Origin of the sequence: Planktomarina temperata RCA23, from assembly GCF_000738435.1 — a bacterium.
GTDB lineage: Bacteria > Pseudomonadota > Alphaproteobacteria > Rhodobacterales > Rhodobacteraceae > Planktomarina > Planktomarina temperata.
The window spans coordinates 1,205,813-1,263,483 of record NZ_CP003984.1 but is presented as its reverse complement, the minus strand read 5'-3'; the positions used below and the strand labels follow the sequence as shown (position 1 = coordinate 1,263,483).

At 49.2% G+C, this 57,671-nt stretch carries 53 protein-coding genes and 3 pseudogenes (2 of these 56 running past the window's edge); 19 read left to right on the top strand and 37 right to left on the bottom strand.

The window, feature by feature from the left end; all coding sequences use genetic code 11:
* The 4 genes from RCA23_RS05960 to RCA23_RS05945 form a co-directional block, all read left to right on the top strand.
* Window positions 1-673, top strand: partial view of an aldo/keto reductase gene (locus tag RCA23_RS05960; RefSeq protein WP_044049536.1) — the 3' portion only. 263 nt of this gene lie to the left of the window's left edge; 673 of the gene's 936 nt are visible here — the last part of the coding sequence; its start codon lies beyond the left edge, outside the window; its stop codon occupies window positions 671-673.
* A gap of 199 nt (window positions 674-872) precedes the next feature.
* The gene (locus RCA23_RS05955; protein WP_044049535.1) at window positions 873-1,637 is read left to right on the top strand and encodes a glycosyltransferase family protein; all 765 of its coding nucleotides are present in this window, start codon (window positions 873-875) and stop codon (window positions 1,635-1,637) included.
* A 293-nt stretch (window positions 1,638-1,930) separates the two neighbouring features.
* A complete protein-coding gene (locus RCA23_RS05950) occupies window positions 1,931-2,755 on the top strand; it encodes an FkbM family methyltransferase (protein WP_044049534.1) in 825 nt (274 codons plus the stop codon).
* A gap of 61 nt (window positions 2,756-2,816) precedes the next feature.
* The gene (locus RCA23_RS05945; protein ID WP_044049533.1) at window positions 2,817-3,896 is read left to right on the top strand and encodes an IS481 family transposase; all 1,080 of its coding nucleotides are present in this window, start codon (window positions 2,817-2,819) and stop codon (window positions 3,894-3,896) included.
* A gap of 89 nt (window positions 3,897-3,985) precedes the next feature.
* Here RCA23_RS05945 and RCA23_RS05940 read toward each other — a convergent pair whose 3' ends face one another.
* From RCA23_RS05940 to RCA23_RS16760, 3 genes and pseudogenes are all read right to left on the bottom strand, one after another.
* A complete protein-coding gene (locus RCA23_RS05940; RefSeq protein WP_044049532.1) occupies window positions 3,986-4,327 on the bottom strand; it encodes a cyclic nucleotide-binding domain-containing protein in 342 nt (113 codons plus the stop codon).
* Between the two features lie 7 nt (window positions 4,328-4,334).
* Window positions 4,335-5,123: an MBL fold metallo-hydrolase gene (locus tag RCA23_RS05935; protein WP_044049531.1), complete on the bottom strand. Its 789-nt coding sequence runs from the start codon at window positions 5,121-5,123 to the stop codon at window positions 4,335-4,337.
* Window positions 5,124-5,238: 115 nt separating this feature from the next.
* A pseudogene (locus RCA23_RS16760) lies at window positions 5,239-5,431 on the bottom strand (hypothetical protein); the annotation flags it as partial.
* On the opposite strand from RCA23_RS16760, the gene RCA23_RS16445 reads away from it, so the two are divergent.
* Window positions 5,378-5,521 carry a hypothetical protein gene (locus RCA23_RS16445; RefSeq protein ID WP_169701284.1) on the top strand — a complete coding sequence of 48 codons (144 nt, stop codon included), beginning with the start codon at window positions 5,378-5,380 and terminating at the stop codon, window positions 5,519-5,521. The pseudogene RCA23_RS16760 and the gene RCA23_RS16445 sit on opposite strands and share 54 nt — an antisense overlap.
* Window positions 5,522-5,572: 51 nt before the next feature.
* Here RCA23_RS16445 and RCA23_RS05930 read toward each other — a convergent pair whose 3' ends face one another.
* From RCA23_RS05930 to RCA23_RS05900, 7 genes are all read right to left on the bottom strand, one after another.
* The gene (locus tag RCA23_RS05930; protein WP_169701348.1) at window positions 5,573-6,550 is read right to left on the bottom strand and encodes a chemotaxis protein CheB; all 978 of its coding nucleotides are present in this window, start codon (window positions 6,548-6,550) and stop codon (window positions 5,573-5,575) included.
* Between the two features lie 25 nt (window positions 6,551-6,575).
* On the bottom strand, window positions 6,576-7,280 hold the full coding sequence (locus tag RCA23_RS05925; RefSeq protein WP_052377063.1) for a CheR family methyltransferase: 705 nt from the start codon (window positions 7,278-7,280) through the stop codon (window positions 6,576-6,578).
* 137 nt (window positions 7,281-7,417) lie between these two features.
* Window positions 7,418-9,436: a response regulator gene (locus RCA23_RS05920; protein WP_044049530.1), complete on the bottom strand. Its 2,019-nt coding sequence runs from the start codon at window positions 9,434-9,436 to the stop codon at window positions 7,418-7,420.
* Entirely contained in the window at window positions 9,433-12,354 is a 2,922-nt protein-coding gene (locus RCA23_RS05915) for a chemotaxis protein CheW (RefSeq protein ID WP_169701347.1), read from the bottom strand. The genes RCA23_RS05920 and RCA23_RS05915 overlap by 4 nt, the downstream gene beginning before the upstream one ends.
* Window positions 12,355-12,418: 64 nt before the next feature.
* Complete coding sequence (locus RCA23_RS15955; protein WP_052377062.1) at window positions 12,419-14,296, bottom strand: methyl-accepting chemotaxis protein; 1,878 nt, start codon at window positions 14,294-14,296, stop codon at window positions 12,419-12,421.
* Between the two features lie 51 nt (window positions 14,297-14,347).
* Window positions 14,348-15,556, bottom strand: coding sequence for a chemotaxis protein CheW (locus RCA23_RS05905; protein WP_044049528.1), 1,209 nt, complete (start codon window positions 15,554-15,556; stop codon window positions 14,348-14,350).
* Complete coding sequence (locus RCA23_RS05900) at window positions 15,549-16,193, bottom strand: ParA family protein (protein ID WP_044049527.1); 645 nt, start codon at window positions 16,191-16,193, stop codon at window positions 15,549-15,551. Before RCA23_RS05900 ends, RCA23_RS05905 begins: the two co-directional genes overlap by 8 nt.
* Before the next feature lie 1,466 nt (window positions 16,194-17,659).
* On the opposite strand from RCA23_RS05900, the pseudogene glpD reads away from it, so the two are divergent.
* Together glpD and RCA23_RS05885 are read left to right on the top strand one after the other, a co-directional pair.
* Window positions 17,660-19,249: pseudogene (gene glpD, locus RCA23_RS05890) on the top strand (glycerol-3-phosphate dehydrogenase).
* Between the two features lie 150 nt (window positions 19,250-19,399).
* The gene (locus RCA23_RS05885) at window positions 19,400-20,053 is read left to right on the top strand and encodes a DUF3047 domain-containing protein (RefSeq protein WP_044051337.1); all 654 of its coding nucleotides are present in this window, start codon (window positions 19,400-19,402) and stop codon (window positions 20,051-20,053) included.
* A 67-nt stretch (window positions 20,054-20,120) separates the two neighbouring features.
* Here RCA23_RS05885 and RCA23_RS05880 read toward each other — a convergent pair whose 3' ends face one another.
* Both RCA23_RS05880 and tcuA read right to left on the bottom strand, forming a co-directional pair.
* The gene (locus tag RCA23_RS05880) at window positions 20,121-21,296 is read right to left on the bottom strand and encodes a pyridoxal phosphate-dependent aminotransferase (protein WP_044049525.1); all 1,176 of its coding nucleotides are present in this window, start codon (window positions 21,294-21,296) and stop codon (window positions 20,121-20,123) included.
* A gap of 217 nt (window positions 21,297-21,513) precedes the next feature.
* Complete coding sequence (gene tcuA / locus RCA23_RS05875; protein ID WP_044049524.1) at window positions 21,514-22,995, bottom strand: FAD-dependent tricarballylate dehydrogenase TcuA; 1,482 nt, start codon at window positions 22,993-22,995, stop codon at window positions 21,514-21,516.
* Window positions 22,996-23,043: 48 nt separating this feature from the next.
* Between tcuA and RCA23_RS05870 the strand changes: the two genes are divergently transcribed.
* The gene (locus RCA23_RS05870) at window positions 23,044-23,694 is read left to right on the top strand and encodes a GntR family transcriptional regulator (RefSeq protein ID WP_044049523.1); all 651 of its coding nucleotides are present in this window, start codon (window positions 23,044-23,046) and stop codon (window positions 23,692-23,694) included.
* The gene (locus RCA23_RS05865) at window positions 23,691-24,728 is read left to right on the top strand and encodes an AbrB family transcriptional regulator (protein WP_044049522.1); all 1,038 of its coding nucleotides are present in this window, start codon (window positions 23,691-23,693) and stop codon (window positions 24,726-24,728) included. Before RCA23_RS05870 ends, RCA23_RS05865 begins: the two co-directional genes overlap by 4 nt.
* Window positions 24,729-24,791: 63 nt before the next feature.
* On the opposite strand, the gene RCA23_RS05860 is transcribed toward RCA23_RS05865, so the two are convergent.
* From RCA23_RS05860 to RCA23_RS05845, 4 genes are all read right to left on the bottom strand, one after another.
* Window positions 24,792-25,760 (bottom strand): D-2-hydroxyacid dehydrogenase family protein, encoded by a 969-nt coding sequence (locus tag RCA23_RS05860; protein WP_044049521.1) that lies wholly within the window; start codon window positions 25,758-25,760, stop codon window positions 24,792-24,794.
* 27 nt (window positions 25,761-25,787) lie between these two features.
* Complete coding sequence (locus RCA23_RS05855; protein WP_044051335.1) at window positions 25,788-26,879, bottom strand: 4-oxalomesaconate tautomerase; 1,092 nt, start codon at window positions 26,877-26,879, stop codon at window positions 25,788-25,790.
* Window positions 26,876-28,891 (bottom strand): tripartite tricarboxylate transporter permease, encoded by a 2,016-nt coding sequence (locus RCA23_RS05850; RefSeq protein ID WP_430903602.1) that lies wholly within the window; start codon window positions 28,889-28,891, stop codon window positions 26,876-26,878. Before RCA23_RS05850 ends, RCA23_RS05855 begins: the two co-directional genes overlap by 4 nt.
* 82 nt (window positions 28,892-28,973) lie before the next feature.
* Window positions 28,974-30,080: a tricarboxylate transporter gene (locus RCA23_RS05845; protein WP_044049519.1), complete on the bottom strand. Its 1,107-nt coding sequence runs from the start codon at window positions 30,078-30,080 to the stop codon at window positions 28,974-28,976.
* A gap of 104 nt (window positions 30,081-30,184) precedes the next feature.
* Between RCA23_RS05845 and RCA23_RS05840 the strand changes: the two genes are divergently transcribed.
* The 5 genes from RCA23_RS05840 (at window position 30,185) to mgrA (ending at window position 35,680) form a co-directional block, all read left to right on the top strand.
* Window positions 30,185-30,889 carry a response regulator transcription factor gene (locus RCA23_RS05840; RefSeq protein ID WP_347721377.1) on the top strand — a complete coding sequence of 235 codons (705 nt, stop codon included), beginning with the start codon at window positions 30,185-30,187 and terminating at the stop codon, window positions 30,887-30,889.
* Complete coding sequence (locus tag RCA23_RS05835) at window positions 30,886-32,253, top strand: sensor histidine kinase (protein ID WP_044049518.1); 1,368 nt, start codon at window positions 30,886-30,888, stop codon at window positions 32,251-32,253. Before RCA23_RS05840 ends, RCA23_RS05835 begins: the two co-directional genes overlap by 4 nt.
* Window positions 32,254-32,456: 203 nt before the next feature.
* Complete coding sequence (locus RCA23_RS05830) at window positions 32,457-33,149, top strand: D-lyxose/D-mannose family sugar isomerase (RefSeq protein WP_044051333.1); 693 nt, start codon at window positions 32,457-32,459, stop codon at window positions 33,147-33,149.
* Between the two features lie 111 nt (window positions 33,150-33,260).
* Window positions 33,261-34,358, top strand: a complete 1,098-nt coding sequence (locus tag RCA23_RS05825; RefSeq protein ID WP_044049517.1) for a mandelate racemase/muconate lactonizing enzyme family protein — start codon at window positions 33,261-33,263, stop codon at window positions 34,356-34,358.
* A 290-nt stretch (window positions 34,359-34,648) separates the two neighbouring features.
* The gene (gene mgrA, locus RCA23_RS05820; protein ID WP_044049516.1) at window positions 34,649-35,680 is read left to right on the top strand and encodes an L-glyceraldehyde 3-phosphate reductase; all 1,032 of its coding nucleotides are present in this window, start codon (window positions 34,649-34,651) and stop codon (window positions 35,678-35,680) included.
* On the opposite strand, the gene RCA23_RS05815 is transcribed toward mgrA, so the two are convergent.
* The 13 genes and pseudogenes from RCA23_RS05815 to RCA23_RS05755 form a co-directional block, all read right to left on the bottom strand.
* Window positions 35,677-36,423, bottom strand: coding sequence for a dienelactone hydrolase family protein (locus RCA23_RS05815; RefSeq protein WP_044049515.1), 747 nt, complete (start codon window positions 36,421-36,423; stop codon window positions 35,677-35,679). The two genes, mgrA and RCA23_RS05815, sit on opposite strands and share 4 nt — an antisense overlap.
* 276 nt (window positions 36,424-36,699) lie before the next feature.
* Window positions 36,700-37,236 (bottom strand): annotated as a pseudogene (locus tag RCA23_RS05810) (IS6 family transposase); the annotation flags it as partial.
* A 146-nt stretch (window positions 37,237-37,382) separates the two neighbouring features.
* Window positions 37,383-38,321, bottom strand: coding sequence for an XdhC family protein (locus RCA23_RS05805; protein ID WP_044049514.1), 939 nt, complete (start codon window positions 38,319-38,321; stop codon window positions 37,383-37,385).
* A complete protein-coding gene (locus RCA23_RS05800; RefSeq protein WP_044049513.1) occupies window positions 38,302-38,757 on the bottom strand; it encodes an SRPBCC family protein in 456 nt (151 codons plus the stop codon). Before RCA23_RS05800 ends, RCA23_RS05805 begins: the two co-directional genes overlap by 20 nt.
* Window positions 38,758-38,883: 126 nt before the next feature.
* Entirely contained in the window at window positions 38,884-39,474 is a 591-nt protein-coding gene (locus tag RCA23_RS05795; protein WP_044049512.1) for a nucleotidyltransferase family protein, read from the bottom strand.
* Window positions 39,467-40,246 (bottom strand): XdhC family protein, encoded by a 780-nt coding sequence (locus tag RCA23_RS05790; RefSeq protein WP_044049511.1) that lies wholly within the window; start codon window positions 40,244-40,246, stop codon window positions 39,467-39,469. The genes RCA23_RS05795 and RCA23_RS05790 overlap by 8 nt, the downstream gene beginning before the upstream one ends.
* Window positions 40,243-41,424 (bottom strand): vWA domain-containing protein, encoded by a 1,182-nt coding sequence (locus RCA23_RS05785; protein WP_044049510.1) that lies wholly within the window; start codon window positions 41,422-41,424, stop codon window positions 40,243-40,245. The genes RCA23_RS05790 and RCA23_RS05785 overlap by 4 nt, the downstream gene beginning before the upstream one ends.
* Entirely contained in the window at window positions 41,421-42,296 is an 876-nt protein-coding gene (locus RCA23_RS05780; protein ID WP_044049509.1) for an AAA family ATPase, read from the bottom strand. Before RCA23_RS05780 ends, RCA23_RS05785 begins: the two co-directional genes overlap by 4 nt.
* 45 nt (window positions 42,297-42,341) lie before the next feature.
* Window positions 42,342-44,768 carry an aerobic carbon-monoxide dehydrogenase large subunit gene (locus RCA23_RS05775; RefSeq protein WP_044049508.1) on the bottom strand — a complete coding sequence of 809 codons (2,427 nt, stop codon included), beginning with the start codon at window positions 44,766-44,768 and terminating at the stop codon, window positions 42,342-42,344.
* A complete protein-coding gene (locus RCA23_RS05770; RefSeq protein WP_044049507.1) occupies window positions 44,765-45,259 on the bottom strand; it encodes a (2Fe-2S)-binding protein in 495 nt (164 codons plus the stop codon). Before RCA23_RS05770 ends, RCA23_RS05775 begins: the two co-directional genes overlap by 4 nt.
* Window positions 45,260-45,269: 10 nt before the next feature.
* Window positions 45,270-46,124 carry an FAD binding domain-containing protein gene (locus tag RCA23_RS05765; protein WP_044049506.1) on the bottom strand — a complete coding sequence of 285 codons (855 nt, stop codon included), beginning with the start codon at window positions 46,122-46,124 and terminating at the stop codon, window positions 45,270-45,272.
* Window positions 46,125-46,239: 115 nt separating this feature from the next.
* Window positions 46,240-47,364, bottom strand: coding sequence for an MHYT domain-containing protein (locus RCA23_RS05760; RefSeq protein WP_044051331.1), 1,125 nt, complete (start codon window positions 47,362-47,364; stop codon window positions 46,240-46,242).
* Window positions 47,365-47,971: 607 nt separating this feature from the next.
* Complete coding sequence (locus tag RCA23_RS05755) at window positions 47,972-48,679, bottom strand: IS6 family transposase (RefSeq protein ID WP_044049505.1); 708 nt, start codon at window positions 48,677-48,679, stop codon at window positions 47,972-47,974.
* 64 nt (window positions 48,680-48,743) lie between these two features.
* Between RCA23_RS05755 and RCA23_RS05750 the strand changes: the two genes are divergently transcribed.
* The 4 genes from RCA23_RS05750 (at window position 48,744) to RCA23_RS16985 (ending at window position 50,856) form a co-directional block, all read left to right on the top strand.
* Window positions 48,744-48,980 carry a hypothetical protein gene (locus RCA23_RS05750; RefSeq protein WP_201770477.1) on the top strand — a complete coding sequence of 79 codons (237 nt, stop codon included), beginning with the start codon at window positions 48,744-48,746 and terminating at the stop codon, window positions 48,978-48,980.
* A gap of 3 nt (window positions 48,981-48,983) precedes the next feature.
* On the top strand, window positions 48,984-49,682 hold the full coding sequence (ehuD, locus tag RCA23_RS05745) for an ectoine/hydroxyectoine ABC transporter permease subunit EhuD (RefSeq protein ID WP_044049504.1): 699 nt from the start codon (window positions 48,984-48,986) through the stop codon (window positions 49,680-49,682).
* 16 nt (window positions 49,683-49,698) lie between these two features.
* On the top strand, window positions 49,699-50,505 hold the full coding sequence (gene ehuA / locus RCA23_RS05740; protein ID WP_044049503.1) for an ectoine/hydroxyectoine ABC transporter ATP-binding protein EhuA: 807 nt from the start codon (window positions 49,699-49,701) through the stop codon (window positions 50,503-50,505).
* A gap of 162 nt (window positions 50,506-50,667) precedes the next feature.
* Window positions 50,668-50,856: a phytanoyl-CoA dioxygenase family protein gene (locus RCA23_RS16985; RefSeq protein WP_169701346.1), complete on the top strand. Its 189-nt coding sequence runs from the start codon at window positions 50,668-50,670 to the stop codon at window positions 50,854-50,856.
* Between the two features lie 69 nt (window positions 50,857-50,925).
* On the opposite strand, the gene RCA23_RS05735 is transcribed toward RCA23_RS16985, so the two are convergent.
* The 8 genes from RCA23_RS05735 to RCA23_RS05705 form a co-directional block, all read right to left on the bottom strand.
* Window positions 50,926-51,633, bottom strand: coding sequence for an IS6 family transposase (locus RCA23_RS05735; RefSeq protein WP_044049502.1), 708 nt, complete (start codon window positions 51,631-51,633; stop codon window positions 50,926-50,928).
* Window positions 51,630-51,800 carry a hypothetical protein gene (locus RCA23_RS16435; RefSeq protein ID WP_169701345.1) on the bottom strand — a complete coding sequence of 57 codons (171 nt, stop codon included), beginning with the start codon at window positions 51,798-51,800 and terminating at the stop codon, window positions 51,630-51,632. The genes RCA23_RS05735 and RCA23_RS16435 overlap by 4 nt, the downstream gene beginning before the upstream one ends.
* A 192-nt stretch (window positions 51,801-51,992) precedes the next feature.
* On the bottom strand, window positions 51,993-52,676 hold the full coding sequence (locus tag RCA23_RS05730; RefSeq protein ID WP_044049501.1) for an aspartate/glutamate racemase family protein: 684 nt from the start codon (window positions 52,674-52,676) through the stop codon (window positions 51,993-51,995).
* 6 nt (window positions 52,677-52,682) lie between these two features.
* On the bottom strand, window positions 52,683-53,405 hold the full coding sequence (locus tag RCA23_RS05725) for an ABC transporter ATP-binding protein (protein ID WP_044049500.1): 723 nt from the start codon (window positions 53,403-53,405) through the stop codon (window positions 52,683-52,685).
* A 3-nt stretch (window positions 53,406-53,408) separates the two neighbouring features.
* On the bottom strand, window positions 53,409-54,191 hold the full coding sequence (locus tag RCA23_RS05720) for an ATP-binding cassette domain-containing protein (protein WP_044049499.1): 783 nt from the start codon (window positions 54,189-54,191) through the stop codon (window positions 53,409-53,411).
* Complete coding sequence (locus RCA23_RS05715; protein WP_044049498.1) at window positions 54,188-55,168, bottom strand: branched-chain amino acid ABC transporter permease; 981 nt, start codon at window positions 55,166-55,168, stop codon at window positions 54,188-54,190. Before RCA23_RS05715 ends, RCA23_RS05720 begins: the two co-directional genes overlap by 4 nt.
* A gap of 4 nt (window positions 55,169-55,172) precedes the next feature.
* Window positions 55,173-56,042, bottom strand: a complete 870-nt coding sequence (locus RCA23_RS05710; protein WP_044049497.1) for an ABC transporter permease subunit — start codon at window positions 56,040-56,042, stop codon at window positions 55,173-55,175.
* 117 nt (window positions 56,043-56,159) lie between these two features.
* Entirely contained in the window at window positions 56,160-57,347 is a 1,188-nt protein-coding gene (locus RCA23_RS05705; RefSeq protein ID WP_044049496.1) for an ABC transporter substrate-binding protein, read from the bottom strand.
* Window positions 57,348-57,575: 228 nt separating this feature from the next.
* Here RCA23_RS05705 and RCA23_RS05700 point away from each other — a divergent pair, with 228 nt between their 5' ends.
* Window positions 57,576-57,671: the 5' end (the start) of an FCD domain-containing protein gene (locus RCA23_RS05700; RefSeq protein ID WP_044049495.1), read on the top strand. The gene runs 624 nt beyond the window's last position; the window shows 96 of its 720 coding nt (coding positions 1-96); the start codon lies at window positions 57,576-57,578; the stop codon falls past the right edge of the window.

Genomic DNA, 57,671 nt, shown 5'->3' with positions numbered 1-57,671 from the left:
GGCCATTCAACAAGATTTCGAAACCAGTCTGGCCCGGTTGAAAATGGACCAGGTGGATATGCTCTACATGCACCGCTGGTCTGATGAGGTTCCCTTGGAAGCTACCTTTGAGGTCTTGGCCAAATGGGTTGAGACTGGTCAGGTGCGCCATATCGGCGTCTCAAACTATGCCGCATGGCAAGTGATGAAAGCAGAGCGCGTCGCGGCCAGTTTAGGGCTAAAAATCGAAATGCTGCAACCCATGTACAGTTTAGTCAAGCGCCAAGCCGAGGTGGAAATTTTGCCAATGTGCAGCTCAGAACACATCGCCGTTGTTCCTTATTCACCTTTGGGAGGCGGGTTGTTGACTGGCAAATATGCTGGTGGGGCGGAAGGACGGTTGACACATGATCCTATGTACAAATCCCGGTACGGACAGAACTGGATGCATTCTGCCGCAGAGGCCCTTGGTGATCTTGCCACGGAGATTGGTCTTTCCCCTATCACACTTGCGGTGGCTTGGGTTGCCCATAATCCAGTCATCACCGCACCAATCCTAAGTGCCAGCCGGTCTGAACAATTGCAACCCTCCTTGGACGCCATTGGTCTGCAGCTAGATCCAGAGATTTACGCAAGACTGACTGCGCTCACAACTACCCCCGCACCAGCCACAGATCGTTCAGAGGAATCCTAAGACCCAAATCTGGCTTGGAGTTACGGTTCGATCCCGCTAGGGTCTACCATTTCCCCAAAAATTTAAGATGACCAATCGCTATCCAGCGATCATTTTGCCCCGTTCAATCGCCAGCTCATGTCATAGTTTGTAAATTATTCAGTTTGCCACTCCGTGTTTTCAATCGTATCTAGAAGCGTAAGCGCAAAGGTAAATTGATATGAAACACGCAATTCTCACAATTAAGTGGGGCACAGAATTTTCTTCTGAACATGTAAACATATTATTCAGGGCCGCGAAAGACATGAGCTCTTTGGATTTTCAGTTCATCTGTATGACCGATGATCCAAAGGGTTTAGACGAGAATATCGTAAACTTGCCTATTCCAATGAGCGGGCTTGACGCCTTTCCCAAAACAGAAGGCGCCTGGCCCAAGCTGTGTTTGTTTCACCCTGAACTTGCCGAGAAGCTTGAAATCACGGTGTTCCTAGATATTGACACTGTGTTGACCGGTAACATTGATCCCTTCTTTGACGATCCCGGTGAAACGCTCCGAATGCTGAGTTGTGGCCCACGGTGGCGGAATTTTGATCCGAGTTTCGAGCCTGTGGGAGCCACAGGCGTTTTTACTTACAGGCCATCTTTTCACACAAATATATTTGATGCGTTTCGCAAGGATCCAGAGGCGGCCTATAACAATAACGATGTCGAGCAAGGGTTTGTCGCCGCTCACGCGCGGAAGAAAGACTATTATCCATTAGAGTGGATACAGAGTTTCAAGTACCATTTGCGGCGTCAATATTTGATGGATATATTTGTGCCCCCTTTGAAGCCCGCACCTGAAACCTTAATGGTTGCCTTTCATGGCTTTCCACGCCCGCACTTCGTTGCGGATAAAACCAGCCGCTGGGCTAGGTTTCCACGCTGTGGGTTGCAAAGACCAAAGTGGTTGATCGAATATTGGGATAAATACAAAGAAAGGTGATGTCGGACGTCAACATTGCCGCGCTTGGGAATTTGCCCGGGGCAGTTGTAAACGATCTGATACGTGTTGTTACCCTTCACCCCACAGTTATGGCATCTGGCTCTCTGACATACCTCGTGGGCTGAAACTTCATGCTTAATGGAAAGAACACTATACTAACTTTTAAAGTTCATTGCTTATTAAGACCTTGGAAATGTGTCGTGAGCCTAAACTAGCATAGCTGCTTTATTTCAAGTTGTGTAATTCACAGAACTCATTTATCCAATCTTATAAGTTGCTAAAAGAGGGTGCATATGTTTGGTCTGAATTTGAAGGACAGATTGCGATCTCTCAACAGACAACGACTGTATGCCCGTGATCTTAACAAGCCCTGTTTCAGTCACCCTGACGGCTTTATTTTTAGCGGCGGTGACAAAGTTATGGCAAAAGGTGCTCATGAGCCATTTCAGTCCGACTTAGTTCGAAAAATTTTGAAAGAAGTTCAGTTATTCGCTAACATTGGTGCGCATCATGGCTATTATTCTTGCCTAGCTTTAAGCTTGAATACGGATACTGTAGCATACGAGCCAGAAAAAACTAACATCCTAATCCTTGAAAAGCACATCAACGCTAATGACTTCAATAATCAATTTACTCTTCATCCATGCGCTGTTGGATCGCAATCTGGTGAATTGATACTTTATGGCGGTGGCGATACTGGATCGTTGTTGTCGAACTTTAACAGCATAAAATATCAGCAACAAACCGTGGCAGTTGTTACTTTGGATGATACTCTATCTTTGGGTGAGAAAAAAGCACTATGTCTAATAGATGTCGAAGGCTTTGAGCATGAAGTACTTAAAGGGGCAAGCAGGATATTGTCTAACAAAATTAAACCATATTGGATTATGGAGGTCTTGCGTACTAACATGCAGGGCGATTTCAATACCGAATTTGAAAATGTTTTCGGGCTAATGCAGTCGCACGGATATTGTGCATGGGCAATTGACGAAAGTGCAAACCAACTTGTTCCATTCACTTACGATGCAGCGCTCAAGGTAAAAAATGGTGAATTGAAAACAAATGTTAGCAACTTTCTTTTCACAGAGTGTGATGATGATTTAGCCCAGAGGCTTTAATGTGTAAAGAACGAGATTTAATCTGACAATTTTGTATATTTGAACAAAAGGAGTCAGAGAGATGACGAACATCGAAAGTAAACTAATCAAGCCCAAGCTTGGCGTTTTGGAATTGGCAAAGCAGCTTGGCAGCGTCAGCGCGGCTTGCAAAACCATGGGCTATTCGCGTGACAGTTTTTACCGCTTCAAGAAGCTTTATGAGAACGGTGGCGAAGAAGCCTTGCGCGAGATCAGCCGTAAGAAGCCGATCATCCGCAACCGTGTACCGGAACATGTCGAACGCGCGGTGATTGAGCTTGCGATTGAAAATCCTGCCTTGGGCCAGCTGCGTGTCGCCCAAGAATTGTTGCAGCGGGGCATCGTGGTCTCCAGTGGTGGGGTGCGGTCGATTTGGTTGCGCAACGACCTGGAAACCATGAAAAAACGCCTGAAAGCCTTGGAAACGCGGTCCGCGCAAGAAGGGTTTGTTCTGACCGAAGCGCAGATTGTGGCGCTGGAAAAAGCCAAGTCACAACGTGAAGCGGCTGGTGAGATTGAGACCTACCATCCCGGCTATCTTGGCAGCCAGGATACCTATTTTGTCGGCACAATGAAGGGGGTTGGACGGATTTACCAACAAACCTTCGTCGATACATATAGCCGCGTGGCAATGGCAAAACTGTACATTGAGAAAACGGCGATCACTGCCGCCGATATGTTGAATGACCAAGTCGTACCCTTCTTTGACGAACAAGAGGTGCCCCTGCTGCGCATCTTAACAGATCGGGGCACGGAATATTGCGGCACCGTTGAGCGTCACAGCTATCAACTGTATCTGGCCATGGAAGATATTGATCACAGCAAGACAAAAGCCAACCATCCCCAAACAAACGGGATCTGTGAACGCTTTCATCGCACCATGAAAAATGAGTTCTATGACATAGCGTTCCGCAAGAAAATCTACGGATCGCTGGAAGAGCTGCAAACAGACGTTGATCATTGGTTGGCAAAATACAACGAACAGCGACCCCATTCGGGAAAACATTGCTACGGAAAAACGCCCATGCAAACATTCCGTGAAGCTCGACATTTGGTAGGCGAAAAGACTATCCCTATCACAAACCAATCTGACAGCATGTACGAAATGACACACGCTGGATGATAACAATGTCAGATTAAATAATGTCTTTTACATATAAAGCCGCCCTGCCCGTCTCAAGCTCGTTTTGTCTGACAGTGCCAATACGAATATTAGCGCCTTTTTTGCAAGTCACGGAGACGTTCTGACAGAATAGCCACCACACCTCTTACCACAACATCTGAATTCGACAGTCTTTCTTCAAACTCGGATCTAGTAACGGAAAGTAAAACACAATCAGTCTCAGCTCTTGCTGTGGCCATTCGTAGCGCATCGTCAATTACTGCCATCTCCCCAAAGATTTCAGGGCTCTTTAGTATGAGATCTGGCTTTTCCATTTCTGCATTAGATGGGAAGTAAATGCCAACTTCGCCCGAAGAAATTATGAAGAGTTCGCTGCCTCCATCTCCTTTATTAAAGATCGTTCGTCCACGATTGAAAGCAAATTTCTGCATTTATTTCTCATATTTTACAAATCATACCATCATATGCCAACTCAACACCCTCTGGTAGCTGAGAGTTGATATGATCGAGCTCGTCGTCTGTTCTATCTGGAGTGTGGTGAGTGATCAATAACTTTTCAACGCTGTGTTTTTTGTGTAAGAAAACACCCTGACTTATTGAAGAATGCCCCCAGCCTTTTTTTTCTAGCAATTCCGAATCAGTGAACATTCCATCCCAAATAACCACGTTTGCACCCTCAACAAAATTTTTTAACTCTGAAATCTGCAAATTATCGAATTCATTGTCGCATAGATAACAAATTATTTTGTCTTTGATTTTTATACGATAACCTGATGCTCCTCCAGGATGCCTAAGCGGTACGTGATCCAATTCAAAATCATGCTTAAAGCGTTCTTTAATATAGTCGAATTCGTGAATTCTGAAGTTATCGAGACCATCAATAAAGTCCACTGGAAAAAAGCTGCCTGAGAAGTACTGCCGCAGTATTTGTCGGCTTACATGGGAGGGAGATAGTGCGCTTGAAACTAAAATTTCTTCATTTGGATCAAAAATATTTGGGTTAAATGGAAGACCTTGGATATGGTCATGATGCCAGTGACTATACAATATTATTTTAATGATTTCAGGGCCACCAAATTTAGCGGTCCTAAATCCTGTGCCTGTATCAAAAAAAATTTGATAGGTGCCAAAAGTAATTTCGAAGCAAGAAGTGTTTCCACCATACTTTCGCTGTTTATCGGAATTGACTGGAACCGAACCTCGACAACCATGTACTTTTAGCTTCATCTAACATGCCTTCAATATTAGCGGTTTACATCACCAGCACCTTTTAACGTATAACGGATATGTACTGTATTTACAACTAAAGCTCCTCCCGGCAGCATCTAAACTGATGGTACTCTCATCGGATTGCTGGCGCAGCCTGAATCTTTGCTCTCAATAATTGGCGCAACTCAATAAGAGCAGCGGCGCGGTTTAGCTTGAAATTGTCCCGTGAGTAGAAGTGGCGCTCCTGATTGAAATGTTTGTGGGACTGAACAGTGGACGCCAGCAAACTTTTGCAGACATCGCAGCTGTCGGAAGCGGAGCATAGCGCACAATGGATCTGGACTTACAACAACGACTGGCCAAAAATAGCCATAGGCGGCATCACACCCACCATGAAACTGAAAATGGCCGCGTAGTTCTAAAAGCGGACCCCATTAAAAATGGTGAGATTACCACATGACTGTACCTTAGGCATTGTTTTGGAGCGAATAATCTCTCATAATTTGTGAAATATTTTCAAGATTCATGATGACCTGTGCAGCGTTAATATCTATAGCCGCTTTGGGCATTCCAAAAATTTCAGAACTTTTTTTGTCTTGTACTATTGTTAATCCCCCAGAATTTTTAATTTTGAGCAAACCTTTTGCACCATCTTTACCCATTCCGGTTAGAAGAGCTCCAACGACATAGACACCGTTCAATTTGGATATGCTATCAAACAAAACGTCAATACTTGGGCAGTGACCGTTTACTTTTTCTGCCCCCCCCTTTTTTATATGGAATTGTCCAAATTTGGCGTCGACAACCATATGAGACTGGCCCGAGGCTATTAGAATTTGATTTTCTTCAATTACTTGGTTCTCTTCAAAAGGTTTTATTTCTAAGGTAGTTAAAGATTGTAGGCGCTTACAGAAACCTTTAATGAAATTAGGTGGCATATGAACAATTATTAAAATTGGAGGCATATCATACTGCAAATTCTTTACTATTTTTACCAATGCATCTGGCCCTCCAGTTGAAGCACCAATTGCAATCAAATGAGGTGATTTTTTAAAATTAAGTTCATTTGAAATCATTTGGCTAATATATGGCGCATTTATAGGCTCAATATATTTGGCAACACTAGATTTAACGAAGTCATCCTGCTTCTCTACTGGTTTACGATAGAGCGTGAATGCACGTGATCTATTTGAATTGATTTTATTAATATATTCTTCTAGACTATATTCATAAAAAATACATACTTTAAAATCTACGTTAGCTAATTTATTTTTTAAATCAGTATGATTTATTGGGAACCTCTCTGAAAGGTCTAAAAGCAACAAGTATATATTCATTTGATTTAGAGATTTTTTTTCAATAGATGAAAATATTTTAAACTGTCCAGACCATTTTTCCTTCAGCAAATTTGAAATTAGTTTTCTTGTTAAAGCATTAGATGACACGAAAACTATTAATGGATTGTCAAATTTAGAAAACGAAGTTGTCATTTTTATAAATCCCATTTCCAATTCTTGAGAGTCCAAAACTCTCGAAATCAAACTTTTCAGCATCACCTAAGAATAAATATCCTCCAGAGCTTAGGCTTTTTACTATTTTAAGCTGATTAGCTTTACGGTGCTCACCATTAAAGTACAAGAAAACATTACGACAAAAAATTATATCAAAGCGATTAATGAATGGGTATTTTGGGACCGAAAGATTTAACTTTCTAAAAGTAGCTTCTTGTTTTATTTTTGATTTAATTTCAAAAGTGTCATGGTTTATTTTTTTAATATAAGGCGTTAAAAGTCCTCTTAGGTTAATGGCTGTTTCATCACGTTTATATTGTCCTTGAGCGGCTTGGTTCAAAGCTTTTTGCGAAATATCGGTCGCAAGAACACCACAGGTAATATCCTTATACTTTTCGCCAAAATACTCCATTAACGTAATGAGGATTGAGTATACTTCTTCGCCCGTAGAGCAACCAGCACTCCAAATTCTTAAATCAGTTTCCGAGTTTATAGTTTTATTAAATGTTAATTCTGGTAAAATTATATTTTTCAATAATTCAAATTGTTTCCGGTTTCTAAAAAACGACGTGTGCCCAACTACAAAAATATCGATTAAGTCGTCAAAGATATCTTCACTTAAGTTATTTTCGAAGAGATCATTTATGAAATTAGACCAATTCATAATTGTATGTTTTTGCGAAAAACGAGATAATTTCGAGCTTATAAGAGGCCTGGGCTCTTTGGATATTTCTAGTCCAAGGTGATTTTGTATATAGTTTCTTATGTTCAAATAATCATTCAAATTCAAAATATATCCACCTACTTAGATTCCATTTTCCAGGTCCCATCCCAATTTTTGGGAGGATTTTGGATCAGGTATTCACAGCGCTTTACATATTCTAAAGACGGATTTGAGACATATCCCAGATTAGGTTCTAATTCTGAAGTTTTTTTAAATAAATCTTTTGCTGCGCTAAATTCTCCTCTTTCATAAACGTCTATGGCCTCCTCAAATAAACTTACCAAGGCATGTTCTTCTTTGGATGCGGTCTTCGAGTAGTTAATTGCTTCATAACATGAAATGGGAATTGTTTTTCCGTAAACATGTATTTTGTCAATAAGACGTATCGCAAATTTTTCCTTAACGTCATTCGAAATAGAACCACTAATTAGATTATCAACACCATATTTAGAGCAGGCTGTTTCCAACCTTGCAGCTGTGTTTACTGCATCTCCGATCATTGTGAGGTCGACCCTAGCTTTAACAGCACCTAGGTCACATAAAATAACATCACCAGCATTTAATCCCATTCGAATTTGAAGTGGATCTTTCTTCAATATGTGATCTGCTGAATTGAGTTCAGCTACTGCTTTTTGTATTTTGAGCACTGCAGTTATACATTTTTCATGATTTTGACCACCATCGTCATCAAACCAAAAAGCCATACATGCATCTCCCATGAACTTGTCAATGTCTCCTCCTTCCTCTGTGATAACTTCGGTAATCTTTTCAAACAGGTTATTAATTTGCGAGACTATCTCCTCTGGACTATACCGCTCACACCTTCCCGTGAATTGAACAATGTCTAAGAAGAAAATAATCGCCTTGCGTCTTTCGGCCCTGGACGAGGGAGAGATTTCACTAAGCACTGATTTTTCTAACGCTGCTTGAAAAGACGTTTTAGATACGTATCTCTGTAGCTGCTTGCTCTCACGTTCTGATTTTAGCTTCGCAATGGTTTTTTCCACAACGGCGAGTAAAGTTTCGCTAGTGAGAGGCTTGGAGATTGTATCTTTTGCTCCAGAATTTAATGCCATACGTCTATCAGCCTCATTATCCTGTGCGACTAATCCAATGAATATTAGATCAGAATTAGTGAACTCGGCTTTAGAAAATTCAGCAACATCAATTATCGAACCATCAAGCAAGTTGGTTTCTGTAAGAATCAAATCAAATAAAGTTTTTTTAAGTGCACGCTTGGCCTCACTAACACTGCCTACCACTTTTGAATAGAAACCCTGTTTATTTAAAAAATTGGCTACCATGCCAGCTTCTGCGTCGTTTTTGTCAATAATGAGAATTTTTTCTCTCAATAAAGCCTTAGACGAAAATGCCCTTGTAATTTTTTCTAATAGATCATCAAAAATCACCGGCTTTGGCATATATTCGTCAACACCTGCAGCAAAGCCCTTCTTCTGATCTTCAGCGGATCTAAGTGTGCTGGACATTATAATATGAATATCTTTTGTCGTTTCGTGAGCGCGGACTGCCGAGCAAGCCTCAAAACCATTCATGACGGGCATTTCAATATCACAGATTATAAGATCTGGTTGTTCAGAAATAGCGAGCTCTACGCCTTGCTTGCCATTATACGCTTGATTAACTGTAAACCCTTCCGATGTAAGGGGTCCAACTAGATTTTTATGCACTAGCTTTGAGTCATCTATTAGAAGAATTTTTTTCTTCCTATTGCCCACACTTTGGGATTCAGAAATGATTTCTTTCAAAGTGCATGGTGCCTGAAGAAAAGCTTCAAAAGCATTATTAGCATCATCTCGAATTAAGTGATCGAAAGACAGGAAAATAATTTTTAAATCATTAAAAAAAACACCTTTAAGTTTCTTTCCAATATCAAAAATTATTCTTTCTTTTTCATCAGATTGTAGAACCAAAGTCGTATTCGGATTATTAGCGATTGCTCTCGGGATATTTTCAATTTTTAAAAACTCGATACATTCAGAAAAACTATGTGCAGAATTAAAAAGATATTTACGAAATTCTCTATTTTCCACGCATAATAAAAAATCTGGGATCTTCTTTTTTGCTGCAATAGTCATGAAGTAATCCCCAATGAGACCGTAACTTGATCAGTGAGGCATTGCTGATCCAAATCGACCAGCAAACTGTTTAAATCGACGGGCTTGGCGAAAAAATTTTGGATCTCTTCGTTACTTATCATAGAAAGTAAATTATCTTTCGTCACATTCAATCCAGATATAACGAATATCGGGACATCTTGATATTTAGGTTGCAGTTTGAGTCTTTTAATTAATTGATAGCCATCCATTAGTGGCATTTCAATATCTATGCAAAAGGCACTTATGATTTCTTTTTCAGACAGTTTAAGTGCTTCATAGCCATCAGATGCTTGAATGATTTTATAGCCAGCATTCTCAAGAAAACTACATAACCTACTTCTCTGAAGTCTCGAATCGTCTACTATCATTACTGTATTTTGATTTCTTTGCGATCGTACTTTATCACCGCTTTCAATCTTTTCATAAACAGCCAATGCGTCAGATCTAACATTTCTCTGAGTTAATTCTATCACATTAAGAATTAGCACTAGCTTACTATTTGAAAGAATAGTACATCCGATCACGAAGGGTGCCGTTTCGATCAAGCTGCCAAGCTGTTTTAAAAGAACGTTTTGTTGCCCTAAAACGGAATCTACAATCACGCCAATTTTATTTTCGCCATCATTTAAAATTAGCAAGAAATTTTCACCATTCTCGTCAATCCGTTTAGGGTATCCCAAAAAATCAGATAGATAGTTTACTGCAACAAGTTCAGAGCGAAAATTATAGACTAAAGTTTCATTTACCCTAGCCACGTCCTTGGTTAAATTAATACGAATGATCTCATCCACATTCAAAATTGGAAATGCAAACTCATATCCATTTTCTGATACCAAAATTATTCCAACAACAGCGAGGGTTAAAGGCAGCCTCAGGGTAACCAGGGTCCCAGAATTAACAGTGCTTTGCAACTTAATTGAACCCTGCATTCTTGAAATAGATGTTTTCACCACATCCATCCCTACGCCTCTGCCCGACAGTTCTGTGACAAATTCAGCTGAAGAAAATCCAGGTTCAAATATTAAATCTAATATTTCTTTTTCTGATAGACTTGCTTTTTGACTCTCCGAAATAAGTCCCTTATCCAGAGCCTTTTTCAAAATAACATTTGAATCAATGCCTTTTCCATCATCTTCAATTTCTATGACTGCGTTCGACCCCATATAATAAGCTCGCAAATTAATTTTGCCAACCTCTTCTTTATTCATCTCAATACGTTTTTGAGGCTCTTCAATTCCATGGTCAATGGAATTTCTAATCAGATGAAGCAAAGGATCAGAAAGTTGATTAATCAATATTTTATCTAGTTCTGTCTCATTGCCAGATATCTTAAGATCAACGCGCTTTCCAATTTGACGTGCAATATCTCTTACCTGCGCAGGAAACCGATTAAATAAAGTGGAAATAGGCACCATACGAAAATTCATTGCGCCACTTTGAAGGCGCGAACTTAACACTTCTAAATCTTCAACATTTTTTTGGATATTTCTGTTTTGTATAGACAATTTCTCAATGCCAACAACCAAATCGGATTGTCGCGCAAATACAGATTCAGTATGATTTTTATTTTTGAAATTTTCTAACAGTTCTTCATCATAAATTTGTGAATCCTTATTAAAATTTTTTTCAATTAGTCCGAAATCTACATTTTTAATCAACCAATTATCAAAATCTTTTTTGAGCGCTTCTATAGTCTTATCCATAAAATTTATCGCATCAGATAAATTATTTTTATCGTTTTCAAGTCGAATTCTTGTTATGTATACTTCCGATGAGGCGTTTAATACACTATCAAGCTTTTCCGCAGAAACTTTAATTGAATCATCGCGGAGTACTCTGGCGCTCTTCGAAGAATCCCCGTCTGATAAATTTTGTTTTTCTTGGTTTGTAGATGTCTCGTTTATATTTTTGGAAATGTCTGTATTTGTTGACTTTTTAATTGATATACTCGAAGCAACATTACCTCTCAATTTAAGAATCAAATCATTTACTTTTGTGTTGATCGGCTCCCTACTAGCAACTTCTTCGGTGATGTTGTGTATTCTTTTTACACAGTCCAAAGCCACATCAATCATGTTAGCATCAAGAGTTTTGCGGTTAGATCGAACCTCATCTAGCACCGTTTCAAGTTCATGAGATAGCTTTTCAATTTTTTTAATTTCCAATAGGCGCGAACCACCTTTAATTGTATGAACCGCGCGAAAAAGTTCATTAATAAGATCTTTAGAGGTCGGATTATTCTCCAGTTCGATCAATAAATTTTCGCTTTTTTGTAGACTGTCCCAAACCTCTTCACAAAAATCGCTGATCAACCCAATTCTTTCTGGATCTATAATTATTTTTTCAGGTACCTCTTCCGTATCTATTTCAACGAAAATATCGTCGGAAAGATTGGTCGGAGCAATATCCGAAGGTGTTTCTAAAGCAATTTGTGATACCAATGCAGCGCGGTTTTCCCTTTTTTCACGTTTTTGGCGCTCTACCAGCTCTATAGCACTTTTTAAATAAATTGCACATTCACCTACTACATCTGAAATGTCAGTTTCTAAGGAATTGCCAGAAACTAGATCCTCACAGACTTCAATTAATTTTTCCACTATTAACCCAGTGAGGTAAATCATAGAATGATCTGAATAACTATGAAATTGGCGCGCTAAATCAGCAATTAATTCAGCAAGTGACCCCAGGTGGTGTATTTTTTCAGACTTTATTATTTTTCCAAAGCCTGCAATATAATGGCTGCTGACGTAGGCATCATCGAACAAGTCGCCATTCTCTGGATCTGCGGTTTCTAAATTTGCTAAGTTGTTTTGAATCTGATTTGCTCTTGATAAAATAGATACTGCTAGATACTCGTCCCCCTCAAGTAGAGAAACTGACTCGGAAATTGAATCCATGGGCCAGCTTTGTAACGAATGTTCACCGTTTAATAGCATATGCTTACTTGCCTCTAATTAAACGTCAGTATCTTCCAAAGTCTTGTTGCTGACTATCGCGCTTAAGCGCTACTGGATTGCTTTGATTATTCTCAAGCTCTTTTTTTGTTTCAATAGGATCAAGTAGAGATCGTCCAGGAATATTCTCTGCCTCGTTGGTTTGGTTCTCGGCAAGCTTAAACTGATGAACTAAATTTTTTAGATTAGGAATGATTTCAGAAAGCTCATTGGCAGTGATTGAAAGATCTGATGAAACTGCGGCATTTTGTTGGATCACTGCATCCAATGTTTTTATCGCACCATTTATCTGATCGGCACCAATCGACTGCTCTTTGGACGAAGCGCTAATATTTTGAACTAAGTCTTGCGTTTTTTTGATCTCCGGCAGAAGATCGTCCAGCATTTGATTAGTATGATCCGCTACTTGTTTTCCGTCAGACGAAGATTTTTCAATTGCAGAAGCAGCGTTCTTACTAAGTTCAGCAAGCTTTGACACTTCGGACGCCACAACCGCAAAACCTTTGCCGTGTTCGCCTGCTCGCGCTGCCTCAACGGAAGCATTTAATGCAAGTAGTTCAATTTTTCGAGTAATCTCTCCAACTATTGCTATCTTTTCGAAAATATCCTTCATAGCGTCTGATGTTTTTTTCATTGCTTGAGAACATTCTGAAGCGTTTTCAGCCAAAATTTTAGCTGTTTCATCAGTTTCCTGAGAGTTTCGAGCATTTTCATTAATCGTGCTGGCCATTTCATCCATCGACGCAGAAGTTTCCTGTACTGAACTAGCTTGTTGGTTCGTTCCATCAGTCACCTGATCAGCAGTAACTTTCAGACTAGAGGAATTCTCGGATATCTTATCAATTACCACCACCATAGCCGTTATAACCTCTACGATCTTTTCCCTCATTTTTTCAGTAGATAAAAGTAGCTGACTGATTTCATCATTCCCCAGGGCAACAATTTCTAATGAAAGGTCTCCGTTCGTTATTGAGTCCACCGCTTCGTTAGCCCTGCGCAATTTCTTCTTGATCCCTGCGGTTAGCAAAAGGCCGAAAGTAAGCGCTACCAATGTCGAAGCTACGGCTACAGTCAGAGTAACATAAATGGACTGTGTTTTTGCTCGCGCCATCGCGGTAAAAGCTTCATTTTTCGCAAGATCAATATCGCGAAATACATTATCGCTTTTTTCCGACAGTTCTCGCTGAGACGTATCTAATTTAAGGTTTGAGCGTTTTATCTTTTTAATTAAATTTTCTCTTAGCTCTATGTTGTTGGCTGACATGTATTCTAAGCTGGTTTCAGGAACCAAGTATGCAAATGAGTGACGTTCTAAGGCCGCATTTGCCAATGCTAACTGACCAACACTGATTGAAGAATAGTCTTTTTTTATCATTATGAGCGAAGCTTTAAGCCGTCTATAAATTGTCAAAACATCTTTTTCTATTGGAGGAAATATTATGTTTTGAAGTCGTTTACTTATCGTTATTTCTTCAGATGCTTTTTTATTACGAAGTCCTGATGGCGGTAAAACTTTTTCTATTATTGAAATCGCATTTTCGACTTCTTTCAAACCGCCTTCATATTGTAATTTGGCGCGAGTGACTCCGTTTGTAAAATTTTGTTTACTCTTCTCCTCGTCTTCACCACTTTGCTCGGCTAGATACAGGCCAAGCACAGCGCCAACTACGCTATTGGTTGACTGGGAGACACCAGCATCCATGTTGTACAAACTGGCTTCAAGAATGGCTTCAATCTTAGTCAAACGATCTATTTTTATGCCAATTGCATTAATTACGTAAACAGAATACCCGCCAAAGGAAGCGAGTAATAACGCTAAACTCAGCACTAGCATTAGTATTTTGGCTGTTATGCTAATTCTAAAAAACTTCTTATCCGCTTCCATCTCCCAAACCTCGCTAAGATATGTCACTGACACTATAGACCTGAAAAAATATCACAATTGATTTCTCCTATAATTTATTAAGCTCTCGGAATTCAAAAATAATTCTGGCTTCATGATTAATTTCAACTCATCAACTTCATCAACAAAATAAGGAAAAAATTGTGCTACTCGTTCAGAAAATACTTTTTCTGATTCTTGAAATACGCTCTTATCTATCGACTGGATTCCAATTAATTCATCAACGCACAAAGCAAAATCTAAACCCGACTCGTTAATCACAATGAACTTATTTCGTTCATCGATGACAATCTGGTCTGAGCCGAGGTCGCCGGATAAATCAATGCAAGCGATTACTTGACCCCGCAAGTTTATTAGACCGCGGATAAATTCAGCAACTTTATACAAAGGCGTAACCTCAAATCCCTCAATAACCTCCAACACCTTATTAATTTCAATTGCAATGTAACTTTCTCTAATTTTCCCAACAAGGTAATCAACTGAACCATTTGTTGACATGGTTTTTGAAAAGCGATCTTGATCAGAAGCAGAACTTTTATGCGCTGAAATTTGGCCTTTTAATTCCCGGTAAACTGCTTTTGCTATTTTTTTAGGTGAAAAAATATAAAGGTTTGATCCGTCATGCCAAACAATTTCGTCCAAAAAATCATCTATATCTCCGCGCTTTTGCATGTCGCTCATATCGCTCGGTAAGGTTACAAGGCCTTTGTATGTGCTCATAGTAAGAGCAAATATAATTTTACCATAAGTAATTGTTATTATAGTATTATTTAAATTCCCATTCATTTCGCCGGGTTCTTTTAAATAAGCGCTTTCACTGTCAAAAATTGGTACCAATTTACCTCGATATTCACACGTACCTACACACGAGCGTATGAAACCATTTAATTCAGAAACAGGCCCATAGTCATTGGTAACTTCAGTAACAAATCTTACCGGAATACCAAAATTTTTATTACCCGCTTCAAAAACAAAAATTTCACTAGCATAATTCTTTTCCACCAAAAAACCATTATTATCTTCGTCGCCATTATCTTTTTTTTCATCACTAATGATTTTTTTCTTGTCAGACTGTTCTAAATTCGCTTTTGGTTTTTTAGCAGTGTCGTTCTCATCCAACTCACTAAAACTTAATTCATTGTTTTCATCAATTAGGTCCGAACTGGGCAGGGCGGCGACTAACTGATTGAATTTCCTTTCTGAGATATCTTTAGGAGAAACTTTATCAAATTTTTTAGCCAATTATCATCTCCTTATTATATTGAATATAAGTTAATAATTCATTTGTAAGATCACGGAGCTCGCCCTCTGCCACTCGATTATAACCAATTATTGAAACCATATTTACATTCGTTTCCGAAAAACAAACTCGTTGTGATACGCTTGTTTTCGCAACCAGAACTCCATCCTCACTTAATTGTTGTTTGATATGGGACAAGATCTGGCTCCTTTTATTTACGCCATTTAAAACTGCCAGAAGTGGGACCTTTTTAAGCTCATGCTGAGATTTTTCCAGAAAAATTTGTATCCAACCTTGACCAACGATATCATCCCTCGAGCTACGACACGGCACCAAAACCAACGAAGATACACGAAGGAAGCCAGCTAATTCTTTATTTAAGCTGCCTTGAGTGTCTATTAGCACAAAATCATAATCAAGCTCTACAAATTTTTCAGGATCCAAAATTTCATTACAAGTCACCTGAGATAACAAAGGATCTTTCGTATTTATTATCCAATCAGACGTCGATTTTTGCGGATCTGCGTCAATAACGCAAACGTCAAACTTTAATTTAGTAAGCATAGCCGCGATATTTACACAAAGTGTGGACTTTCCACTGCCCCCTTTAATGTTTGCAAAGGTAACTACTTTTGCCATGGATCAATTCCCCTTACCTGTAGATGTCGCATCATTCGAGCCATTTGAAAACTTTAGATTCAAATTGTTGATCGATCAATGTTTACCAAAATCCTTCGCGCAGGCCCACATTATTGAATGTATGTGAATTATAGAGCACTATCAGCGACTAGACCACTTTGAAGATGACTAATGGTATAGTAGGGTACTGTCAGACTAATGAGAACTCGCATCGGATTGCTGGCGCAGCCTGAGGCTATGCGCTTAATAGTGGGCGCCACTCAGCAAGAGCAGCGGTTCGATTGAGCTTGAAGTTCGAGGCTGTAGCAATCACGATTTAAGTTCTCCTTTTATTTCATTGAAGCTTATCCAGAAGTCAGACTTACCGCAGAGCTTATATGCCAACGCTTCGCTTGACAGATAGATAGGCAGAAACGAGAGGCCCTCTTTGCGAATAAGCACGCCAGCTATGCTGTCCCTGAGGAGCCAAGCGGCCTGTATAAGCTCTTTTATGTTTGAAAGACGTGCGCTGGTGACGGCCGGACCAGTACCCCACACACGGGCGCATGATCGGTATAAAGCTGGCCCTAGGGTAGCACCGTAGACATGGGACAAGTGTTGCTCTGCCTTTTGGTCGCTGTTGGTACGGATTTCAGTAAGTTGATGTTTGTCCAGGAATGCTCATTTGTTACAATATGAGAGCCATACACAGTGTTTCCGTCTGACCCGAGGAACTCAAACATTGTTCCCGTGCTTACATTCCAGCCGTTTACATTCATTCCAAAAAGTGTTGTTTGGCCAATAGCTTGAGTGCCGGCATCCGCGTCTCAGGTTGGGTCGGAAGTGTGTCCTTGCTGATTGGTCCGACCAACACCAAACATATCATCTAGAATATTATCGTGGGCACCGTTATTATCTGTGTAATTCAGCCTTTCTTCGAGCGTGACGCCGCTCGTATAGGTGAACGTAGGAGCGGAGGTCCAGGTGCCCCCAAGACTGTAGACTGTTACTGTTGGCATTTTTATTTATCCTCTTATATACAGCTCTGTTAGCAATTCGTACACTTGACTCGTTTCACTCCATGATTAGTGGGCTGTAAATATGATATGTACGCGCTTGGCAATTTTCTCATTTCGCCTATCGAAACATAAAGTGATAAAATACGTTCCAGTCTCGCTCAACCACCCATTCCCCTGTTTGGCGCTTTGTGTCGCGTAACGCCTGCATGGACAGCCATATGTGGCCTGATGGTTGAACCACCACAACCTCCCTGCCCCATTACGCGCAGCCTTGGTGCGGATTTCCAGGCAGGGCCGCATCCGTGAACAGCTTGTTCCGATAAGACGCACCGTAGGGGATGGATGTGCCTGGGCGGGCGCATCTATGCGGCAGTGTGATCACTGAAGCACCAAAGCATTCGTATTGAAGTCATTGCAGCCAAGGTGATAGGAGGTCGACTCTATCAACCTGAACCCGACGGAGCGCTTGTGACGACACCCAATGAAAATGACATCATCGATCTTTTCGTGATCGGCGGCGGCATCAACGGCTGCGGTATTGCGCGCGATGCAGCCGGGCGCGGTTTGCGTGTTGAGCTTGCAGAAATGAACGACTTGGCCGCGGCAACCTCATCGGCTTCAACCAAACTGTTTCACGGTGGCCTGCGTTATCTTGAATATTGGGAACTGCGGCTGGTGCGCGAGGCGCTGGTGGAGCGTGAAACCCTGCTCAAAGCCATGCCCCATATTTCCTGGCCCATGCGTTTTGTGCTCCCCTATCACAAAGACATGCGATTTGAGAGCAACACACCAACCTCAAAACTTCTCAACGCCCTCATGCCCTGGATGAAAGGGCGTCGCCCGGCTTGGCTCATTCGCCTCGGCCTGTTTCTATACGACAGGCTTGGCGGAAGAAAAATATTGCCGCCAACACGGGCGATTGATTTGCGCCATGGTCCAGAAGGCGCGCCTTTGAAAGACCGTTTTACAAAAGCTTATGAATATTCTGATTGCTGGGTCGAGGACAGCCGTTTGGTTGTATTAAATGCCCGCGATGCAGCAGCGCGCGGCGCGCGCATCACCACCCGAACCAAAGTCACGATGGCCCAAGTGGTGGACGGCATCTGGCACGTCACACTGCAAGACCAAAACAGCAGCGCGCGCCGGATTGTGCGGGCGCAGGTTTTGGTCAACGCCAGAGGGCCCTGGGTTGAAAACATCATTCGCAACACCACCGGCCTTAACACCAAAGAAGGGGTGCGCCTGGTGCGGGGCAGTCACATCATAACCCGCAAGCTTTACGATCATGACAAATGCTATTTTTTCCAAGGGGAAGATGGTCGCATCATTTTCACAATTCCCTATGAAACTGATTTCACTTTGATTGGCACAACGGATATTGACCATCAAGATCTTGCGGAAAAACCGGTCTGTAGCCCCGAAGAGTAAGACTATTTACTGCAACTTGCCTCAACCTATCTCAAAACATCCGTCACCGCTGACGACGTGGTGGCCACCTACTCCGGCGTGCGACCGCTCTACAACGATGCGGCCAGCTCCGCGACGGCCGCCACACGAGACTATGTATTAAAGCTCGACAAAACTGCCGGAGCGCCAATGTTAAACGTCTTTGGCGGGAAAATTACGACCTACCGCAAACTGGCAGAACAGGCCTTGCAGCAGATTTCGGACGACACCCCGCAGATAGGGCAAGCTTGGACCGCAGGGGTCGCTCTGCCCGGCGGCGATTTTCCAGTGGGCGGGGTGGATGATCTCATCCAACAGCTGATCAAAAAATTCCCCTTTTTGACGCCGCCTTGGGCGAGAAGATTGGTCAAAGCCTATGGGAACGAGGCTTTTGATGTCTTGGGCGCAGCCACAGTTTCCACAGACTTGGGGGAAGATTTTGGGGCCAGTTTGACGGCGCGCGAAGTTGCTTGGTTGATGGACAAAGAATTTGCACAGACCGCCGAAGACGTGATCTGGCGCCGCAGTAAACTAGGGCTGCGGCTCAGCGATGCACAGATTGAGAGGTTGCAGAACTGGATGCAGCACCGATTGGGCGCGCGCGGGACCTAGCAGCCAAGTTTGCGCGGCCAATCGCAGGGCCCGCAAGCCCCCCCTGCAAACACATACACTTTTGGTTTTATGTGCAAAAGCAATCCATTGTTCGCGCAGTGGCTGAGCACGGCCCTTGTGTTTTGTGAGGTGATATATCATTTTAGATCTATGATTAAGACTCAACTCATTTCACTGCTTATGTTCCTATGCGGCTGGACCTATATCGCGGCCGATCAGGTTGATTTTTCTGACGGCTGGCGTGAACAGCGTTTTTCATTATTTTCTAGCAACGAATTTGAACCAAGCGGCGAAACCCTGGGGATCGGTTCGGATGGGACCGTCTCAATGTTCTGGAGCCGCCTACCAGCCAGGCTCTGGGGCAGCAATCAGGCGCGTTGGGATTGGGAGGTCACCTCATCCGTGCCGCCCACAGACCTGACACTCAAAGGCGGTGATGATCGAAATTTGTCAGTTTATTTTGTGTTCATGCCGGAGACCTCAATACCAGCGGCAAATGCAAAACTCACAGATCTACTTGGCGATGACAGCGCCCGCATATTGATGTATGTTTGGGGGGGCAATCACATGCGCGGAGACATATTGCCAACGCCCTATCTAAATGAGCTCGGCAGAACCCTCATTTTGCGACCGGCCAGCACCGGGCAGGCAAGCGAACGGGTCAACCTAAGAGCCGATTTCCAACGCGCCTTTGGCACAGAGCCCACAGGTCTCGTCGGCATTGCCATTTCAGCCGACAGTGATGACACCGATACACAGATCAGGGCGCGCGTCTCCAATCTGCGTGTCGAAACAGCGCGTTGAACCTACCTATCCCACCGCGCGGCGTGCAAGCTCCGGTGACATAGGCGGGCGATCCCATGGGCAGAGATTAGCCTGGATTTTGTGCCAAAAACTCTTTCATGCGCGTCAGCGCACGGGTGATGTTTTCCTGGCTATTGGCATAGGAAATACGAATGTACCCCTCCCCCAGCGTGCCGAAATCCGGCCCCCCAATCGTGGCCACACCCGTTTGCTCAAGCAGCTCGCTGGCCAATTGCTTAGCTTTCCAGCCGGTTTGGGAGACATTGGGAAAGGCATAAAAGGCGCCCTTCGGCGTGATGCAAGAGACCCCGGGGATGTCATTGAGCTGCGTGACCACCGATTTGCGCCGCGCGTCGAACTGCGCCACCATCTCTCCGACTGCAGTTTGTGGACCGGTCAACGCCTCCAGTGCTGCATATTGCGCGGGTGCATTGACGCAAGACCATGCATTCACGGCCAATTTTCGGGCCATGTTGTACAATCTATCCGGCCAAATCGAATAACCCAATCGCCAGCCCGTCATCGCATAGGTCTTTGACCAACCATTGAGCACAATCAACCGGTCGCGAATTTCGGGGTAGGTCAATAGGCTGACATGCTGCTCCCCATCATAGAGCATTTGGTCATAAATTTCGTCAGACAGGATCGCCACATCTGGATAATCCGCAAGACCGGCCACCAATTTATCAATTTCCGCCTTCGGGGTGATGCCGCCGCAAGGATTGGCCGGGGAGTTTAGAATGATCAACCGTGTGTTGGGACCAATCAGCTTCAATGTCTCCTCCGCGGAAAACGCAAACCCATTCTCCTCGCGGATCGGAATGGCAACGGGAGTTGCTCCGGTATACTCAATCATCGAACGATAGATTGGGAAGCCCGGATCAGGATACAATATATCCCCACCAGCTTCGCCAAACATCAAGATCGCGGTGAACATCGTCACCTTCCCCCCCGGCACGACCAGCACATTGGCCGGGCTGACCTCGGTGTTATATCGGCGGTGCAAATCCGCACTGACCGCTTCGCGCAGCGGCAAAATTCCAGTCGCATCCGTGTAGCCATGATGCCCATCGCGCAGGGCTTTAACCGCCGCTTCAACGATATTTTCAGGCGTCGGGAAATCCGGTTGACCGATTCCAAGGTTGATGACATCCATGCCACCCGCGGCCAAAACCCCCGCGCGGCCCAAGACGGCAAACGCATTCTCTTCACCAATTCGATCGAAATTTGAAACTGTCTTCATGTTGAACCCTTTATGCCTCTTGGTGTGATATACGGGCGGACCGCTTTACCGGCAAGGATGCGATTGCAACGGGTAAAATGTCCAGCTCCTAAGTGATCTATTTATGCGCAAACGAGCGCAGCTTATGTTTGCGCAAAATGCTCTGGTGCAATGTGCGCAGAAATGCTCGCCCGTGGTTTTCGCCGCAGGCCTGAGACCCAAGGCCCGCAAACTCTTTCTAGGATCCCGCGGCGCCTTGGCCAGCGCGGCGGCCAAAAACAGCACCGGAGGTCAAACCCGAACCACCGGGATAGCCGGCATAAAAAACACCGCCCAGAATTTCGCCGCAGGCAAATAACCCTTTGATGTGATCGCCGCCGCCTGTCAGCACCCTGCCCTCCGCATCCACCTTTAAACCGCCATAGGTGAATGTGATGCCTCCCGTAACCGGATAAGCGTAGAAAGGGCCTTGATCGAGAGTTTGTGCCCAATTTGATTTTGGAGGGTTCAGGCCGACTGTCGCCTTTCCATCCAAAACTGTGGGATCAAAACCCGTCGTTTGATCTACAGCCGCGTTATAGCGCGCTAAGGTTTCACTTGCGGCCGCCTGATCCACACCGCTCATCTGCGCGATCAGATCCTCCAGCCGATCTGCTTTGACAAAATGCGCATCTTTGAAACGGTACTCATCGTAGAGCAGGTCATAGGTTTTGCTGTCAAAGACCTGCCACGCAAATTGGCCGGGCTGTTCTAGAATGGCCGCGCCATATTGCGCATAGGTGTAATTGCGAAAATTGGCGCCCTCATCCACAAAGCGCGCGCCATGGGCATTGAGCATGACCCCCAGGAAATAGGAAATCTTTCGATAGTTCTTGCGTTCACCCGGTGGCAACTCAAGATTGCCAAAATCGGCCATATGCAGATCCATCGGCGTCGCGTGGCAGCCAGAGTAAAGCCCGTAATCCGCCGCGCCAAGTTCCAGCGCCATGAGAAGACCATCACCCGTATTATGCGGGGTTCCGCGCACCTTCGCCGCTTCCCAATTCTCTCCCATATGCTTGACCCGCAGCGCGCCATTGGCCTCAAAGCCGCCACAGGCCAGGATAACAGCGTCCGCAAGCAGCCGCTCTTGCCCAATCTGCACACCGCAGACACGCCCCGCGTCAGTGACCAAACCAGTGACCGCACTGTTGTAACGGACCGTTCCCCCGAGCCGCTCAACTGCCGCCAATTCCATATCAAATAGGCCAACACCTTCATTTTCTGCCGCCAAGGTTAAACCGCCCCAAAAGACATGACGGCCATCTTTTTCAAAACTCTGCCGGCTGTAGATGGGTTCAAATTTCACACCATGCGAGGCCAGCCAGCGCAGCGTTGCCCCGGACTGATGGACCAGTGCCTCCTGCTCTTCGGACAAGGGCCGCCCATCATTAAACCCCAGCAGGTCATTGGCAAATTTTTCTGTCGTGTAGCTGCCAAAATCTGCCCTCTTCACCCGCGGATCCTCTGGGTTGCGCAGCAGCGGCAATAGATCGTCAGCGCCATCATAGGCAAACCGCATCGCCCCTGCTGTGTATTTTGTATTGCCACCCGATAAGGATTTATCAGCCTTTTCCAGAAGCGTAACACGAGCACCGCCTTCCAAAGCGGCGAGCGCTGCACAAAGGGCGGCATTTCCAGTTCCAACAACGATGACAGATTTTGACATTGGCTTTCCCATTTGACTGAAGTATTGTATCCAGGTGGATACAATTTAGGCCTCTTTAAAATGACCAAAACAGAATTGCAAGTTATGTCCCAAGGAGAAGCTGCCTATCATCGGCTTTACGAGGCCATACGCTCCGGCGATTTCCGCCCCGGCGACAGATTGCGCGAGATTGAGGTGGCCAAGAGGTTGGACCTGTCTCGCACGCCCGTGCGTGAAGCCCTGCGCAAGCTCGAAAGCGACGGGATTGTCGAACATCGCCCCCGGTTAGGAGCCGTGATCCGCACCCTGACCCCCTCCGAAGTTGTTGAACTTTACGAAATGCGGCTTGTTCTTGAGCGCACAGCGGCACAGATGGCTGCAAAACATGCCAATGATGCTGAGATTGACCTGCTCAATGACCTAAATGATCAAATTGCAGCGCTCGGCGATGACACGCAACAGGCTGCGGCCTTAAATCAAGATTTCCACCATCGCATTTATCTGGCCAGTCGCAACCGCTTTTTATTGGCCTCGGCCCGGGGGCTCAACAATGCGCTCATGCTGTTGGGGCCCACAACTTTGGATGATGAAACGCGTATAAAAACCGTGAGCGCGCAACATGCTCGGATCATAGAGGCGATCCGAGCGGGCGATCAAACAGCAGCTGGCGATGCGGCCGAGGCCCATTTGCAAACCTCTTTGCGCCACAGGCTCAAGGGGCTGGACCGATGAGCGCGCATCTCTACGCCTATACGGTCGCGGGTCTCGGCGTCCTTGCGTTCAAATTTTTGCATCTGCCGCTGCCTTGGCTCTTAGGGCCAATCTTTTCTTGCTTGATTGCCGCCCTGCTCGGCGTGCCCATGCGTGGGTTCAAAGTGATCAATGAGGCGATGCGCAGTATTCTCGGCGTGGCCGTGGGCGCTACATTTTCCCTTTCGCTGCTGGTCTCCATGGGCGGCATGTGGCCGACGCTTTTGTTGATCCCGGTGATGACCACTTGCATTGGACTCGTTGGCGTTTTTTACTTCCAGCGTCTATGGGGGTTTGATTTTGCCACCAGCTATTATTCTGCAATGCCAGGCGGCCTACAGGACATGCTCGTTTTTGGCGAAGAGGCAGGCGGCAATCTGCGCACACTCGCGCTCGTTCACGCCACGCGGGTCTTGGTCATCGTGGTGACCCTGCCTTTTCTACTGACCTGGATTTGGAACGCGGATCTAACCAACCCCCCGGGCGCTCCGGCCGCCAGTATTGCGCTCTCACAGCTTGGGTGGATGATTTTCTGCGGGCTGGTTGGCTGGCAGCTGGCAAAACGTGCCGGCATGTTTGGAGCCTCAATCCTTGGGCCACTTTTGCTGGCTGCGCTCTTGTCCCTTACAGGCGTCCTACAACACCGCCCTCCGTCAGAAGCCATTTGGGCGGCACAATTTTTTATCGGAATGAGCGTCGGGTGCAAATACGCCGGCGTCACCATGGCCGAAATCAGACGGGATGTGACGGCCGGGCTTGGGTTTTGCGTGCTGCTATTGTTACTGGCTGTCATCTTCGCCGAAGTGATCCACCTGGCAGGGCTGGCGCCACCTTTGGAGACCGTTCTTGCCTTCGCGCCGGGCGGACAAGCGGAATTGACCGTGCTTGCGCTCATTGTAGGGGCAGATATGGCCTTTGTGGTGGCCCATCATGTCTTGCGAATATTTATCGTCATTCTGGGTGCGCCGTTCTTTGCGCGCCTGTTCCGCCCGAAAACTGGCGCCCGAAAGCCCTAAGCAAACCCTCTGACTATGCCATTTCTAAACAGAAATCAGGGCCGCGCCTGCCGGGGGCGCCTGTCACCGATAGGCTTCTGGATTGATCATATGACTAGGTGCGCCTGCGGCATAGGCATTAATTTGATCAAAAATATCCGAAAATTGCATGTCAAACTCATCCTCGGTCACAAAGCCAATATGGGGCGTGGCCAGAACATTCGGGTGTGTGAGAAGTATATTTTCGCGATCTGAAAGCGGCTCGTGATCGAACACATCTACAGCGGCATGAAGCTGACCCTTCGCAATCTCCGCCTCTAAGACACCGGGGGCCACAAGACCGGAGCGCGACGTGTTCACAAATAAAGCGCGTGGCGGCATCAATGCAAGGTCCTCGGCGGTGATCAAACCCCGGGTCGCGGAATTCAACCGAACATGCAGGCTGACGATATCGGATTGTCTAAAAAAGGCCTCACGGGAGACAGCCACGGTTTCACCCGCGGCAGCGGCCCGTGCGCGCCCTGCCTCTGATCCCCACCATTGCACATTGAGCCCCAGCGCTTTGGCGTAGCCCGCAACCGCGCCTGCAATGCGCCCATATCCATAAAGCCCCAATGTTCTGCCGCGCAGGGTCCTGCCGACCCCCGATTGCCACCGGCCCGCTTTGATTGAGGTCACCTGCTGCGGGATTTGCCGATAGCTGGCCAAAATCAACGCCAGAGTGTGCTCTGCGGCCGCATAGGATGGCGTATCTGAATGCATATTTGAGCAAAGCAGAACACCATGGGCCGTACAGGCCGGCACATCAACATGCGGGTAGATGCTGCGCTGTGAGATGAGTTTCAGATTTGGCAGGCCCGCCAATAGGTCAGCCCCAACCTTGGTGCGCTCACGAAAGAGCACCAAAGCCTCTGCCTCTTGCAATCGCGCGGCCAGTTTGACGGGGTCAGGCTCATGATCCGTCCAGACGGTAACCTCGTGATCGGCCAATTTGGCAAAGCACGGCAAGCTGCGCAGGGTATCGAACCAATCATCAAGAATATGAACCTTCATCGCCCTATCACCCTTCTGTAAACGCGGTTAACGACCGGCCCAAATTGACCTTGGAATAAACACCTCTCCCGCCGCAATTTTTCGAGCGGTGCGTATGAGACCTGCCGATTTTATTTCGAAACCTGTCGCCGTATCGGCATAATCAACCGCCACTTCAATCTTGCCCGAGGCATGTTCCAAAATGACATTGGCCGGGGTCTCATTTGATTTGGCAGCCATGCCCTCTGCAATCGTCCCTGGGGTCAACACACAAGACGCTAGGCATTGCGCGCCCGTGACGGCCATGGAAGGATGCGTACTCCAGGGCATGAAATAGCGGGTCGCAATTGTGCCGCCGGCCTTGGCGAGGGCCAGCAGGCCAAATTTTGGCGTCACCGATTTTGTGACATCCCCCATCCCCATCAAAGCCCCTGCCTTTTGCCGTAGAGCTTCCATCTGATCAAAAAACGCGCGATTTTCATCCAGCTCAGCGGCCGTTTCATAGCCCGTCAGCCCAAAGCTCTCGGCCTTTGCAATCACCATGGGCATCGCAACATCCATGCAAGTCACAGCGATTCCGTCAATCTCATCAACCCGGTTGCCTGTGGGCAAAAAGGCGCCCGTGACCCCCCCGACCGTCTCCATGAATTGAACGGCAATGGGCGCCGAGGTTCCCGGCACGCCATCAATGCGCGCCCCGCCCTCATAGCTGACCTGTTGCTCAGGCGTTTGAATGACAGCGGCGACGCGCGCTTGCGTGTTCACTGCCAGAATATTCACCTGTGTCTCACCCTCTTGCGCCTCGACCAACCCCATCTCAATGGCGGCTGGACCCACGCCGGTCAAAATATTGCCGCAGGTGGGTTTGAAATCGACCAATTTATCTTCCACGCTCACTTGAGCGAAAAAGTAATCCACATCGGCCCAAGGATCCTGTGACTTGGACAACATCGCCACTTTGGTCGTGACCGCCGCGCCACCGCCAATCCCGTCAATGTTCAGCGGATGACCAGAGCCCACAATCGCGATTAACACCTCAGCCAGAGTCTCGAGATCCTCGGGAAGGTCAGCGCGGTTCAGATATGGCCCCCGAGAGGTTCCACCACGCATAAGAAGATAAGGGATCGCAGTTTGTGTCATGTGAATGGCCATGGAAGGTTAGAATAAGCTTGCAAAAGACCGGGTGGAAAATCGCGGTTCAATGCCCAAGCCATAGTGCAGATAAAAGCGATGCCCGCAAGCGCATAGATCGCTGCAAAAACGGTGCTCATATTGGCTCTGATCCGCATAAAGCTGAACAAAAAGAGGGCCAGGGCAATTATAAACCCAAATAACGATGTGGCCACCAGGAGCGCGGCAAACCACGCGAGGGTGGACCATAGGCTATAGCGCGCTTGCCCTGCTTCGGCGCTGCGCTCGCTGTCGGCAAAGATCGTATCGGTTTCAGGGGCCAAGATCATTCGGGCAATCATCACCGTACATCCCACCAAACAAACGCTGGCCACAAACATCGGAAAGACCCGATCGCGGCTATAGTCCGGGATGGAACCGGCATCAAATAATGCATAGCCAATGAAAGCTGTGATGCAGAGTAGGAACATCATCGGCGCGCGTTTCGAGCCTGATTTGCTGTCCCCTTCGGCCAAGATATGTTTGGCCTGGCGCAGGCCCAAAACGACAGAGACCAATGTAATGGCCAAAAGCACCAGCACGATGGGCGAGAAAATATAATCAATCCCCTCAAAAAATCCTTTGCGGAAGCGGGATTGGGCGATTTGAATGGCTTGGTTTGCATAGGTTTCTGCTGGATTGGACAGAACAAAACCAATCAAAAATGCAGGGCGCGACCAGTCAAAGCGGCGCATCAAAATTCCAAGAAAGCCAATGGCAAAAAGCGCCACAAGGTCCATCAGGTTTTGTCCAGATTGAAAGGCCGCGAAGCTTATGATCATAAACAGGAAAGGCGCCAATAAAACAAAGCGGATGGTTGTGAGCTTGGCGATCCCGCCTGAGGCTGCAATGCAAAGCACTGTGCCCACGACATTCGCCAGAGCAAGCAGCCAAACGATGGCATAGGTAATGTCGAGATTGTTTTTCAGCATGGCCGGTCCGACCTCAATCTGACCTGATCCCAGCAGGGCAATTGCGCCAATAAAGATTGCCATCGAGCCAGACCCAGGAATGCCGAACAGTAAGGTCGGCACAAGGCCACCCCCCTCTTTGGCATTGTTTGAGCTTTCAGGCCCGATCACGCCGCGCACATCGCCTTTGCCGAAATTGGACTTGTCTTTGCTGGTTTGCACCGTGTGCCCATAGGCAATCCAATCCACAACCGAGCCGCCAAGACCCGGGATCACACCCACAATCACACCGATGATGGAACAGCGCACGGAAAGCCAAATATTGGCAAACCAATCTTTGATCCCTGCGATCCAACCGCCACCGATCTGCGCCTCCTGGCTGATGGCGCGGTCATTACGCAGCAGGGTGATAATTTCAGGAATTGCGAAAATGCCAAGGCCTACAATTACCAATTTCAGACCGTCGACAAGATAGGGAAAATCGTAAGAGGACATGCGCAAATCACCAGAAGAAGCCCCTTCTCCAATGGTGCCAATCAACATGCCCAGACCCGCCGCAACAATGCCCTTGATGGCCACACGCCCAGCCAAAATACCAACCATTGAAAGGCCAAAAATCGTAATCATCAACAGCTCTGGCGTGCGAAATTCCAAAACGATGGGCCGGGCGACCAAAATAAAGACCGTCAAAAAACTTGCGCCAACCAATCCGCCAAAAAGCGATGATGCAAAGGCCGCCGAGAGCGCCCGCGCCGCCTTGCCCTTTTGCGCCATCGGGAAGCCGTCCAAGACAGTGGCTTGTGACGCGGAAGAGCCTGGAATACCCATCAAAACAGAGGCGAAAGTATCAGAGGTTGGCACAACCGCCACCATACCAATCATCAAAGCAAGGCCTAAGATCGGATCCATGCCAAACATGAAGGGCAGCAAGAGCGACAGGCCCGCGATGCCGCCGAGACCGGGAAAGACGCCGATGCACAGCCCCATGAGCACACCAAGAACCAAATATCCCAGAACAACCGGCTGCAGGATAAGTGCCCAAGCCTCGCCGAAGGCGGGCAAGGCCTCCATGATAACTTCCAAGACAATATCCTCCCACTTTCCTTATAAAAACGCCCCACCTATCTTGAGTGGGGCGTTCTAGAAGAAAAGCTTAGTTTAGAGAAACACCGTATTTTTCTTGTAGCCAATTCACAATGAAGGCTTTGGCATCAGGGCTCACATTTGTGCCACTTGCTTTGGCAGCTTCGGCCGCGGCCCCGGTCATCTGCGGGTATTTGCCCAAACGCTTGCCCGAAATTTCTGCAAAATCAGCACGCGCTTTTACAGCTTCAAATGCCGCCGTATAGGTCACCATGGCATCCGCCGTTGCGCCTCTTGGCAAGAACACCATTTTTTGAGCCGGGAAGCCTGCAATGAAGAAGGCTTTCCAAGCATCCCATTTTTCGCCAGAGGTTTCACAACCATCGGTTGCTTCGCAAACTTCTTTGAAGGTTGGAATCTCCGGGAATGTGGGGTCGCGAACGATATCGCCCGCATCGCTCAAAGCACCCCAAGTCATCATTGGCACGGCTGTACCAGCCTCAACCAATGGTGTCACGCCGGACAAATAGGAAGAGGAGGTTTGATAATCGATATTCGCCTCGCCCCGTTCAAACATCAAACGCCCGTCACCGCGGCCTTTGATGCCCATGACGCTTTCAACGTTCAGACCCAGCATTTCCCAAGCCAATGTCGGGACCAAGTCAAGACGCGTGGCACCTTGGTTGCCATAGATGAAGTCTGTGTCTTTCAGACCAGAGGCATCCAAGCCGTCCATTTTGGCCGCAAGCTCAGGTGGAAGATAAGCCACGCCGCCTGTTCCAGAGGCCAAAACCACATTCCAATCGGCATAGTCGAATTTCACCCGCGGGTCGCCCAGCAAGAATGGAAATTGTGTTGAACCGGAGGAGCCGAAAATGAGCGTGCCGTCATCATATTCTTGCTCATGGAAATAGTTGGCACCTTTGGTTGAGCCCGCACCTGGCATGAATTTTACGACAACAGTCGGCTGGCCTGGCAAAGCTTCCGACAGCAAAGGCGCATAAAAATTTGCCCATTTGGCAGAGCCACCGGTTTCCGAAAACGGAATGATCCACTCAACAGTCTCGCCTGTCAGGTCAATCCCATGGCCGCCTGCATTGGCTTGAAGGCCAAAGGTGGCCGTCGCTGCAGCCACAAGGCCCATAGCCATGCGGCGTGTTGTTTTAAGTGTAGACATTAAATCCTCCCAGATTTTTTTAACGCGTCAGAAGCCGCGTAATTGGAATCATATTGAGGCATAAACCCCAGGTTGATGCTTGCTGTGTAATCTGCGAAGCTTTCATGAAACTTTCACGGATCGGAAAAACAGCAATGCGAATTACGCTTGTTGAAGACAATATCAGCCTGTCAAAAGGCATAACCTATCGTTTGGAAGATGCAGGCCATTCTGTGGATGCGATTGCCAATGGCGATGAGGCGCAAGACTATCTTGTTGCAGATGGAGCTGATCTTGTGATCCTCGACATCAACCTGCCCGACGTGAATGGGCTGGATTTGCTGTCACAAATGCGCAAACGCGGCGATGCGCGGCCCGTGATCTTGCTAACCGCCCGTGCGGAAACGCAAGACCGGGTCAAAGGATTGGATGCCGGGGCGGATGATTATTTGATCAAGCCCTTCGAGATGGCGGAGTTGGAGGCACGGGTTCGCGCCCTCCTGCGCCGCCGGGCTATTCCACAGCAAAAACTGCGCAAAATTGGTTCTTTGCATTACGATCCAAATGCGCGGCAATTGTTTGATGGCGAAACCGCTTTGGAGATTCCGCGCCGAGAAATGTCGGTCTTTGAATGCCTGCTGAGTGCGGACGGACGGCTTGTATCCAAAAGCGCAATGCTCGATCACGTCTACGGCGTCGGGGCTGATATTGAGGAAAAAGTCATCGAAGTTTATATCTCACGGCTCCGCCAAAGACTGAAAGACCACGGTGTTTTGATCCAAGCGCGACGTGGATTGGGATATCACATCACGGTGCAGGAGCGCGCATGAAACCCAGCTCTTTGAGGGCCCGGCTGACATTGATAATCCTGCCCCCTCTGCTCATCATTTCGCTGATTGCCGGTGCTTGGCAGTTCCACAATACGACCCTGCGGGCCGAAAGCATCTTTGACAAAGGCTTGCTCTCCGCCGCAATTGCGATATCGCGCGACGTTGCGCTGTCGGATGGGGACGCCATTAGCCCCTCGACCCGTCGCCTGCTGGCCGATACCTCTGGCGGCACGATATTTTATCATGTGTTTGCTCCCGACGGTGTGTTTGTCACAGGCTATTCCACCCCACCGGTCTTACCGAGTATGGCCCCCAAAGGGGCCACAGATCCTTTTTACTACAACAGTGTCTATCAGGGCGAAAATGTGCGGGTTCTGCGCTTCCAAGATGTGACCTTGGTCAGCGGCATTGCCGGAATTTTCAACATCACCGTGTGGCAAAACGCGAGCGTGCGCAGCAGCTTTGTGCGCAATGTCTTGTCGCGCTCCTTTGCAGTGATTGCCGCGCTGGTGATGAGCGTTGCCATTGTTGTGTGGTTCGGGGTGCGTTTGGGGCTGCGCCCGCTGTTAGAGCTTGAGCGCGCCATTGCAAAGCGCACGCCAAGCGAATTGGAGCCGATCCGCAGGGCTGTCCCAACCGAGGCTCGGGGGCTGGTGACCACTTTAAATGGTCTATTAAATAGGGTGTCCCGGCGCATCAGCTCGAAAGACGAATTCATCTCTAACGCGGCCCATCAGCTGCGCAACCCTATGGCGGGTGTCCTTGCGCTGGCCGAAGCGGTCACCACAGCACCAAACCCGCAAACCGCGCAAAAGCGCAGCGCTGAGCTCTTGCAAGCCGCGCGCGAGGCCAGCGATCTGACCAATAAGCTTTTGTCCTTTGAACGCGCAAGTGGCACCGATGTCTCGCAAACCGGCCGCCCGATGGATCTGAACCAGCTTATCGCCCATGCCGTCAGCACCTTTGAGCAAAACCACCCAAAGGCCAGCTTAACGGTCACCCAAGATTTGCCGCGCGAAAGCCTGTTTATTCAGGCCGATCAAACCATGCTCCAAGAGGCTGTTTTAAATATCTTCAGCAATTGTTTGGTGCATGGCGGGCCAAAGCTGAAGCGAATTTGGGTCACACTCCGCAAGAGCGGCGCCGGGGCGGAAATTCTCATCCAAGATGATGGTATTGGAATACCCGAGGATCGCCACATCGAGGCGCTGAGCCGTTTTTCACAAGCCGGCGGCGGCCCTGGCAGCGGGCTTGGCCTCGCCATTGCGGCCCGTGTGATGAAAAATCATGGCGGGCAGTTGAGCATCCTGCCCTCCCCCCGTGGCGCTAAAATCAAGCTGAGCTTTTCTTTGCTGGACATATGAACCTCTGACATGACCAATTTGCAGCCCGTTTGCTCCAAGCTATGCGTTTCGCAGTGGCGCAGAAGCAAACAGATGATAGTCTGACCCTCATAAACCAGCGCGGTTTGTCCAAAATTTATAATCCCATGATAGGCGCGGCCTGTGGGGGAATTCACGTGGACGGCGGCCATGGTTATCGAGTTTGTCAGTCAATCGGAGAACGCATGAAACGCTCGCAAGTCAACGACATCATGGTGCAAGCGGATGATATGATCCGCAGCTTTGGCTTTACTCTGCCGCCTTTTGCCTATTGGTCGCCCGCGACGTTCAAACGCAACGCCGCCGCGGCGCGGCCGATCATTGAGGCGCAATGTGGCTGGGATATTACCGATTACGGCGCCGGTGATTTTGAGGCTTTGGGCCTGTTTTTGTTTACCCTGCGCAATGGGCGTTTGGCCGATTTGCAGCGCGGTGGCGGCATGTGCTATGCGGAAAAACTGTTGATTTCGCGGCAAGATCAACTCTCGCCGATGCACACCCATGTCATCAAAGCCGAAGATATCATCAACCGTGGCGGCGCGACTTTGGTGGTGGAGTTGTTTGGCTCTGACGCTGAAGGCCGATTTGCCGAAGATCAGGGCGGCACGGTCTATTGTGATGGCCTGCGCCGCGATTTTACCCCCGGCGAGAAACTCCGCCTTGCGCCTGGTGAAAGCGTCACCCTCATGCCTGGCGATTGGCACGCCTTTTGGGGCGATGGTGGGGATGTGTTGATCGGCGAGGTGTCCACCGTAAACGACGACAACACCGACAATATTTTCCGCGAACCCATCGGCCGTTTCTCCGACATTGAAGAGGATGAAGCCCCAAGGCATTTGCTGGTCAGTGATTATGATCAAATGTTGCCCGCCGCATAAAAAGCGGTGCGCTAGATGAAACATAGTGACATTTTGCATCCCAAGACACTAAACTGCCACGCGCAACCCCATTCAAATACCCCCTCAATTATTCTCTAAGAGGTCTGCCCCATGAGCACTATTGTATCCATTGATGTCCGCCTATTTCACATTCCCTTGGCTGAAGTGCTGGTGGATGCCAAACATGGCGACCATCATATTTTTGAGTTGATCACAGCAACCGTCCACCTCGAAGATGGGTCTTCTGGCACCGGCTATACCTATACAGGCGGCAAAGGGGGACATGCGATTGCCGCCATGATTTCCCATGACTTAACCCCGTTTCTGCTGGGCCAATCGGCGACAGATGTGGAAGGTCTTTATGATGCGATGCAATGGCATGTGCATTATGTGGCACGCGGCGGCATTGCCTCTTTCGCCATTTCAGCGGTGGATATTGCGCTATGGGATTTGCGTGGCAAACGCAGCGGCCAAGCGCTTTGGCAGATGGCCGGTGGCGCCGCGCAGTCCTGCAAAGCCTATTGCGGTGGCATTGATCTTGGCTTTCCCTTGCCAAAACTCTTGGACAGTATCCAAAGCTACCTGGACCGTGGTTTCAACGGCGTGAAAATCAAAATCGGTCAACCCAGCCTGGCGGAAGATATTGCCCGCATTAAAGCGGTTCGCGATCTCATCGGGCCAGATGTCACATTCATGGTTGATGCAAATTATTCGATGACGGTCGAGGAAGCGATTACCGCAGCCAAGGCCTTTGCCGCCTATGATATTACCTGGTTTGAAGAGCCAATCATCCCCGATAATTATCAAGGCTACGCTAAGATCAGCGCGGCAACTGGAATGCCCCTGGCGATGGGGGAAAACCTGCATACCATCCATGAATTTGAGCAGGCGTTTGCACAGTCTAACCTGAGTTTCATCCAACCCGATGCTTCCAATTGCGGCGGCATCACCGGCTTTCTTCAGGTGGCCGCGCTGGCCGAACAAGCCGGTGTGCCGATCTGTAGCCACGGGATGCAAGAACTGCATGTGAGCCTCGTTTCCGGCCAAAAGAACGCCGGCTGGATCGAGGTCCATTCCTTCCCCATTGAGCACTACACAAAGCGCCCCCTCGTCGTTGAAAACCACATGGCCCTTGCCCCAGATACCGCCGGGATCGGCGTGACATTCGACTGGCAAAAACTTGAGGCCGCGGACCTGCTGACCCGCTGATGGATGCCCCCACCTAGAGTTGCCCAATCCCCTGCCCTCTAGGCCTCATGCCAGCCACGGTGACCGTCCGCCTTGTGTGAAACTAAAGACCTCTGCACAACGCCATTGCAACACGACATGAGCGCAGCGCCTGCCGGGGCGCAGGCAGGCGCTGCCCGGTGTTGCCACCGGGCAAAGTGTTTTGGCTTGGCGGTTGGGTTATGAGGAGACCTTAACCCGTCCCTTTCACATTGTGAACCGCCAGAAACCATCCTAACTGTACAGCAACAGGGAAAATGGAGGAACAGAGCATGCACTATCGCCCGAATGAAAACAGATATGACAAAATGGTCTACCGAAAATGCGGCCAATCGGGGTTAAAGCTCCCTGCAATTTCATTGGGCCTGTGGCATAACTTCGGTGAAGATTTCCCGCATCAAAGCAAAAGACAGATCTGCCAAGCCGCTTTTGATGCGGGCATCACGCACTTTGATCTGGCCAATAACTACGGCCCGCCCGCCGGCAGCGCAGAGACTGCTTTTGGTGAAATTTTAAAAACAGATTTTCCTGGGCTGCGCGATGAGTTGATCATCAGTTCAAAAGCCGGTTACGACATGTGGCCTGGACCCTATGGAGAATGGGGCAGCCGTAAGTATTTGATTGCGTCTTGCGACCAATCGCTCAAGCGCATGGGCCTCGATTATGTGGATATATTTTATTCGCACCGCTTTGATCCTGAGACGCCTCTTGAGGAAACCATGGGCGCCTTAGATCACATCGTCAGATCAGGACGGGCGCTTTATGTCGGCATTTCCAGCTACAACAGCCAGCGCACCAAAGAAGCGGTGGCCATTCTCAATGATCTGGGAACGCCCTGTTTGATCCATCAACCAAGCTATAACATGCTAAACCGCTGGGTTGAGACCGATGGGCTGCTAGACTGCCTGGATGATTTGGGAATTGGATCCATTGCCTTCACACCGCTGGCACAGGGGCTGTTGACCAACAAATACATTGGCGGCATTCCGCAAAACAGCCGCGCTTTGCAAGGAAAAAGCCTCGATCGGGACAAGCTGACAGAGGAATTGATCGGCAATCTTCGCGCTCTGAATGACCTTGCCCAGGCGCGCAATCAAACATTGGCGCAGATGGCGCTGGCTTGGGTGTTGCGCGGTGGACGCGTGACCACTGCGCTCATCGGCGCCTCGAGCGCGCAGCAGGTGATCGACTGCGCCCAGGCCGTTGAAAACCTTAAATTTACCGATGCGGAGCTCGCAGAAATTGACCTTCTGTCCGGCGACCGGGGCATAAACTTATGGGCGCAATCGTCTGAGACCGCCTAGACTTCGTCTAAGAACCGCAGCAAAGCGTCCCAAGATTTGCGCTCTGCTGCGGCGTCGAAATCACGAGAGCCTTCAATTGTGAAGGAATGGCGCGCACCGCCAAATACTTCGGCATTGTGCACCACCTCTGCCTCCTGCATTTGCTGCAAAAGGCTTGCCAAATCGTCCATGCCAGACACTGGATCGGCAGATCCATGCAGAACCAAAATTTCACCCCTAGTTTGCGTGTAATCTTGGCCCTCAGGGGTGGTTAATCCACCATGAAAGCTCACAAACCCATCCAGATCGCTCCCGGACCGCGCCGCTTCGAGAACCGCAGCGCCGCCAAAACAATAGCCCATTAAAACAGTCTTACCAGCGGTGTTAAAAAGGGCTTCCGCTGCGGCGATCCCGGCATTAATCCGATTGCGAAACTCATTTCGATCTTTGTACAAAGCACCGGTTTCTCGGCGATAATCCTCAAATCCTTCCAGCTTTGCATCGACACCAAAAAGATCCAAAGCCACCGCATTATAGCCTAAATCCGCCAGCATCCCGACGCGTTTCTGCTCATAACTGTCCAAACCATTCCAATCATGAATGATATAGACTGTGCCTTTCGGCGCTGACCCTGCCGTCATAGCATAAGCGCTAAACTCCTTATCACCCGATTTATAAAAAACCGATTGGCTGTGGCCGCCTGCGAAGGCAGCCGTGGCAGAAAAAGCAAAAGACGTCACAAGAGTAAACCATGAGCGTGTCATATTGAGAACTTTCCAGTTTGAGATACCGCCTCAGCGTAAACCCAATTCCAACCTGCGTAAACAGATATGATAGCTGCGATCCTAACCACTTTGCACACCCAGAAACCAACGCCACATCCAACTCTCATTATGCATTATCAAGGGCTATGGGCGCGGAGTAAAAGGGGCCCTACTCAACTCACTGCCTGCACAGTCACCCCACCGTAAAAGTGGCACCCGTTGAAATCACGGGGCATCAAAAACGCTCCTAAAACTTCGCAAAACTCAACAAACAGGACGTCGTCGAAACGGCAAGTGGGAATTCTCCGCCCTATTGTTACACCAGCGGCCCGTTTCCTGCCGATCCGCGTTGCCAACAACTTTCATTGCAGCGCCGTAGGAACGTAGTTTGTCCGTCACAACTACTTCTGGCCCGCCGTAGCGCTTCATTGCTTTTCTGAGGAATTTCAATGCCGCCTTGCGGTCTCGGCGCTTGGTTACATAACTTTCAAGCACCTCACCTTCGTGATCTACTGCCCGCCAGAGGTAATGCATCTCTCCGTTGATCTTTACGAAGACCTCGTCCAAGTGCCATTGCCAGTTCGAATAAGATCGTATCCTACTGACCCGGTTTCTTCGTATCTCAGCAGCAAACATCGGACCAAATCTGTTCCACCAAAACCGAACCGTTTCATGGCTGATCTCTATGCCTCGTTCGTGCAGAAGATCTTCAACATTACGGAGTGAGAGCGGAAAACGAACATAAAGCATCACAGCCAGGCGGATGGTCTCAGGGCTCGTTTTAAAGGACCTGAATGGGGAGTGTTTTGTAATTTGCGGATTCTACAAATACACCCTGCTCGCTTCAACCGAGTTTAATCTGACAGTACCCGCCCGCCCACTTCAACCAAGTTTAATCTGAAAGTGCCTCATTTTGCTTAAGTGGAATATCAACTTGGCTCTGACGGCAGTTTAGAAAGTCACACATCGGCGTTTTGAAATGTCGCTACGATTTCTGCCAGCGCGGATACAGCAATGGACGATGCATCGCGCAGGGATGGCACCAAGCCTATTGGGCCGCGCAAACGCGCAAGTGAAATATCTGAAACGCCCATATGTCGCAATGTTTCGCACCGCATATCATGGGTGCGATGGCTTCCAAGGCAGCCAATGAAACGCACGGGCCTGGTCAAAGCTGAACGGAGCAAATGCGGCTCCCAGTCGTGATCATGAAAGAGCGTGAGAAAAGCGGAATGGGCATCGAGTATGTCAAAGACGTACTCTCTGTTTGGGGTCGTCAAATATAGCGGCGGCGATGCTGACAAATGCCCAACAGCCGAAAGGTCTGCAGCGTCTGGCGAAAGAAGATGCACCTCATAGCCTGTTGCGTTGCCAATCTGGGCCATCGATCGAAAGATCGCACCGCGCCCCGCCAGAACAAGACGGTGTCGCGGATCATAGGCAAATGTCCGCGATAAACCTTCGCCGGAATCGTCCGGGCTGTGAAAGGTCAAGCGCACGGGCTGTCGTTTTGCAAAACACGCCGCTGCGGCGCAAATCGCGTCAGTGTCTGGATTTGGGTCAATCAACACAGTAAGGGCGCCACCACAGGGTAGTTTCAGATCCGCATATCGAGAGCCTTCACCGTAACGGATCAATTTCTTGCGTTTGGTGTGTAAGGACTTTTGTGCATGAAGTTGAATATCACGGTCGATGCAGCCGTTGGACAGATACCCCGTCATTGCCCCAGCTTCATCGACCAATGCGAGTGAGCCGACGTTGCGGGCCGCACCACCTTCAATTTCCAACGATGTGATCAAGGCAAACGGGCGCGACGCTGCTATGAGCGCCGCTCCCTTTGAAATGATATCAGACGCGTGCTCCGCGTAGACCATTTCGTTAGGCTGAGGCGTCGTCATTGACAACATCAGCGAAGGATTTGAAAAACTTGGCCGCCAGCTTTTTTGCGGTACTTTGGATCAGTCTGCTGCCCAATTGCGCGAGCTTACCGCCAATTGCTGCTTTGGCCTCATAACGCAAGATCGTCTTGTTCGGACCATCCGCAGTCAGCGTGACGTCGGCCCCGCCTTTCGCGTGCCCAGCCGCCCCTCCGTTGCCTTGACCTGTGAGTGAAAACGCATCTGGTGCGCCTGCAGTATCGAGTTGGACATCACCGCTGAACTTGGCCTTTACTGGGCCAATTTTCAGCACCACCTTGGCCTCAAGTTCTGTATCCGAATGTTTTATGAGCTCTTCGCAGCCCGGAATGCATTGCTGCAATATCTCTGGGTCGTTCAAGGCCGCATAGACCTTTTCCTTAGGCGCGTTGATGATGATTTCGTCTGAAAGTTCCATGGAATGTCCTATTTTAGCAGCATGGGAATTTTATTGTGGCCAAAAGATCGGCCTGTTCGGGGGTGAGCGCAATTTTGCGGCGAAACCGTTTAGCGATCCGTTTGAGCGTTTTCATAACGTTTCCGCTCATTGTGCCGCCGCAATGGCGATGTAGTCTTCGGGCGTGTCGACATCGGCATAAAAGCCTGCAGATTTCATCTGGTGGAACTGCACATATTTGGGATGCGCACGCGTAAATGCTTTGCAACCGGGTGATTTGCCGTCGACCAAGAGGCGCGCACGCAATTCTGCAGGAATCACAATCGGGTTGCCTCTTCGTCCATCTGCCGTCGGGATCGAAATGCGCGCCGGATCGGCAACCTGATGTGCGTCAAGCAAAGCGCGCAAGTCATCTGCCGTGAGTTGCGGCTGATCGCCAAGCCCCATCAGCACCACCCCATCCGCGCCAGCTGCCCGCAACCCGCAAACGACAGAGGTTTGCTGCCCTTCGGCGAAACCCGGATTGAACACGAACACGACATTCGTGCCAGCAAGCGCGGCCTCTATTTCGCCGGCCTCATGCCCTGTCACCACGATGACACAAGTCGCGACCGCAGCATAGTTTTGCACCATGTGGCGAACCATGGGCACACCATTCACTGGCAAAAGCAGCTTGTTCCGCGCTCCCATACGTTGTGAAAGACCGCCGGCCAGTATGATCCCGATCACATCACGCATGGCTTGGTTTCACCGCCATACGCCTGATCTGAACAAACTGTGCAAGTATCGACAAAGCGATCTCCTCGGGTGTTACGGCACCTAAATTCAGACCTGCGGGCGCTTGAACGCTTTCAATAAGTGAGCGATCAATCCCCGCTGCCACAAGCTTTTCAGCAAGTACAGCGTATTTGCGGCGACTTCCAACAAACGCCACATGATCTTTTTTTTCGCTCAGTGCAGATTTCAGTGCATCAAGGTCGCCCTGTCCTTGGGTGGCAACGACAACAAATTGCTGTTGATGTGGCTTCTTCTGCGCCAAGGTTGCGGCGACCGACCAATGAAATTGCGGCGCAAAGGAACTGAGTGCTTGTGCGACGGGTGACGCACCTAAAACCACAAGCTGCGGTGCGGGCAAACAAGGTTCGATGAATATGTCGACTGTCCCGCGAGAAGGGCAGCCATTGCGGGCAAACCGCGTACCGTCGATAGTGTCGCCAGCGGCGATACCCTTTTTAGCCAAAAGGTCTTCGGGCGCGACTGACACAAGTTGCGGTTTGCCGTCACGCAGGGCCTGAAGGGTTGCCCGCTTTACGGCACCACGGGTGCAGCCACCACCGAGCCAGCCTTGCAAGATCGTTCCATCCGCGCTGAGCAGCGCCTTCGCTCCCGGTTTGGCCGCAGTTGATCCGGCCGTGCGCACAATAGTCGCAAAGGCAAAAGGTTCATCCTTGTCGCGTAATTGCTGCGCGGCCATGGACAAATCAGTTGAGAAGATTTCGGCTTGTGTCAAAGGGAAACCAGATCATGTTCAAGCGCTGCCAGATCAGCGAGTGTGTTTGCGGCTTTAAAGGTGTCCAGATACGGAAGCGCGGCGGCCATTCCCTCTGCTATGGGCGCATAATCCGCCCAACCTTTTAAAGGGTTCAGCCAGATTACTTTGCAGCCACGTTTTCGCAGTTTTTCCAACGCGGCAGCGATCATGGCTGGCGGTTCTGTGTCATATCCGTCCGACAGGATCAGAACGACACTGCGCCCATCGACGAACCGTTTGGCGTAAGTGTCCGCAAAGCGCATCAGAGACTGCCCAATCTTTGACCCCCCCCCGAATCCATCGGCCATCAATGACAGGCGTCCAATGGCACGCATTGCATCTTTGTCGCGCAGTGCCTCGGTAATTCGCACAAGCCGCGTGTGAAAAAGATAGGCATCAGCCGCCGTATCCGCCCGCATCAGCCCGGCCAAAAAGGCTAGAAATACTCGGGCATATAAGGACATAGACCCTGACACGTCGCACAAGGCCACAATCTTGCGCGTGCGATCGGGGCGACGCTTGCGCAAAAGGCGCAGGGGTTCACCACCCGTGGCAAGGCTACTGCGAATAGTTTTGCGAAAATGCAACCTATCGCCTTTGCGCGCAGCAACGCGGCGACGAGAGCGTTTGTCGCGCAACGCAGCCCCGATCTGGCGGGCGACATCCTCTGCCTCGGAAATTTCTTCGGGCCGCACCAAATCACGTAGATCACTACGGTTCAGGTTGCGATTCTCCGAGGCGATCAGTTTACCAGTCCCATCGCTGTCAGCAGCACCTTCCTGACCATCTGGCGCAGTCGCCGATCCGGTACTTCCCGTGTGTTCGCCCGTGGCGTCACTCGATGAATGGACGCCGTCGTTTACGGCATTGCTCAACGACGGAGTAACTTTTTGCCGAACTCGACCCATGTCCATCCAGTAACTGTCGAACAGATCGTCAAACCGCTCGGCCTCTTCCTTGCACCCTGTGCATACGGCGCGCAAAGCCCGGCGGCTGTCGCCAGGTTGTATGGCGTCAATCTCGACAAGTGCAGACATGGCCAAGTCTGCCTCAGCAACGCCCAACCGCAGACCGTTTTCGCGAAGGTGCGCAATGAAGCCCACGATGCGCGCAGATGGGCTAGGATCGCGGGCCGCAAATTTCGTAACACGGCTCATGCCGCTTTGCCTGCGATACGCCCTGCGACCTCGGGCGTTATCTGGGCTTTATCGCTCTGGGTCTTTAGCAAAGTAGTCAGCGTCGATTGTAGAACGGCTGGGTCAGCGGTCAAATCGGCAATACCCAACCCCATCAGAGCCGCGGCAAAGTCCAGCATTTCTGCGATACCGGGAGTCTTTTCGAGGTCTTCTCCGCGCAGTTTCTGGACAAATCCCACGATCTGTTCCCCTAGCCGCACGTCCACCTCTGGACAGCGCGCTTTCAATATTGCCAGTTCAGTCGCACGTTCAGGATATGCAACGTAGGTATAAAGACAACGCCGTCTTAGCGCGTCCGAGAGATCGCGTGTGCCATTCGACGTCAAGATCACGATAGGCCGCGTTGTCGCGGTGATTGTGCCCAATTCTGGGATGGAAATCTGAAAATCAGACAGCACTTCCAATAAATAGGCTTCGAATTCTTCATCCGCTCTGTCAATCTCATCAATCAACAACACAGGTGGCGCCTCTTGCGTTATCGCAGCAAGCAGCGGTCTTTCCAGCAAGAAATCCCGCGAGAAAATGCGATCCTCAACAGCTTTGCCCGTGACGCCGTCCTCAGAAGCTGCACGAATGCTGAGCAGTTGACGCTGATAGTTCCATTCATAGATCGCCTGCGCGGCGTCCAGCCCTTCGTAGCACTGCAAACGGATCAGCTTTGTGTCTTTGACCGCCGATAACGCCCGCGCGATTTCGGTTTTACCAACACCGGCAGCCCCCTCGAGCAATAGTGGCCGCCCTAATGACAAGGCGAGTTGCAAAGCAACCGCCAGGTCGTCAGAAGCCACGTATCCTTCGCCGCCAAGGGCAGTTTGCAGATCTTTCCAAGTCATCAGAATTCCCCAAAGGGCGGGTGTGATCCCGCCCTATCGCTTCCATCAATCATGCAGGCCAAGTTCATTGGCCGTGCGCCAAATCCGCCAGTGATCGTGGGGCATGTTCGTGTGGGTATTCCCAAACGGGCGGAACGCATCCTGCACCGCATTGGAAAAACATGGAACGCCTCCCACGTGCGGGCTTTCTCCGACGCCTTTTGCACCGATGGGATGGTGCGGAGATGGGGTGACTGTGAAGTCCGTTTCATAGTTCGGCACTTCCCATGCGGTCGGCAAGAAGAAGTCCATCAAGGTCCCCGTTTTGACGTTACCCATGTCGTCGTAGGCGATCTCTTGCCCCAGGGCGACGGCGAGCGCTTCGGTCAAACCACCGTGCACCTGACCTTCGATGATCATCGGATTAATCCGCGTACCACAGTCATCCAGCGCATAGAAGCGGCGAATTTCCGGAACACCTGTATCTACATCAATGTCCATGACGCAGACATACGCCCCGAATGGATAGGTCATGTTGGGCGGGTCGTAATAGCTGACCGCTTCCAGACCTGGCTCCAACCCTGGAATAGCCTGATTGTAGGCCGCAAAGGCGATTTCCTTCATCGTCTTGAACTTTTCAGGAGCACCTTTGACGGCAAAACGATCTACGTCGAATTCCACATCGTTGTCGTGAACCTCTAGCAGATACGCGGCAATCATCTGTGCCTTGGCGCGGATTTTACGCCCCGCCATGGCCGTAGCAGCCCCTGCCACCGGAGTAGAGCGAGAGCCATATGTGCCAAGCCCATAAGGTGCGGTGTCGGTGTCACCTTCCTCGATGGTGATGCTATCCGCGGGCAAACCAATCTCGGACGCAAGGATTTGCGCAAACGTGGTCGCGTGCCCTTGACCCTGGCTGATGGTTCCAAGCCGTGCAATCGCCGAACCTGTTGGGTGGATACGGATTTCACAGCTATCGAACATACCGAGGCCAAGGATATCACAATTTTTAACCGGACCAGCACCAACAATTTCCGTAAAGAAACTGAGGCCAATACCCATCAACTTGCGAGTTTTGCCGGCCTTAAAATCTTCGACTCGCTGCGCCTGTTCAGCGCGTAACCCATCGTAGTCAACCGTCTTGAGCGCCTTGTCCCATGCTGTGTGATAGTCGCCGCTGTCGTATTCCCAGCCCAAAGCCGCTTTGTAGGGGAACTGCTCTTTCTTGATAAAATTGATCCGTCGCAGTTCAGCCGAGTCCATGTTCAACTTGATAGCGAGGACCTCGATCATGCGCTCGATGAAATACACGGCTTCGGTCACTCGGAATGAACAACGATAGCTAACGCCGCCGGGGGCTTTGTTTGTATAGACGCCGTCGACTTCAAGAAATGCTGTAGGAATGTCATACGATCCGGTGCAAATATTCATGAAACCCGCTGGGAATTTTGTGGGATCAGCACAGGCATCAAAACCGCCATGATCGGCCGTCACGTGACATTGTAGGCCAGTGATCTTGCCCTCTTTGGTGGCACTGATCTTACCGGTCATGTGATAATCACGCGCAAAGGCGGTGGTCATCAAATTGTCCATGCGATCTTCAATCCATTTCACGGGTTTACCCGTGACGATTGAGGCAACGACGGAACAGACATAGCCCGGATACGCCCCGACCTTGTTGCCAAAGCCGCCGCCAATGTCGGGTGAAACAACGCGAATGTTGTGTTCTTCGATCCCTGAAATCAGGCTGACCACGGTGCGAATGGCATGAGGTGCCTGAAAAGTGCCCCACAGGGTCAGCTTACCATTAACCTTGTCCATCGAGGCCACGCAGCCGCAGGTTTCAAGCGGACACGGATGGGTGCGGTGGTAGTACATTGATTCTTCGGCCACGACCTCAGCGTTGGCAATGACTTCTTCAGTAGGGTCTTTGTCACCAGCTTCCCATGTAAAGATATGGTTGTGATGCTTGCGTGGACCGTGCGCGCCGGCGGGGATAGACCCGTCTGCGGCCACAAGATCCTCGCGAAGGACCACATCAGATTTCAGTGCCTCAAACGGATTCACAAGTACCGGCAGTTCTTCATACTCTACTTCGACGGCTTCAATGCCATCAGCAGCAGCGTAGCGGTCTTCGGCCACAACAAAAGCAACCTCTTGCCCTTGAAACAACACCTTGCCATCGGCCAAAACCATCTGCTTGTCACCGGCCAGCGTCGGCATCCAGTGCAGGCCCAGCGGCCGCAGGTCGTCGGCTGTCAGCACCGCCAGAACGCCGGGCACCTTAAGTGCCGTATCCTTGTTGATGCTTTTCACCCGCGCGTGCGCATAGGGCGAGCGGACAAAGTCGCCAAACAGCATGCCGTCCAGTTTGATATCATCGACGTAGTTGCCTTTGCCTTGCGTAAACCGGGCATCCTCTACCCGCTTGCGCGAGCAGCCCATGCCTTTGAGGTTATCGACCCGTTCTTCGCGTGTGATTTCGTCTTTCATTCTGCGGCCTCCTTGGCTGCACTCATCTGGGCCGCAGCCGCCTGAATGGATTTCACAATGTTCTGGTAGCCTGTGCACCGGCAAAGATTGCCAGCCATGCCAAAGCGGATTTCCGCTTCGGTTGGGTTTGGAATCTCCTCAAGCAGCTTAGTGGCCCGCGTGATCATACCAGGCGTGCAATAGCCGCACTGAAGCCCGTGATGCTCCTTGAAAGCCTCTTGCAGCGGATGCAAATTATCCGGCCCACCGATGCCTTCGATGGTTGTGATCTCAGCGCCTTCGGCTTGCACTGCAAACATGGTGCAGGATTTGACAGATTTGCCATTGATCGTAACGGTACAAGCGCCGCAATGGGACGTTTCACAACCGATATGCGGCCCTGTGATATTCAGACGCTCACGTAGTGTGTAGATCAGCAACTCGCGTGGCTCAGCCAGAAATTCCTCTGTCTTGCCGTTTACGTTCAGGGTGACGTGTTTTTTCTTTGACATGATTTTCTCCTTACGCCCGCGACCAGGCGCGTGCGATCGCGCGGCGCAGGATGACGCCAGCGACGTGGTTTTTGAACGCGACAGGCCCGCGGTTATCTTCGGTCGGGTCGATATCGCCAAGCATGGCGGCCACGGCAGCCTTTAATGCGGCGTCATCCACTGATGTCCCGACAAGTGCATCACCTGCGGTTTTTGAAAATACGGGCGTGTCGCTCAGGTTCGTCATCGCGATCGCGGCGCTTACGCATTTTCCATCGTCATTCACAATCTGAACTGAAGCAGCGGCCGTCGCATAGTCACCGATCTTGCGCTTCTGCTTTTCATATGCGTAGCCGCCCTTGGGACGTGGGATTGTGACTGCGGTCAAAACCTCGCCATCTTCGCGTGCGGTCACGTAGGCCGCTTCGTAGAACTCGCGAGCGGGGATGACGCGTTCACCGTTCTGTCCGACGACGGTAAAACTGGCATCAAGACATTGCATCAAACCTGGCATGTCGTTGCCTGGATCGCCGTTTGCAATATTGCCACCCAAAGTGCCCATATAACGGACCTGCGGATCAGCGATCTGCAACGCAGCTTCGCGCAGGATTGGTGCCACATCTGCAAGGGCTGCATGATCAATAATGTCCGATTGCGTGACAAGCGCACCGATCTTGATGGTGTCTGCGCCAATCTCGATCTCTGACATGCCTCCAACATCTTGAAGGTCGATCAGATGCGGAACGTCAGCCATGCGCAGTTTCATCATAGGTATCAGGCTGTGCCCACCCGCCATGACACGCGCATCATCGCCATGCTCCTCGAGAATAGATAGGACTTTGTCCATATCCTTAGGCCGGTAATATTCAAATGCGGCTGGAATCATAAGCGTTATCTCCACGAGGCGAACTTTTTAAATCTGATTAAAGCCTGTAGACCGCAGCAAACGTACACACGCAAAAATGAATGAAACACGGAGTTATTGCACGAACTGCGCGCTTTTATTCATGAACTACGCCGCAAGTTGACGCAAGCGCTTCGCCGATGACCTTTAACTTTGTTCGGCTCACTGGCGCTGGGGGCAGACCGTCACTCGCGAAAAGGCATCGCCCCGCGTCCTTCGTTCTTTCGAACCGTGCCACGTGATGCGGATTCACCAAATAGCTACGATGCGTTTGCAAGAACCCCGCAGGAAATAGACGTTTGGAGGCTTCGGTGATGGGCCAAGCGCAGAACAACCTTTCGTCGGCTGTGTAGACTTGGGTGTAATGGCCATCTGCACGCACAAAACGTATGTCCCAAGATAGGACAAAGACTTTACCGCCATCCCGCTCGCATGGGATGTGTAGGACCTGCGCCTTTACAGGAGCGGTCTGCAGATTGTTTTGCTCACTTGTCGCCGTTTTGTCTGTGGCTACAACCAAGTAGGTCACGCTCACCCACAAACAGGCCCCGAAAATTACAAAGCTGAAGAAGATAACGCCAAGGGCCAGTGTCTCGTTGCTCATGGAGGGACCAAATTCTGGCATGGCGGGTTCTGGTGCAAAGTTAGTACCCGCCATCGCAAGGAAATGAACCGAGCATACGGCCCCTGCGAAACAGATTGTCCCCCAAATGATATTGCGGTTTGTGCGTCGACCGTAGGCAATCCAGAATGCCAAAATGCAAAGCGCAATGGCGACTAGGGATGACAAGAAGACACCGGTTGTAGTGTAGACTGCGCGACAAAGCTCAAGAGCAGCCATGCCGATGTAGTGCATGACAAGAACGCCCACACCCACAACGCTCCCGGCCAGCGAGATGATGAGCGGCGTCCGTTGGAAAAAGTGCAAAAGGATCAACGCTGCGCCGACCAATAAAATAGCGGACAAAGCCGAGACCAATGTGATTGCGGCATCATAATAAAACAAGATCGGCAATTGTAAGCCCAGCATGGCCACAAAATGCATGGCCCAGATACCACCGCCCAAGACCACCGATGCCAAGGCGATAGACACTTTTTTGTGAAGCATCACTCTGTCCGCCAGATCGCGCGTCAACGAAAGCGCTGTAAAGGCAGAGACCATCGCGACAACGCAAGACATTCCGACCAAAAAGTTGCTGTGGCTGACATTCAAGAAATCCATAACGACGACGATGACCAAAACTGAAAGGTTTTGCAATTGATATGATCCTGTCAGACGAATGAGAACTCGCATCAGATTGCTAGCGCAGCCTGAACCTATGCGCTCAATAGTTGGCGCTACTCAGCAAGAGCAGCGGTTCGATTGAACTTGAAATTGTCTCGTGGGTGCTGTCAGACTAATGAGAACTCGCATCAGATTGCTGGCGCAGCCTGAATCTATGCGCTCAATAGTTGGCGCCACTCAGCGAGAGCAACGGCACGGTTCAGCTTGAAATTGGCGCGTGAATAACGATGCAGTTACCAAACAAAACCCCCGTCCAATGAATCTACACCCCCAACACTAAAGGCCCGTGGTCCGAGACGCGGGGCCTTATGATGGGGGGCCCCGGTCCATGGTCCTGCGGCTTAGCCGTAGGGATCAGGCGCAGTAACCCCTGATTAACTCTGTTTTGATCTGACGTTTCGTTGTGGGTAGCGTTGTGGGTAGAATTTTTGCTTTATTATTAATAAAAATAAAAACATATACTTAATGCATATATATGGCGGACAGACAGGGGGTGCTGTCAGACGAATGAGAACTCGCATCGGATTGCTGGCGCAGCTTTAATCTATGCGCTCAACAGTTGGCGCCACTCAGTAAGAGCGGCGGTTCGATTGATCTTGAAATTGTCTCGTGAATAGAAGTGGCGCTCCTGATTGAAATGGTTGTGGACTGAAGAGTGGACGGCAGCGAACTTTTGCAGACATCGCATCTGTCGAAAGCGGAGCATAGCGCGTTCTCGTCGTCGAAACGGCAAGTGGGAATTCTCCGCCCTATTATTTACCCAGCGACCCGTTTCCTGCCGATCCGCGTTGCCAACAACTTTCATTGCAGCGCCATAGGAACGTAGTTTGTCCGTCACAACTACTTCTGGCCCGCCGTAGCGCTTCATTGCTTTTCTGAGGAATTTCAATGCTACCTTGCGGTCTCGGCGCTTGGTTACATAACTTTCAAGCACCTCACCTTCGTGATCAACGGCCCGCCAGAGGTAATGCGTCTCTCCGTTGATCTTCACGAAGACCTCGTCCAAGTGCCATTGCCAGTTCGAATAAGATCGCATCCGACTGACCCGGTTTCTTCGTATCTCAGCAGCAAACATCGGACCAAATCTATTCCACCAAAACCGAACTGTTTCGTGGCTGATCTCAATGCCTCGTTCGTGCAGAAGATCTTCCACGTTACGGAGTGAGAGCGGAAAACGAACGTACAGCATCACAGCCAAGCGGATGATCTCAGGACTCGTTTTAAAGTACCTGAATGGGGAGTGTTTTGTCATGCGGCGAGGCTACAAAACCGCCCGCCCCGTCTCAAGTTAGTTTTATCTGACAGTACCGTTAATTATGCTTCCACCTTGGGGAAATCTTCTGATCGAACTACTAAAAGGCACCGCCTTAGTATCATTGATTTCGGTAACAGATTTAATGTTTGAAGCCAAGCAAATAAACGGAACCACCTATCTATCTGCTGAATCGTTTGGCACTGCGATGATCATTTATTACTTAATGGCGAGGGTTGTAGTTTCGCCAGGCATGCGCGCTTTTGAGAGTTACTGGGGCAAAAAGATGGGGAGGATATAAACCATGTTTGAAGGTTTTGAATTATTTCCCAAATTCGACTGGAAGTGGAGCTTTGTGTTCGAGATTCTGCCACGGCTTCTATGGGCAACATTGAACACACTAATGGCGGCTGGAACCGGCTATGCCATTGCACTTGTTATAGGACTTGTCTTCGCTCTGGCTCAGCGTACAGGTATACGTACGGTCACGCTAATAGTTCGGGAAATTGTCGAATTTATCCGCTCTACACCACTAGTTCTGCAAATATTTTTTATTTTTTATGTCGGGCCACAGTTCGGTATCCGGCTCTCTCCTTGGACCTCTGGGATGATCGCAATTGGCTTACATTATGCGGCATATCTATCAGAGGTCTATCGAGCCGGTTTGGAAAGTGTACCGAGAGGTCAGTGGGAAGCTTGTAAGGCGCTGAACTTCTCAATGACGCGTACATATTTTCGAGTAATCATTCCTCAAGCATTACCACCTGCACTGCCCGGCATGGGTAATTACCTTGTCGGAATTTTTAAGGATACCCCAATGTTAATGGTGATTGGCGTAGCTGAGCTAATGCATGCAGCAACAGCATTGGGTTCAACTTACTATCGTTATTTGGAACCTTACACTATGGTAGGCATATTATTCCTGCTGATCTCGTTGCCAACAGCCTTTGGATTACGCCGGTTCGAGTCGTTTGTCGCTAGAGCGCTAGGCATGCGTAAATGAAGAAAGCACAATAACAATGAAAGAGAATTTTCCCCTAAATCTTGGCTCTAATCCGCCGATGGTACGATTTTCTAAAGTAACGAAGCGATATGGCGAGCTAACGGTATTAGATTCTCTAGATCTCGACGTAAAACAGAATGAGATAGTGTCAATCATAGGACCTTCTGGGTCAGGCAAGACAACGGTACTTCGTATGCTTATGACACTGGAAGAAATTAACGATGGTGTCATATATGTGGATGGTCAGCCGTTGACACATATGTCACAAAATAACTTACTGATTAAAGCGAATGAGGCCCATTTGCGAAAAATGCGAAATAATATTGGCATGGTTTTTCAGCATTTTAATTTGTTTCCTCACATGACAGCACTTGGAAATTGCATGGAAGCTCCGATGCATGTTCTTGGCATGAGTAGGGAGGAAGCCTTAGCTCGGTCTGAGGAACTCCTGGAGATGGTAGGACTGGCAGACAAGATACACGAACATCCCGCAAGGCTTTCAGGCGGTCAGCAACAGCGCGTCGCCATAGCACGCGCTTTGGCGATGCGTCCAAAAGTCTTGCTTTTCGATGAGGTCACATCGGCCTTGGACCCTGAGGTTATCGGTGAAGTTCTTAACGTTATTCGTTCACTGGCTTCAGAGCACAGCTTGACTATGCTAATGGTCACGCATCAGATGGGATTTGCCCGAGAAATTTCTGATCGAATCTGTTTCTTCTATGAGGGGAAAATTGCCGAGGAGGGGACTCCTCAACAAATATTCGAAGACCCCCAAAACGAACGAACTCGACAATTTCTTAGCGCCGTTCTTGCAGCGAATTGAGTGTAAAAGGAAATAGCTAGATGATTAAAAAACTGATGCTAACGAGCAATATCTCCCGTTTTCTCATCTTATTAACAAAGAACCCCATACAGAAACATTTTTAGAAAAACGTGCTTTAACGCGAGTCCAAGAAATAGATCTAGGGATTAAAAGGAATTGACAGTGAATGTAGTTTTACAACCTGGGCAAGTAGCCTTGCATCACTGCCTCCTGGCGCACGCCTCTGGGCCCAATAGAACACATGGTGCTGTCAGACAAATGCGCACTCGCATCAGCTTGCAAGCGCAGCCTAATTTTACGCGCCCAATAACTGGCGCCACTCAGCGAGAGCAGCGGCGCGGTTCAGCTTGAAATTGAGACGTGAATAGGGTGCTGTCAGACAAATGCGAACCAGTCTCTGAATGGCCAGTGACGGTCGCGTTATGCCGTACCGAGTTGACGCCACTCAGCGAGAGCGGCAGCGCGGTTAAGCTTGAATTTTTCTCGGCTGTAGAGGTGGCGTTCCTGGTTGAAATGATTGTGGACCGAAGAGTGGACGGAGACGAATTTCTGCAAGGTTCGCATGCGCCTAAAGCGGATCATTGCCCGTTCTCTTCGTCGGAATGGCTGATGTGAATTCTCCGCCCGATTGTTGAGCCAGCGGCCAGTTTCCTGTTTGTCCGCGTTGCCAACGACTTTCATCGCAGCGCCGTAAGATCGCAGTTTGTCGGTCACGATGACATGTGGCGGACCAAAGCGCTTCATTGTTTTTCTGAGGAATTTCAATACCGCTTTGCGATCCCGGCGCTTGGTGACATAGCTTTCGAGCACCTCGCCTTCGTGGTCAACCGCACGCCAAAGATAATGGCGCTCGCCGTTGATCTTCACGAAAACCTCATCCAGATGCCATTGCCAATTTGAATGAGCGCGAAGGTGCTCAACCCGCTTTCTTCGGACCTCGGCGGCGAACATCGGGCCGAACCTGTTCCACCAAAACCGCACCGTCTCGTGGCTAATATATATACCGCGCTCGTGCAGCAAATCCTCGACGTTCCGTAGCGACAACGGGAACCGGATGTACATCATTACCGCCAGGCGGATGATCTCGGGGGACGTCTTGAAGTAGCGAAAAGGGGAGCGTTTTGTCATGGCAGAACGCTAAACTCCCGCCCTGCCCGGCTCAAGCCGGTTTCTTCTGACAGGGCCGGGCCGAAATCCATGTTGGCTCCGAGGATTGGCAGAGCAACCCCGACGCGGCAAGTTCGTTTGGTGAAAACACGTCCATCCCAGTGACGGTTGTCGAAGGAAAGGGCCATATGCTTGGTGCCGATTATGTCAGTCCTATCTTGGATCGCTGGCTTGGTAGTGCATAATGCATTTGACCTTCGCAAGCATTTAGGGGTCAGCTAAATATAAAGCCACTAATGTTTTCTCATACGGAGAGGCTAGGAAACAGCCCGCCCCGTCTCAAGCTCGTTTTGTCTGACAGTGCCCTTTGCCGCAATCATTCAATCGGCCGAGTAGGCTCCAATTTTTGAAGTACTCAACCGATTGTTCACGAGCGCCTCAGCAAAGGTGACACCTGCTGCAACACCATCAATAACGGGTAGTCCGAATTCCTCGCTGAGCTGTGCCATAAGATCCGCCATCCCGGCACACCCAAGAACGATTGCTTCTGTATTGTCTTGCTCGATTGACTCGCGGATTTCAGATCTGATTTTAAACAATGTTGCCGGATCGCCCTCTTCCAGTTTTAAAACTGGAATATCTGTTGCACGAACCCGTACGCATTTTTGGTGAAGACCATAGCGCATAAGGTTGTTTTCTAAACCCGGTATGGAACGTGAAAGTGTTGTTATGACACTAAATTTATTGGCGACCATACTGGCTGCGTGATAAGCGGCCTCGCCAATACCCAACACGGGTACTTCGACCAGTGTCCGCACCGCATCGACACCCGTGTCATCGAAACAGGCAATAACGATCGCATCGACATCCGGATGCCGCGAAACTTCAGCTAGCAAGCCGGGAATACAGGTGGCGACGTCCAGAAACCCCTGAATACTCGCTGGTCCTTCTTGCGAATTAGCGGCAATGATTTCGGTATCTGGGCGGGCAATATCCCGCGCCGCTGTCGCGATCTTGTCGGTCATTGAGGTGGTCGTATTGGGGTTGATTACGAGTATTTTCATATCAGCTCAAACTTCCCCACCCAGATAGGCGGCTTTAATCCGGTCATCGTGCAACAGCTCTTTCGAGTTACCCTCGATCACGATGTTTCCTGTCGCCATAGCGTAAGCCCGGTGCGAAATGCTCAGCGCCATGCGTGAATTTTGCTCGACCAGCAACACCGAAACGCCTTCGTCGCGATTGATTGCAACGATTGAACGGGCAATATCTTGTACCAGTTTGGGTGCGATCCCAAGGCTTGGTTCATCCAGCAGCAAGAGCTTGGGTTTTGCCATCAATGCACGGCCAATCACCATCATCTGTTGCTCGCCACCCGAAAGTGTTCCGGCAGCCTGACTGTAACGCTCTTTCAGGCGAGGGAAGCGTGTCAGAATGCTTTCCAAAGTGTTCTGAATGTCCGCTTTGTCCTCGCGCGTGAAGGCCCCCATCATCAGATTGTCCTTAACAGACATAAAAGGAAAGACGCGGCGTCCTTCGGGCACCATTGCGATGCCGCGCCTAACTATCGATGACGGATCAGTGCCGTCCACGCGCTCTCCTTCGAATGTAACAGATCCACTTTTGGGATTGGCTAAACCAGTGATGGTGCGCAAGATTGATGACTTGCCTGCTCCATTGGCCCCGATCAAGGCTACGGTTTCACCTTGGCTCACGCTCAGTGAAACGCCCTTCAGCGCATACACATGGTCGTAATAAAGTTCGACATCTTTGAAATCCAACATGGCTGTCATGATTTACATCCCGATCTCATCGTCGACGCTGCCTAGATAAGCCTCGATAACTTTTTCATTGTTTTGAATCTCAGAAGGCGTACCCTCTGCTATCTTTTCACCAAAGTTCAGCACCACAATCCGATCCGAGATATTCATGACCGCTGGCATATCGTGCTCTACCAGCATGACCGTGACATCGCGTTCATCCCGCACAGAGCGCACCAAATCGACCATGTTCATGGTCTCATCGTGGTTCATGCCCGCAAAGGGCTCATCAAGCAGCAACACCTGTGGATCCGTCGCAAGGCCAATTGCAATGCCTAATGCACGCAGACTACCCTGCGGTAAATTGCTGGCCTGTTCATTGCGGATATCCCACATACCAAGAAATTCCAGCAACTCGTCTGCATGTTTCCCGAACGCCGCAACATCCTCCTTGGCCGTCTTTGAACCCCAAAAGTATCCCGCAAGCGAAGCTTTAGCGCGCAAATGCTGCGCAACTACAACACTTTCACGTACGGTCATACTTTTGAAAATCGTAGTCTCCTGAAACGTGCGCACCACTCCTTTGCGCGCAACTATATGCGGCTTTAGGTTGGAAATGCGCTCGCCCCGATAGATCACCTCACCAGAGGTGGTTGGTGTAAAAGACGCAATCATCTTGAACAGTGTAGATTTGCCTGCGCCATTTGGACCAATCACCGATAGTATTTCATTTTCGGCCACATCAAAGCTGATCGCATTGTTCGCGGTCAAGCCACCATATTTCTTGGTCACATTCTTAACTTGGAGAAGCGGGCTCATTTGTCACCTCCTTTGCTGAAACGGATACTCAGTAACCCGTTGGGTAGGAAGCGAATGATGATTATCAGGATAGTAGAATAGATTAGCATCTGATATTTCCCGAATTCAAACAATAGGTCCCATCCGAAGTATAGGACTAGCGTGCCCAGCATTGGGCCAAAAACATACCCCAGACCGCCAAGAAAGCAGTTCAGCATGAAGTTGACAGAGTCCGCCACTTGGAAGCTGGACGGATAAACCGACTGCGCGATTGATCCGAACATGGCTCCACCAAGTCCTCCAAAAAAGCTGGAAATGGCAAAGATCACGATACGAATGTAGGAAATGTTTACCCCAATGGAACTGGCGAGTTCTTCGTTCTGTTGCATCGAGCGACAAAGGTGCCCGAGGCGGGAATTCACCAGACGGTAGAGCGCTGCATAGGTTAGGAGCATGATAATGCACGCAGTGTAATAGAAGGCCAACTTGGTACTCTCCATCGCGGCGAAGTCAGGCAGGATGGGAATGCCAAACACAGAGATACCCGAGGGCAGAGGTATGTTTGAGATACCCCGCGCCCCGTTGGTGATTGGCAACGCCAATGCTGTTAAAGTGACAACTTGAGTTAAAACAAGCGTTATCATTGCGAAATATACGCCGCGCAGGCGTAGGATTGGCAGGCCGATCAAAATCGCCACCACTGCTGCGAATAGGCCCGCCGCAGGCAACGAAATCCAAAATGACCAGCCTACTTTGACCACCAGAATAGCTGATACATACGCACCTATCAGTGCGAACGCACCCTGGCCGATATTAATTCGGCCAATGTAAAAGGTTAACCAAACCCCTGCGCTGGCGATGGCCAAGAGAGCCACAGAGGTGAGGGTAAAGTAAAAATCCCAGCGTCCCGTAACGCCAATTGCAAAGGGTACACCGATGAAGATCATGAACAAGAAGATTCCGACGCCCGTGAGTTGTTTTGAGTTAAATCCAAGCATCACATCAACCCCACGGCTTGCCCATCAGACCTTGCGGTCTAACAGCGAGGAAGATCATTAAGGAAACGAAGATCACGAGATAGGTGATATCACCGTATTGATAGAGCAGCGCGAGGCCAATGGCTTCCATAAAGCCAAGGATGATACCTCCCCAAATCGCACCGGATATGACACCCGCCCCACCGATCATGACCATCATAAAGGCTTTGATGGATGTCGCGCCGCCCATTCCAAGGTTCACCCCAGTGATCGTGACCAAAAGGCCACCAACCAGACCCGCAAGCATCGCGCCCAGCGCAAATCCGATCATTGAATACCGGTCGACATTCACGCCCATCAATTGCGCTGCTGTTCGATCTTGCGCCAAGGCGCGCAAGGCACGGCCGGTTTTGGTGTATTGCATCAAGGCAATGAACGCGATGATCGACAAGATCGCGAGCACACAAATCAAGATGCGATCATAGGGCATAATCAGCCTGAAATCCCAGTTGAACACGCCATCAACAATCTTAGGGACACCGCGCTGTTTCTCACCGAAAACAAGTAAAATGACCGCATCGAGAAAAAAAGCGATCCCAGCCGCGAGCAACATCGTGCTTTCCTCGCGGGATGATCCTTTGATTACAGGTGCAAAGAGATACCGCTCAATCAATGCCCCCAATATAGCCAAGGTCACACAGGACATTACAAGCGCCAAAACAAATGGAACGCCCCAATGGCCATAGAATGTATAGGTTACGAAGCCACCAATTACATACATCTGCCCATGAGCAAAATTGAGGACATTCATGAGAGCGAAGATCAGGGTTAGACCAAGCGCGATCATCGCGTATTGGGACCCCAGATAGACGCCGTTAGCCAGTATCTGTTCCATGCTTTCTTCTTTCTTAGAAAAACCCTGGGCCAATTTGGCCCAGGGAAGCTCTGCTCAGGACAGGTCCAAAAGCGGGGAGGAAATACTCAGGACAGGTCCAAAAGCGGGGAGGAAATATTAGTCTACTTCAGCGACAAACAGCGTTTCAAACTCGCCGTCCTGATAGACGTTGACTACTAATGGTACGGAGACTTGACGCTTTTGGCCAAATGATGACATGCCAACGTAACGTAGTTTTGCATCACCGTTCATATAGGGGTTTGGTGCTTCAAAGGTGTCCATTGTCGCCTGGAATGCATCTACATCAGTGATCGCGGATGGATCGGCTTTCAGCGTTTCTAGAATATACTCCAACGCATAGACTTTGGTGTTGGACTCGTCATTGTACTCGCCAAACATATCTGTGTAACGCTGAACGAATTCATTCATCATTGGAGATGCAAGCTCTGGCGTGGAGGCCCCACCAACAGAGATAAACCCGTTTGCTAAATCACCCGCACCTTCGGCCAAAACACCCGCATCTTGAGCAGTTTCTGTTGAGATGACACCCTGGAAGCCCAATTCGCGCGCTGAGCGAATGAGCTGGGGTGCATTCGCAGGCGATACGCCCGATAGTACCAGCAGATCAGGACGGGAACGCATAACTGGCGTCAAAACTGGCGTAAAGTCAGTCGTGTCAACCTGGTATGTCACGTTTGCCGAAACCACTTCCATCCCAAGCGCCGTGGCGGCTTCAACACCACCATCACGTTGGCTAAGTGGATCAGATTCGTTGGCCGCGATGAAGGCGACGGTTTTGACGCCCTTTTCATCCATCAGGTATTTGTAGATCGCAGGACCTGATTGGTAGTTGGCAACCATACCCAGAACAGCGTTGGAGGCTGGCGCTTGATATAGTGATTTGGGAAACGCGTACGGGAAATACATGATCCCGTTGGCTTCAGCCACAGGACGCACAGCTGCCGCGCCGTCGTCAACGTTCGGACCAACAACATAGTGGATGCCTTCCTGAGCCATTTTTTCCATGCCTGCAATGGCACGCTTAGGATCTTTCTGGTCGTCAAAAGACACTATTTCAATGTCATAGGTAGTTCCGCCGATGGTATAGCCGCCAGTCTCATTGATCCATGACGCGCGCGCTTCCATTGAGCGTTGATTTGAAATTCCCCAAGCCGCCGCCGGGCCGCTAGTCACTCCAACAAAGCCAATTTTCAGAACAGTATTTTCTGCGAGGGCGGTTGTTGCTTGAAGGGCGGTCAGTGTTACAGCCGTTAAAGCCGCTTTCATAAGTGTTCTACGTTGCATTTTTAACTCCCGTTGAATTCGTTTTCTGCGCGTTATGCGCCATTATTGACCGGCAGTTAAATGGAATCTCCATGCGTGCCGCCCAATCACTTCACGATTGTTAACAATCTTTGTCAACATAGTTTGTATTTCAGTCGACAAATTCTTATGCTTGGACTTACACTGAATGAAGTTTAATCGTTTCTAAAAGCCAATGACGAAAAACCAATCAATATAGAAAGTGATCTCGTGTCTTCCAAACTAAAAGAAAGCACCATTGCTTCATCGAATTTAAAATCTCGCTCAGACGAGGGCATTATTGTTGAACGCATTTATAAAGCGGTC

Coding starts and splice junctions, on each gene's coding strand:
- RCA23_RS05955 (WP_044049535.1), top strand. CDS start 873: ATGAAACACGCAATTCTCACAATTAAGTGGGGCACAGAATTTTCTTCT.
- RCA23_RS05950 (WP_044049534.1), top strand. CDS start 1,931: ATGTTTGGTCTGAATTTGAAGGACAGATTGCGATCTCTCAACAGACAA.
- RCA23_RS05945 (WP_044049533.1), top strand. CDS start 2,817: ATGACGAACATCGAAAGTAAACTAATCAAGCCCAAGCTTGGCGTTTTG.
- RCA23_RS05940 (WP_044049532.1), bottom strand. CDS start 4,327: ATGCAGAAATTTGCTTTCAATCGTGGACGAACGATCTTTAATAAAGGA.
- RCA23_RS05935 (WP_044049531.1), bottom strand. CDS start 5,123: ATGAAGCTAAAAGTACATGGTTGTCGAGGTTCGGTTCCAGTCAATTCC.
- RCA23_RS05925 (WP_052377063.1), bottom strand. CDS start 7,280: ATGAATTGGTCTAATTTCATAAATGATCTCTTCGAAAATAACTTAAGT.
- RCA23_RS05920 (WP_044049530.1), bottom strand. CDS start 9,436: ATGACTATTGCAGCAAAAAAGAAGATCCCAGATTTTTTATTATGCGTG.
- RCA23_RS05915 (WP_169701347.1), bottom strand. CDS start 12,354: ATGGATTCAATTTCCGAGTCAGTTTCTCTACTTGAGGGGGACGAGTAT.
- RCA23_RS15955 (WP_052377062.1), bottom strand. CDS start 14,296: ATGGAAGCGGATAAGAAGTTTTTTAGAATTAGCATAACAGCCAAAATA.
- RCA23_RS05900 (WP_044049527.1), bottom strand. CDS start 16,193: ATGGCAAAAGTAGTTACCTTTGCAAACATTAAAGGGGGCAGTGGAAAG.
- RCA23_RS05885 (WP_044051337.1), top strand. CDS start 19,400: ATGATTAAGACTCAACTCATTTCACTGCTTATGTTCCTATGCGGCTGG.
- RCA23_RS05880 (WP_044049525.1), bottom strand. CDS start 21,296: ATGAAGACAGTTTCAAATTTCGATCGAATTGGTGAAGAGAATGCGTTT.
- tcuA (WP_044049524.1), bottom strand. CDS start 22,995: ATGGGAAAGCCAATGTCAAAATCTGTCATCGTTGTTGGAACTGGAAAT.
- RCA23_RS05870 (WP_044049523.1), top strand. CDS start 23,044: ATGACCAAAACAGAATTGCAAGTTATGTCCCAAGGAGAAGCTGCCTAT.
- RCA23_RS05865 (WP_044049522.1), top strand. CDS start 23,691: ATGAGCGCGCATCTCTACGCCTATACGGTCGCGGGTCTCGGCGTCCTT.
- RCA23_RS05860 (WP_044049521.1), bottom strand. CDS start 25,760: ATGAAGGTTCATATTCTTGATGATTGGTTCGATACCCTGCGCAGCTTG.
- RCA23_RS05855 (WP_044051335.1), bottom strand. CDS start 26,879: ATGACACAAACTGCGATCCCTTATCTTCTTATGCGTGGTGGAACCTCT.
- RCA23_RS05850 (WP_430903602.1), bottom strand. CDS start 28,891: ATGGAGGCCTTGCCCGCCTTCGGCGAGGCTTGGGCACTTATCCTGCAG.
- RCA23_RS05845 (WP_044049519.1), bottom strand. CDS start 30,080: ATGTCTACACTTAAAACAACACGCCGCATGGCTATGGGCCTTGTGGCT.
- RCA23_RS05840 (WP_347721377.1), top strand. CDS start 30,185: ATGAAACTTTCACGGATCGGAAAAACAGCAATGCGAATTACGCTTGTT.
- RCA23_RS05835 (WP_044049518.1), top strand. CDS start 30,886: ATGAAACCCAGCTCTTTGAGGGCCCGGCTGACATTGATAATCCTGCCC.
- RCA23_RS05830 (WP_044051333.1), top strand. CDS start 32,457: ATGAAACGCTCGCAAGTCAACGACATCATGGTGCAAGCGGATGATATG.
- RCA23_RS05825 (WP_044049517.1), top strand. CDS start 33,261: ATGAGCACTATTGTATCCATTGATGTCCGCCTATTTCACATTCCCTTG.
- mgrA (WP_044049516.1), top strand. CDS start 34,649: ATGCACTATCGCCCGAATGAAAACAGATATGACAAAATGGTCTACCGA.
- RCA23_RS05815 (WP_044049515.1), bottom strand. CDS start 36,423: ATGACACGCTCATGGTTTACTCTTGTGACGTCTTTTGCTTTTTCTGCC.
- RCA23_RS05805 (WP_044049514.1), bottom strand. CDS start 38,321: ATGACGACGCCTCAGCCTAACGAAATGGTCTACGCGGAGCACGCGTCT.
- RCA23_RS05800 (WP_044049513.1), bottom strand. CDS start 38,757: ATGGAACTTTCAGACGAAATCATCATCAACGCGCCTAAGGAAAAGGTC.
- RCA23_RS05795 (WP_044049512.1), bottom strand. CDS start 39,474: ATGCGTGATGTGATCGGGATCATACTGGCCGGCGGTCTTTCACAACGT.
- RCA23_RS05785 (WP_044049510.1), bottom strand. CDS start 41,424: ATGAGCCGTGTTACGAAATTTGCGGCCCGCGATCCTAGCCCATCTGCG.
- RCA23_RS05780 (WP_044049509.1), bottom strand. CDS start 42,296: ATGACTTGGAAAGATCTGCAAACTGCCCTTGGCGGCGAAGGATACGTG.
- RCA23_RS05775 (WP_044049508.1), bottom strand. CDS start 44,768: ATGAAAGACGAAATCACACGCGAAGAACGGGTCGATAACCTCAAAGGC.
- RCA23_RS05770 (WP_044049507.1), bottom strand. CDS start 45,259: ATGTCAAAGAAAAAACACGTCACCCTGAACGTAAACGGCAAGACAGAG.
- RCA23_RS05765 (WP_044049506.1), bottom strand. CDS start 46,124: ATGATTCCAGCCGCATTTGAATATTACCGGCCTAAGGATATGGACAAA.
- RCA23_RS05760 (WP_044051331.1), bottom strand. CDS start 47,364: ATGGATTTCTTGAATGTCAGCCACAGCAACTTTTTGGTCGGAATGTCT.
- RCA23_RS05755 (WP_044049505.1), bottom strand. CDS start 48,679: ATGACAAAACACTCCCCATTCAGGTACTTTAAAACGAGTCCTGAGATC.
- RCA23_RS05750 (WP_201770477.1), top strand. CDS start 48,744: ATGCTTCCACCTTGGGGAAATCTTCTGATCGAACTACTAAAAGGCACC.
- ehuD (WP_044049504.1), top strand. CDS start 48,984: ATGTTTGAAGGTTTTGAATTATTTCCCAAATTCGACTGGAAGTGGAGC.
- ehuA (WP_044049503.1), top strand. CDS start 49,699: ATGAAAGAGAATTTTCCCCTAAATCTTGGCTCTAATCCGCCGATGGTA.
- RCA23_RS05735 (WP_044049502.1), bottom strand. CDS start 51,633: ATGACAAAACGCTCCCCTTTTCGCTACTTCAAGACGTCCCCCGAGATC.
- RCA23_RS16435 (WP_169701345.1), bottom strand. CDS start 51,800: ATGGCCCTTTCCTTCGACAACCGTCACTGGGATGGACGTGTTTTCACC.
- RCA23_RS05730 (WP_044049501.1), bottom strand. CDS start 52,676: ATGAAAATACTCGTAATCAACCCCAATACGACCACCTCAATGACCGAC.
- RCA23_RS05725 (WP_044049500.1), bottom strand. CDS start 53,405: ATGACAGCCATGTTGGATTTCAAAGATGTCGAACTTTATTACGACCAT.
- RCA23_RS05720 (WP_044049499.1), bottom strand. CDS start 54,191: ATGAGCCCGCTTCTCCAAGTTAAGAATGTGACCAAGAAATATGGTGGC.
- RCA23_RS05715 (WP_044049498.1), bottom strand. CDS start 55,168: ATGCTTGGATTTAACTCAAAACAACTCACGGGCGTCGGAATCTTCTTG.
- RCA23_RS05710 (WP_044049497.1), bottom strand. CDS start 56,042: ATGGAACAGATACTGGCTAACGGCGTCTATCTGGGGTCCCAATACGCG.
- RCA23_RS05705 (WP_044049496.1), bottom strand. CDS start 57,347: ATGCAACGTAGAACACTTATGAAAGCGGCTTTAACGGCTGTAACACTG.